The 57671-nt window shown below is 60.2% G+C and carries 50 protein-coding genes and 2 pseudogenes (2 of these 52 cut by a window edge); 30 read left to right on the top strand and 22 right to left on the bottom strand.

Annotation, left to right across the window (positions count from 1 at the left end; all coding sequences use genetic code 11):
* Both ACCQ15_RS08695 and ACCQ15_RS08690 read right to left on the bottom strand, forming a co-directional pair.
* On the bottom strand, window positions 1-340 hold the start of the coding sequence (locus ACCQ15_RS08695) for a DegT/DnrJ/EryC1/StrS family aminotransferase (RefSeq protein WP_039417108.1). The gene continues 785 nt to the left of window position 1, outside the view; the window shows 340 of its 1125 coding nt (coding positions 1-340); it begins with the start codon at window positions 338-340; its stop codon lies beyond the left edge, outside the window.
* Between the two features lies 1 nt (window position 341).
* The gene (locus ACCQ15_RS08690) at window positions 342-815 is read right to left on the bottom strand and encodes a sugar 3,4-ketoisomerase (RefSeq protein ID WP_071117902.1); all 474 of its coding nucleotides are present in this window, start codon (window positions 813-815) and stop codon (window positions 342-344) included.
* 304 nt (window positions 816-1119) lie between these two features.
* Between ACCQ15_RS08690 and ACCQ15_RS08685 the strand changes: the two genes are divergently transcribed.
* The 14 genes from ACCQ15_RS08685 (at window position 1120) to ACCQ15_RS08620 (ending at window position 12582) form a co-directional block, all read left to right on the top strand.
* Complete coding sequence (locus ACCQ15_RS08685) at window positions 1120-1740, top strand: cytochrome b (RefSeq protein WP_195903660.1); 621 nt, start codon at window positions 1120-1122, stop codon at window positions 1738-1740.
* Window positions 1741-1823: 83 nt separating this feature from the next.
* Window positions 1824-3167 carry a hypothetical protein gene (locus tag ACCQ15_RS08680; protein ID WP_031422239.1) on the top strand — a complete coding sequence of 448 codons (1344 nt, stop codon included), beginning with the start codon at window positions 1824-1826 and terminating at the stop codon, window positions 3165-3167.
* Between the two features lie 26 nt (window positions 3168-3193).
* Entirely contained in the window at window positions 3194-3586 is a 393-nt protein-coding gene (locus ACCQ15_RS08675) for a c-type cytochrome (RefSeq protein WP_011347070.1), read from the top strand.
* Window positions 3587-3915: 329 nt separating this feature from the next.
* The gene (locus ACCQ15_RS08670; RefSeq protein ID WP_011347069.1) at window positions 3916-4725 is read left to right on the top strand and encodes a TorF family putative porin; all 810 of its coding nucleotides are present in this window, start codon (window positions 3916-3918) and stop codon (window positions 4723-4725) included.
* A 51-nt stretch (window positions 4726-4776) separates the two neighbouring features.
* Window positions 4777-5370 (top strand): RNA polymerase sigma factor, encoded by a 594-nt coding sequence (locus tag ACCQ15_RS08665; protein ID WP_014089942.1) that lies wholly within the window; start codon window positions 4777-4779, stop codon window positions 5368-5370.
* Window positions 5367-6023, top strand: a complete 657-nt coding sequence (locus ACCQ15_RS08660; protein ID WP_008574950.1) for a zf-HC2 domain-containing protein — start codon at window positions 5367-5369, stop codon at window positions 6021-6023. Before ACCQ15_RS08665 ends, ACCQ15_RS08660 begins: the two co-directional genes overlap by 4 nt.
* Window positions 6020-7345: a S8 family peptidase gene (locus ACCQ15_RS08655; RefSeq protein ID WP_029819181.1), complete on the top strand. Its 1326-nt coding sequence runs from the start codon at window positions 6020-6022 to the stop codon at window positions 7343-7345. The genes ACCQ15_RS08660 and ACCQ15_RS08655 overlap by 4 nt, the downstream gene beginning before the upstream one ends.
* A 10-nt stretch (window positions 7346-7355) precedes the next feature.
* A complete protein-coding gene (ccmC, locus tag ACCQ15_RS08650; protein ID WP_008574948.1) occupies window positions 7356-8114 on the top strand; it encodes a heme ABC transporter permease CcmC in 759 nt (252 codons plus the stop codon).
* Window positions 8111-8317, top strand: a complete 207-nt coding sequence (ccmD, locus tag ACCQ15_RS08645; protein WP_008574947.1) for a heme exporter protein CcmD — start codon at window positions 8111-8113, stop codon at window positions 8315-8317. Before ccmC ends, ccmD begins: the two co-directional genes overlap by 4 nt.
* Window positions 8314-8784: a cytochrome c maturation protein CcmE gene (ccmE, locus tag ACCQ15_RS08640; RefSeq protein WP_008574946.1), complete on the top strand. Its 471-nt coding sequence runs from the start codon at window positions 8314-8316 to the stop codon at window positions 8782-8784. The genes ccmD and ccmE overlap by 4 nt, the downstream gene beginning before the upstream one ends.
* Window positions 8785-8847: 63 nt before the next feature.
* Window positions 8848-10836, top strand: coding sequence for a heme lyase CcmF/NrfE family subunit (locus ACCQ15_RS08635; RefSeq protein WP_372381420.1), 1989 nt, complete (start codon window positions 8848-8850; stop codon window positions 10834-10836).
* A complete protein-coding gene (locus ACCQ15_RS08630; RefSeq protein ID WP_029819178.1) occupies window positions 10833-11375 on the top strand; it encodes a DsbE family thiol:disulfide interchange protein in 543 nt (180 codons plus the stop codon). Before ACCQ15_RS08635 ends, ACCQ15_RS08630 begins: the two co-directional genes overlap by 4 nt.
* The gene (locus tag ACCQ15_RS08625) at window positions 11372-11881 is read left to right on the top strand and encodes a cytochrome c-type biogenesis protein (RefSeq protein WP_372381419.1); all 510 of its coding nucleotides are present in this window, start codon (window positions 11372-11374) and stop codon (window positions 11879-11881) included. The genes ACCQ15_RS08630 and ACCQ15_RS08625 overlap by 4 nt, the downstream gene beginning before the upstream one ends.
* Window positions 11875-12582, top strand: a complete 708-nt coding sequence (locus tag ACCQ15_RS08620) for a tetratricopeptide repeat protein (protein ID WP_372381418.1) — start codon at window positions 11875-11877, stop codon at window positions 12580-12582. The genes ACCQ15_RS08625 and ACCQ15_RS08620 overlap by 7 nt, the downstream gene beginning before the upstream one ends.
* 359 nt (window positions 12583-12941) lie before the next feature.
* Here ACCQ15_RS08620 and ACCQ15_RS08615 read toward each other — a convergent pair whose 3' ends face one another.
* Window positions 12942-15014, bottom strand: a complete 2073-nt coding sequence (locus tag ACCQ15_RS08615) for a PAS domain-containing hybrid sensor histidine kinase/response regulator family protein (RefSeq protein ID WP_372381417.1) — start codon at window positions 15012-15014, stop codon at window positions 12942-12944.
* Entirely contained in the window at window positions 15001-16518 is a 1518-nt protein-coding gene (locus ACCQ15_RS08610) for an ATPase domain-containing protein (protein WP_039417102.1), read from the bottom strand. Before ACCQ15_RS08610 ends, ACCQ15_RS08615 begins: the two co-directional genes overlap by 14 nt.
* Window positions 16519-16815: 297 nt before the next feature.
* Between ACCQ15_RS08610 and ACCQ15_RS08605 the strand changes: the two genes are divergently transcribed.
* Entirely contained in the window at window positions 16816-17160 is a 345-nt protein-coding gene (locus ACCQ15_RS08605; RefSeq protein WP_136733874.1) for a response regulator, read from the top strand.
* 114 nt (window positions 17161-17274) lie between these two features.
* Here the strand turns inward: ACCQ15_RS08605 and ACCQ15_RS08600 are convergent, their stop codons facing one another.
* Window positions 17275-20130, bottom strand: a complete 2856-nt coding sequence (locus tag ACCQ15_RS08600) for a hybrid sensor histidine kinase/response regulator (RefSeq protein ID WP_057681540.1) — start codon at window positions 20128-20130, stop codon at window positions 17275-17277.
* A 261-nt stretch (window positions 20131-20391) separates the two neighbouring features.
* Here ACCQ15_RS08600 and ACCQ15_RS08595 point away from each other — a divergent pair.
* The 4 genes and pseudogenes from ACCQ15_RS08595 to ACCQ15_RS08580 form a co-directional block, all read left to right on the top strand.
* Window positions 20392-20561: pseudogene (locus tag ACCQ15_RS08595) on the top strand (MarR family transcriptional regulator); the annotation flags it as partial.
* A 42-nt stretch (window positions 20562-20603) separates the two neighbouring features.
* Window positions 20604-21068, top strand: a complete 465-nt coding sequence (locus ACCQ15_RS08590; protein WP_109291949.1) for a MarR family winged helix-turn-helix transcriptional regulator — start codon at window positions 20604-20606, stop codon at window positions 21066-21068.
* A gap of 35 nt (window positions 21069-21103) precedes the next feature.
* Entirely contained in the window at window positions 21104-22294 is a 1191-nt protein-coding gene (locus ACCQ15_RS08585) for an FAD-dependent monooxygenase (protein WP_372381416.1), read from the top strand.
* Between the two features lie 268 nt (window positions 22295-22562).
* Window positions 22563-24674: a methyl-accepting chemotaxis protein gene (locus ACCQ15_RS08580; protein ID WP_136733795.1), complete on the top strand. Its 2112-nt coding sequence runs from the start codon at window positions 22563-22565 to the stop codon at window positions 24672-24674.
* Window positions 24675-24746: 72 nt separating this feature from the next.
* On the opposite strand, the gene ACCQ15_RS08575 is transcribed toward ACCQ15_RS08580, so the two are convergent.
* The 4 genes from ACCQ15_RS08575 to ACCQ15_RS08560 form a co-directional block, all read right to left on the bottom strand.
* A complete protein-coding gene (locus ACCQ15_RS08575) occupies window positions 24747-25352 on the bottom strand; it encodes a DUF488 domain-containing protein (protein WP_372381553.1) in 606 nt (201 codons plus the stop codon).
* A 601-nt stretch (window positions 25353-25953) separates the two neighbouring features.
* Entirely contained in the window at window positions 25954-27945 is a 1992-nt protein-coding gene (locus ACCQ15_RS08570) for a DUF3732 domain-containing protein (protein WP_041469599.1), read from the bottom strand.
* Window positions 27942-28403, bottom strand: coding sequence for a three component ABC system middle component (locus ACCQ15_RS08565; protein WP_041469597.1), 462 nt, complete (start codon window positions 28401-28403; stop codon window positions 27942-27944). The genes ACCQ15_RS08570 and ACCQ15_RS08565 overlap by 4 nt, the downstream gene beginning before the upstream one ends.
* A complete protein-coding gene (locus ACCQ15_RS08560) occupies window positions 28400-29701 on the bottom strand; it encodes a hypothetical protein (protein ID WP_202944980.1) in 1302 nt (433 codons plus the stop codon). Before ACCQ15_RS08560 ends, ACCQ15_RS08565 begins: the two co-directional genes overlap by 4 nt.
* A gap of 635 nt (window positions 29702-30336) precedes the next feature.
* On the opposite strand from ACCQ15_RS08560, the gene ACCQ15_RS08555 reads away from it, so the two are divergent.
* From ACCQ15_RS08555 to ACCQ15_RS08545, 3 genes are read left to right on the top strand one after another with little or no spacing between them, the layout of a single operon-like run.
* Entirely contained in the window at window positions 30337-31170 is an 834-nt protein-coding gene (locus tag ACCQ15_RS08555) for a vWA domain-containing protein (protein WP_007971690.1), read from the top strand.
* A gap of 2 nt (window positions 31171-31172) precedes the next feature.
* The gene (locus ACCQ15_RS08550) at window positions 31173-31919 is read left to right on the top strand and encodes a hypothetical protein (RefSeq protein WP_041469595.1); all 747 of its coding nucleotides are present in this window, start codon (window positions 31173-31175) and stop codon (window positions 31917-31919) included.
* A complete protein-coding gene (locus ACCQ15_RS08545) occupies window positions 31916-33574 on the top strand; it encodes a hypothetical protein (RefSeq protein ID WP_005917807.1) in 1659 nt (552 codons plus the stop codon). Before ACCQ15_RS08550 ends, ACCQ15_RS08545 begins: the two co-directional genes overlap by 4 nt.
* Window positions 33575-33640: 66 nt before the next feature.
* Here the strand turns inward: ACCQ15_RS08545 and ACCQ15_RS08540 are convergent, their stop codons facing one another.
* Entirely contained in the window at window positions 33641-35140 is a 1500-nt protein-coding gene (locus ACCQ15_RS08540) for an anti-phage END nuclease (RefSeq protein ID WP_016849092.1), read from the bottom strand.
* A gap of 1181 nt (window positions 35141-36321) precedes the next feature.
* On the opposite strand from ACCQ15_RS08540, the gene ACCQ15_RS08535 reads away from it, so the two are divergent.
* On the top strand, window positions 36322-36546 hold the full coding sequence (locus ACCQ15_RS08535) for a hypothetical protein (protein ID WP_005916796.1): 225 nt from the start codon (window positions 36322-36324) through the stop codon (window positions 36544-36546).
* On the opposite strand, the pseudogene ACCQ15_RS08530 reads toward ACCQ15_RS08535, so the two are convergent.
* Window positions 36439-36978: pseudogene (locus tag ACCQ15_RS08530) on the bottom strand (MobA/MobL family protein); the annotation flags it as partial. The gene ACCQ15_RS08535 and the pseudogene ACCQ15_RS08530 sit on opposite strands and share 108 nt — an antisense overlap.
* Window positions 36979-37494: 516 nt before the next feature.
* On the opposite strand from ACCQ15_RS08530, the gene ACCQ15_RS08525 reads away from it, so the two are divergent.
* From ACCQ15_RS08525 to ACCQ15_RS08515, 3 genes are all read left to right on the top strand, one after another.
* Entirely contained in the window at window positions 37495-39309 is a 1815-nt protein-coding gene (locus ACCQ15_RS08525) for a protein adenylyltransferase SelO family protein (protein ID WP_041469590.1), read from the top strand.
* A complete protein-coding gene (locus ACCQ15_RS08520) occupies window positions 39299-39730 on the top strand; it encodes a toxin-activating lysine-acyltransferase (RefSeq protein WP_033484430.1) in 432 nt (143 codons plus the stop codon). The genes ACCQ15_RS08525 and ACCQ15_RS08520 overlap by 11 nt, the downstream gene beginning before the upstream one ends.
* 62 nt (window positions 39731-39792) lie before the next feature.
* The gene (locus tag ACCQ15_RS08515; RefSeq protein ID WP_014089917.1) at window positions 39793-41070 is read left to right on the top strand and encodes an MFS transporter; all 1278 of its coding nucleotides are present in this window, start codon (window positions 39793-39795) and stop codon (window positions 41068-41070) included.
* Between the two features lie 150 nt (window positions 41071-41220).
* On the opposite strand, the gene ACCQ15_RS08510 is transcribed toward ACCQ15_RS08515, so the two are convergent.
* The 8 genes from ACCQ15_RS08510 to ACCQ15_RS08475 all read right to left on the bottom strand — a co-directional run bounded on the left by ACCQ15_RS08510 (window position 41221) and on the right by ACCQ15_RS08475 (window position 53020).
* A complete protein-coding gene (locus ACCQ15_RS08510) occupies window positions 41221-41745 on the bottom strand; it encodes a hypothetical protein (protein ID WP_014089916.1) in 525 nt (174 codons plus the stop codon).
* Between the two features lie 41 nt (window positions 41746-41786).
* Entirely contained in the window at window positions 41787-42578 is a 792-nt protein-coding gene (locus ACCQ15_RS08505; RefSeq protein ID WP_126952882.1) for a hypothetical protein, read from the bottom strand.
* A 106-nt stretch (window positions 42579-42684) separates the two neighbouring features.
* On the bottom strand, window positions 42685-44901 hold the full coding sequence (locus ACCQ15_RS08500; protein WP_014089914.1) for a peptidase domain-containing ABC transporter: 2217 nt from the start codon (window positions 44899-44901) through the stop codon (window positions 42685-42687).
* Complete coding sequence (locus tag ACCQ15_RS08495) at window positions 44898-46196, bottom strand: HlyD family secretion protein (RefSeq protein ID WP_014089913.1); 1299 nt, start codon at window positions 46194-46196, stop codon at window positions 44898-44900. Before ACCQ15_RS08495 ends, ACCQ15_RS08500 begins: the two co-directional genes overlap by 4 nt.
* A 235-nt stretch (window positions 46197-46431) precedes the next feature.
* On the bottom strand, window positions 46432-50244 hold the full coding sequence (locus ACCQ15_RS08490; protein ID WP_039587293.1) for a zeta toxin family protein: 3813 nt from the start codon (window positions 50242-50244) through the stop codon (window positions 46432-46434).
* Window positions 50237-50554: a hypothetical protein gene (locus ACCQ15_RS08485; RefSeq protein WP_016848996.1), complete on the bottom strand. Its 318-nt coding sequence runs from the start codon at window positions 50552-50554 to the stop codon at window positions 50237-50239. The genes ACCQ15_RS08490 and ACCQ15_RS08485 overlap by 8 nt, the downstream gene beginning before the upstream one ends.
* A 266-nt stretch (window positions 50555-50820) precedes the next feature.
* A complete protein-coding gene (locus ACCQ15_RS08480) occupies window positions 50821-52518 on the bottom strand; it encodes a type IV secretory system conjugative DNA transfer family protein (protein ID WP_014089910.1) in 1698 nt (565 codons plus the stop codon).
* A 160-nt stretch (window positions 52519-52678) separates the two neighbouring features.
* The gene (locus tag ACCQ15_RS08475) at window positions 52679-53020 is read right to left on the bottom strand and encodes a helix-turn-helix domain-containing protein (RefSeq protein ID WP_016848995.1); all 342 of its coding nucleotides are present in this window, start codon (window positions 53018-53020) and stop codon (window positions 52679-52681) included.
* Window positions 53021-53259: 239 nt separating this feature from the next.
* Between ACCQ15_RS08475 and ACCQ15_RS08470 the strand changes: the two genes are divergently transcribed.
* The 3 genes from ACCQ15_RS08470 to ACCQ15_RS08460 all read left to right on the top strand — a co-directional run bounded on the left by ACCQ15_RS08470 (window position 53260) and on the right by ACCQ15_RS08460 (window position 54318).
* Complete coding sequence (locus ACCQ15_RS08470; protein WP_016851037.1) at window positions 53260-53577, top strand: hypothetical protein; 318 nt, start codon at window positions 53260-53262, stop codon at window positions 53575-53577.
* A gap of 49 nt (window positions 53578-53626) precedes the next feature.
* Window positions 53627-54019, top strand: a complete 393-nt coding sequence (locus ACCQ15_RS08465; protein WP_016851038.1) for a hypothetical protein — start codon at window positions 53627-53629, stop codon at window positions 54017-54019.
* Between the two features lie 89 nt (window positions 54020-54108).
* Window positions 54109-54318, top strand: a complete 210-nt coding sequence (locus tag ACCQ15_RS08460) for a hypothetical protein (RefSeq protein ID WP_014089906.1) — start codon at window positions 54109-54111, stop codon at window positions 54316-54318.
* Between the two features lie 117 nt (window positions 54319-54435).
* Here the strand turns inward: ACCQ15_RS08460 and ACCQ15_RS08455 are convergent.
* The 3 genes from ACCQ15_RS08455 to ACCQ15_RS08445 form a co-directional block, all read right to left on the bottom strand.
* A protein-coding gene (locus ACCQ15_RS08455) for an IS3-like element ISXac2 family transposase (protein ID WP_089504397.1) occupies window positions 54436-55523 on the bottom strand; the annotation gives its coding sequence in 2 pieces (ribosomal slippage) (window positions 54436-55271 and window positions 55271-55523; 1089 coding nt in all).
* On the bottom strand, window positions 55520-56224 hold the full coding sequence (locus ACCQ15_RS08450) for a DUF4062 domain-containing protein (protein WP_372381414.1): 705 nt from the start codon (window positions 56222-56224) through the stop codon (window positions 55520-55522). The genes ACCQ15_RS08455 and ACCQ15_RS08450 overlap by 4 nt, the downstream gene beginning before the upstream one ends.
* Before the next feature lie 80 nt (window positions 56225-56304).
* A complete protein-coding gene (locus ACCQ15_RS08445) occupies window positions 56305-56751 on the bottom strand; it encodes a hypothetical protein (RefSeq protein ID WP_016851042.1) in 447 nt (148 codons plus the stop codon).
* Window positions 56752-57484: 733 nt separating this feature from the next.
* Between ACCQ15_RS08445 and ACCQ15_RS08440 the strand changes: the two genes are divergently transcribed.
* Window positions 57485-57671: the 5' portion of a site-specific integrase gene (locus ACCQ15_RS08440; protein WP_039417614.1), read on the top strand. The gene runs 983 nt beyond the window's last position; 187 of the gene's 1170 nt are visible here — the first part of the coding sequence; the start codon lies at window positions 57485-57487; the stop codon falls past the right edge of the window.

The following is a 57671-nucleotide window of genomic DNA, read 5'->3' as shown; positions in this document are numbered from 1 at the left end:
CCGGCTCGACCGGCACCAGCACCAGATGGTTCTGGCTGATCGCCAGGAATGTCGCGATGAAGGTGTTGGCCGGCACGATGATTTCGTCACCTTCGCGCAAGACCCCCAGCTCACGATAGCCGCGCAGGATCAACGCCAACGCATCCAGCCCATTGCCCACGCCGACTGCATGCGTGCTGCCGCAATAACTGGCGAATTCGGCTTCGAACGCGGCCAGCTCTTGACCGAGCACATACCAGCCGGCATCGATCACGCGTGCCGCTGCGAGTTTGAGTTCATCCGCATAGCGCGCATTGACTGCACGCAAATCCAGGAAAGGCACATCTCTCAATTCCACCATTTTACGATTGCACTTCGAGCAGAGCATTGATGCTGGGAATGAAGCTCGTGCTTGAGTGCCCTGGTTCTTGGCCAGTGCGCACTTCGCTTACGAACTGGTCGTAATCCAGGATGTAATCGCCAGGGTCGTAAAACTGGTCGGCCAGCACCATCAGCACGCAGTCGGCACTGAAGCGGTACAGGTCGCGCCACACCATGCGGCCGAGCAGCAGGCCTTGCGACGGGTCGTCCAGCACCACTTCGCTAGGACCATTGCCGTTGCCTTCGTCGAGCAGAATCGTCACCGAGCCGTGCAAGGCCACGGCGAATTGATTGAGCTGGCGGTGCGCATGCTGGCCGCGGTGCACGTCGTGGCGCGTGCCGAACAGGTAATACACACGGCGGATCTCGAACGGAACATTGCGCTGCTGCTCCAATGAAATGAGCAGCCCGCGATCGTCACCGTGGGTATGCAACTGGATGCGTTCGATAGCCATGATCGGAGAGGCGTAACCGCTGACTGCACGTAGTGCGACATGCCTGAGTGCGTCGGGTTGCGCGAAAGGTTGCGCGCGCTCGGGGCCATGCGAAGCGCTGTGCGCGCAAGCGCAGCCGACCGCATCGCAGCGCTTCGGTGTGCAGCACGTGCAAACCAGGTGCCACGGCGACGCAACCTTTTTCCGACATCGCCGCACCCATCGGTGCACGTTCACCTGGCCGCCGTTCGGCCGGCGTGGGGAGCCAGGCCTGGCAGCGCAGCGCGCAGCCGGAACCAACGACCACCACCGGAAGACAGATCAGATGCGTTCCTCCCCCCCTGCGCCCGCCAGCGCTCCCGTCAACGGCACAGACACCGCGCCTCTGCCAGAACAGGCGCCCGCAGCTGCGCGCGTGCTGCCCCTGCCCAAGGCGATGCGCGTGCTGCACTGGCTCACCGTGCTGTGCCTGGCCATGGCGGCCACGCTGATCCTGCTGCGCGCTGAGCTGGATGGCCGCGCACTGCGTCAGTGGCTGCTGGAAGGCCACCGCCACTTTGGCTTGCTGGTCCTGGTGCTGTTTGCGTTACGCATCGGGTTGCGCCTGCGGTTGCGCAGATTGCCGCCCGGCCCACCCGCATCGCTGCCGATGCGCCTGGCCGCTGGTGCCACGCATGTGGCGATGTACGGCCTGATGCTCGCGCTGCCATTGCTGGGCTGGTCGCTGAGCAGCGCCTACGGCAAGCAGGTGTATTTCTTCGGCATCCCCCTGCCCGCGTTGGTCGCGCCGGACGGCGACCTCGGCGACACCCTGGGCACCTGGCACTTGAATGCGGCCTGGGCGCTGCTGGCGCTGGTGCTGCTGCATATCGGCGCCGCGCTCTGGCATCACCTGGTGTTGCGCGACGGCCTGTTGCGCCGCGTGTTGCCGGGCAAGCGCGCATGAGCCGCCGCACCCCGCCGTCTGTCAGTCGTTTCCTCGCCCGTTCCCGCACCGCTGCCTCCCGCACCGTCGAACAAGGACTTTCCATGCCCATGCCCCAGCCCGCTCCGCGTCGCACTGCCGCGCGTACCGCCTCCCTGACGTCCTTGTTGTGCGTGTCCGGCCCCTTGTTGCTACTGGCCAGTACGCAGGCGCAGGCGATTCCCTCGTTCGCGCGCCAGACCGGCTCGTCCTGCGCCGATTGCCATGTCGGTTCCTATGGTCCCTCGCTCACGCCCTACGGCATGCGCTTCAAGCTCGGCGGTTTTACCGATACCGATGGCGAGGGCACCAAGATCCCGGTGTCCGGCCAGCTCACCTGGTCGCGCAACAACCCCAGCCGCGGCGACAGCACCTCGCGCCTGCGCGAAGCCGATCTGTATCTGGGCGGCCGCCTCAACGACAACATCGGCGGCTACTCGAAGATCCGCTCCAACAACAGCGGCAATGCGACGTTCGATACGCGCCTGGACGATGTCGATCTGCGCTTTGTCAGCAAGCCGTTCCAGATGGCGGGCAAGGACACCATGATCGGTGTCAGCGTCAACAACAACCCGGGCATTTCCGACCCGGTGCACGTGTTGCCGAACGCCTCCACGCTTACCCCTGCCTCCAATGGCGGCGCCTCCACCATGCTCAGCTCCTCGGCGCTGTCCAACCGCGTCATCGGTGCCAGCGTCTACGGCCTGTACGACCGCAATTGGTACGGCGAAGTGGGTAGCTACAGCGCGCTGTCGCCGTCTGCGCAGGACCGCCTCGGCTGGCCGGTCAACGGCGACCCGGGCAAGCTCAGCGACACCAGCTATGCGCGTCTTGCCTACATGAAGGACATGAAGCGCCAGTTCTTCTCGGTGGGCCTGACTGCGCTCACGACCCGCCGCCAGCCGCTGCGCACCGGGCCCAGCGACGACCTCACCGATTTGGGCTACGACCTGACCTACCAGTTCCTCGGCACCCGCGAGCACGTGCTGTCGCTGGCCTACGTCAACATCTACGAGCGTCGCAAATACGGCAGCCCGCTGATGTCGACCGACCCCACCATGCCGGCGCTGGACCGGGGCAGCGTGCGCGATCAGACCCTCAGCATGAACTACGCCTTCAAGCAGACCTACGGCGTGCTGGCCGCGCACATGATCAACAGCGGCTCGTTCGATGCGGCGCGCTATTCGCCGGTGGGTATCCCGGACACCACCAGCAATCTGATCCTGCTGTACTGGACCCCGTTCGGCAAGGACGGCACCTACACCTCGATGGCCAACCTGCGCGTGTCCGCCGGCTGGTTCCGTTTCGACAAGTTCAACGGCAGCACCTCCAACGTCTTCCGTGGCCCGCCGATCACCAATCCGCGCGATCTCGACAGCTTCACCCTGTCGGTCAATCTGGCCTTCTGATCCCTCCCGCACCTGTACGGATCCACATGAACCCACCACGCAAACTCTCCGTGTTGTGCGCCCCGTTGGCCGGCCTGATGCTGGCGGGCGCACTGACCATGCCCTCGGCCTACGCTGCCGACGGCGCCGGCGTCTTCCTCACCGAATGCGGTGAATGCCACAGCGTCAAACCGGGCAAGAACAAGAAAGGTCCGTCGCTGTTCGGCGTGGCAGGCCGCCCTGCCGGTACCGTCGCAGACTTCGGCGGTTATTCCGATGCGCTCAAGAACAGCAAGTGGACCTGGACTCCGGCCCAGCTCAAGACCTATCTGTCGCAATCCTCGTCCAAGGCGCTGCCGGGCACCAAGATGAAGTACGACGGCCTGGACGACCCGAAGGAGCTCGACGCACTGATCGCCTACCTCAACACTTTGAAGTAGGCGCGGCCACTGCGGCATGGCGCGTCGTCGCCCGAGGGGGCGGACGCATGGCGCGCCAATCGCCCAGCCGTGGCAGCCTGTCCGTCGGCCGCCTGCACAGCCAGGCGTTGCAGGCGGCCGCGACCGGCCGGCCCGGATGGATTCGCGTTGCCCGACGCGGTGCCTTCGCGTATACGGACGCAATCGCCGCCGCCGCGGTGGTCTCGTTCGCCGCCCTGGGGCACCATCGCGTCCCTGTTTGACACCCGCCCACGCCATTGCCGACCGCTCCAGCTTCCAAGCCGCTCCCCTCCCGACCGCGACGCCACTGCGCCCGCGCGATCTTCTGCGTGGGCGCACTGTTGGACAGTGCCGCACGCCACCCACGGTGCGAAGCGCAACCGGCCTTATCCGCCCAGCGACCAGGCCAACCGCGGGGGCGCCGCCCACCACACAGTCACCGCACGCTGGTGCAGTGGCTGCTGCTCGCGCTGGCAGCCGGCTCCTGCGGCAGCGCCCTGGCCAAGGACTTCGGCGGTGCAGTGGCGCTGACCTCCAGCCTGATCGACCGTGGTATCTCGATCGCGCCCAACAAGGTCACCGTGCAGGCCGCCGGCTACTGGCTGCCCGCCCCCGGCTGGTCGGTTTCCACCTCGGTGGCGCTGCAGTCCCCCGCCTGGAGTGATCCGGTCGCGGTCACCGCCCAGGTCGGGCGCGCCTGGATGCTGGACGACCGCTGGCAGATGCAGGCCAGCCTGCTCTACTACGGCTACCCGACCGACCGCGCCACGCGCACCTTCGACCGCCAGGAAGCCAGCCTGGCCTGGTCCTACCGCGACCTGCTGACGTTTTCGCTGTCCACCTTCAATTTCCCACGGGCCGACCGGTCGCCGTGGAACGTGGCGTTCGACATCACCGCCAACGTCCCGCTGCGCAACGATGTCAGCCTGTCGCTCGGTGCCGGTTCGTCGCGCTTTCCGGCCATGGCCTACGGTGCAGCGCGCTCGGGCCGCTATCAGTACGGCCAGGTGGGCCTGAAGTGGAACCGCGCCGGATGGACACTGAAAGCCGAGCGTATCCTGACCAGCGGCAATACCCCGCGCATGCAGGGCGGCCCCGGCGACATGCCGTGGCTGGGCACGGTCGCCAGAACCTTCTGATCAACACGCAACCTTTTGCCTGCCTGCGCGCACTGACGTGGGTTACCCGCCATGCCTGCACCGATGAATGACACCGACACCCTGGGCGATGCCACCGACCGCATGCTGTTGCGCCGCATGGCCGGGGGCGATCGCGACGCGCTGGCCAGCATGTACCACAGCTATCACGGACGGCTGTGCCGCTTCCTGTCGCGGCTGACCCGCCGCCCGGACATCATCGAAGAGGCCATCAACGATTGCTTCTGGATCGCCTGGCAAAAGGCCGGCGACTTCCGCGGCGACTCGCAGGTCTCCACCTGGATCATGGGCATCGCCTACCGCTGCGGACTCAAATGCCTGCGCCAGCATGACGGCGAAGCCATCGACGACACCGCCCTGGTAGAAGACCACGCCCCCAGCGCCGACGACAACGACGACCGCGAACTGCGCGACTGGCTGGACAAGGGCATGGAGCGGTTGTCGCCGGACCAGCGCCTGGTGGTCGAACTGGTCTACGGCGTCGGCCACAAGCTCGAGGAAGTGGCCGACATCATGCAGTGCCCGGTTGGCACCATCAAAGCCCGGCTGTTCCACGCCCGGGTCAAATTACGCAATGTGCTGCCCGGCCTGGCCGGCAGCGCCCCTTACACGGAGACCATGCAATGAAGACGTTTTTCATCGCGCCTGGCAAGGAATGCTCGCACGCCTGGGAATTGATGCCGGCGGTGCTGCTGGACAGTGCCACCGAGGAAGAAAACACCTGGCTGATCGCGCACGTGGCCAAGTGCGCCTCATGTAGCGCCGAATTCGCCCAGCAGAACCGCCTGCGCCAGGCCTTGGCGCTGCCGTCGACAGTGCAACTGGACCCGAACGCCGGTCTGCAACGCCTGCTCGGCCGCCTGGATGCACCGGAGCAGCACAGCGCACCTGCGCGCGTGCCGGCCGCACGCCGCTCCGGCAGTTGGACGGTACGCGCCCTGGCCGCCGCGGCGCTGGTCCAGGCCATCGGGCTGGGCGTGATGGGTGTCAAGCTGGCCTCGCCCGCGCCATCGCACGACTACCGCACGCTCAGCAGCGTGGCGGCCCTGCCGGTGCCGCAGGGCGCCATCCGCGTGGTGCCGGATGCAAAGATGACCGTGGCCGACTGGGACCGGCTGCTGCATGCGCAGCAGTTGCAGGTGGTCGGCGGCCCCAACGACATGGGCGCCTACACCGTGGTGCCTGCCGCACCGCAGCCCCCGGTCCAACCGCAGCAGACCGTGCAGCAACTACGCGCCACCCCGGGCATCCGGCTGGCGGAGATCGTCTCGGCCCCATGAAGCGCCTGCTCGCCATTGGCCTGATCGCCGCGTTCACCGGCCTGGGCGCGACCTCCCACGCGCACGCGGCCGCAGCCCTCCAGGAGCCGGCGACCGATGTTGCCGGCACCGCCCCGCCACTGGCCGATGCGCAAACGCCCGATGGTAGCCGCGACATCCTGCTGGCGGTGGCCAACCCGCTCGCCGCGCCGCCAGCCCGCGCCGGCTCCAGCCTGATCGGCTACGCATCCAGCTATTACGGTGCCGGCCAGAAGGCTGCCGCGCGCATGGACAGCATCAAGCAGCGCTACAAATTGCGCGAAGTCTCGGCCTGGCCGATCACCTCGCTGGGCCTGTATTGCGCTGTGCTGCAGCCGCCGCCGGGCGTCTCGCGCGATGAACTGGTCAGTGCGCTGGCCGACGACGAAGGCGTGGAGCTGGTGCAGCCGGTGCAGGATTTTTCGGTGTTCTCCACCGATGCGTCGGAAAAGACGACCGCGCTGTCCAGCTACAACGACCCGTACGTGGACATGCAACGCGGCTTCATCGACACCGATGCCGCCAGCGCACAGACCGTGACCGAGGGCCGCGGCGTGGTGATCGCGGTCGTCGATACCGGCGTGGACACCAACCACCCCGATCTGAAGGCGCGCATCCGCGACGTGCACGATCTGGTCGACGACACACCGGTGAAGACCAGCACCGATCCGCACGGTACCGAAGTGGCCGGCATCATTGCCGCCGGCAGCAACAATCACCAGGGCATCGTCGGCATGGCACCCAAGGCCATGCTGAGTATCTACAAGGCGTGCTGGTACGCGCCCACGGTCGGCGCCACCGCACGGTGCAATACCTTCACCCTGGCCAAGGCGCTGGCGGCGATCGACAACAGCTCAGCGCGCGTGATCAACCTGAGCCTGGGTGGCCCCGCCGATCCGCTGCTGAGCAAGATGCTGCAGCAGCTGGTGCAACAGGGCCGCATCGTGGTGGCGGCAATGCCACCGAACGGGCGCATGGATGGCTTTCCCAATGACGTACCCGGCGTGCTGGTCGTGCGCAGCAGCAGCGCAACGCCGGCCATGCCGGGCGTGCTCAGCGCGCCCGGCAAGGACATCCTGACCACGCAACCGAACGGCCGCTACGACTTCACCTCCGGCTCGTCGATGGCCACCGCACATGTCAGCGGCATGGCCGCGCTGTTGTTGTCGCTGCAACCGTCGATGGATGCCAGGGCGTTGCGCGAACTCATGCAGCGCACCAGCAAGGTTTCCGACGGGCAGTTGCAGGTCAACGCCGGCGCCGCAGTGCAGGCGCTGGCGCCTCACGCCAAACACTCCAACTGACGGCACCGGCATGGCCAAGTGGATTCCCTTGTGGCTGCATCGACTCAGCTCGCCACCGACGTTCTATCGTGTCGCCGGCAGCGTGCGCCCGTGGGCGCTGGGGCTGGCCGCGTTGCTCGGCGCGGTCGCAGCCTACGGCGGCCTGGTACTGGCACCGCCGGATTACCAGCAGCACGATGCCTACCGCATCATCTTCATCCATGTGCCCAGCGCCTGGATGAGTCTTTTCATCTACGCGGCAATGGGCGTTTCGGCGTTCATTGCGCTGGTGTGGCGCATCAAGCTGGCCGAAGTGGTCGCCATGGCCTCGGCACCGATCGGCGCAGCCTTCACCTTCATCACCCTGTGCACCGGCGCGCTGTGGGGCAAGCCGATGTGGGGCACCTGGTGGACCTGGGATGCGCGGCTCACCTCCGAGTTGCTGCTGCTGTTTTTGTACCTGGGCGTGCTGGGCCTGTATTACGCCGTGGAAGACCGCCGCCAGGCGATGCGCGCGGCCGGCTTGCTCGCACTGGTGGGTCTGGTGAATCTGCCCATCGTGCATTACTCGGTGGTGTGGTGGAACACGCTGCACCAGGGTTCCACTGTGCGCCTGCTCGGCCCCTCCAAGATGAGCGCAGACATGCTGTGGCCGCTGCTGACCATGATGCTGGCAACCAAGTGCTATTACGTTGCGAGCCTGTTCGGCCGCGTGCGGGTGGACTTGCTGGCGCTTGAAAGCGGCAAGGACTGGGTCCGCCGCATCGTGTTGACGGAGCGCAGCGCATGAGCGCCTTTCTGGCGATGGGCGGCTACGGCCAATACGTGTGGACCGCTTATGCAGTATTCGTGCTGGTGCTGCTGGCCGATCTTGCAGCGCCCTGGCTGCGTCGCCGCCGCTTGCCGCGTGAACTGCGCGGCCAGTTGCAGCGGCAGGTGCCGCGTCGTGCACGCGATCAACCGGCACCGGCACTGGAGCGCGACGCGCCATGAACGCCACGCGTAGACAACGTCTGTGGTGGGTGATCGGTGTACTCAGCGCCGCCGCGTTGGCCGTCACGCTCATCGTGTTCGCTTTGCAGCGGAACATGAGCTACCTGTTCACGCCAAGCCAGGTCAGCGCGGGGGAAGCCGCCGGTTACCAGCAATTCCGGCTCGGTGGCATGGTCAAGGCCGGTTCGATCCAGCGTGCCGGTGATTCGCTGAAAGTCAGCTTCACCGTCATCGATAAAAACGCGGCCACCCAGGTGGAGTACACCGGCATTCTTCCGGATCTGTTTCGCGACAACCAGTCGGTCATCGCCAACGGGCGCATGCAGGGCGGGCACTTCGTCGCCAACGAAGTGCTGGCCAAGCACGACGAGACCTACATGCCGAAAGAGCTGAAGGACGCCATGGCCGAAGGCCATGCCGGAAAACCACTCCCCGCCACCGCCACGCCGCTGACCGCGCCGCGTTGATGCGCTTTCGGTCGCTGCCACGCACCTCATGACTTCCCTTCCGTTTCGCCTTGCGATCCGCCCATGACGCCTGAACTTGGCCAGATCGCACTGATCCTGGCACTGCTGTTATCGCTCGCCCAGGGTGTAGTGCCCTTGATCGGTGCGTGGCGCGGCAACACCGCGTTGATGGGTGTCGCGCGGCCTGCGGCGGTGGGCCAGGCGGTGTTCGTGTGGATGGCGTTCGGCCTGCTCGCCTGGTCGTTGTTGTCGCTGGATTTTTCGGTGGGCTACGTCGCCGCCAACGCCAACATTGCCCTGCCCTGGTACTACCGCGTTGCGGCGGTGTGGGGCGCGCACGAAGGCTCGTTGCTGTTGTGGATCGCCATCCTCGCCACCTGGACGGTGCTGCTGGCCGCCTTCAGCCGGCACCTGCCGCAGCACTTCGCCGCCCGCGTGCTGGCGATCTTGGGGCTGATTTCGGTGGGCTTTCTGGCCTTCATCCTGCTGACCTCCAATCCGTTCGGGCGGCTGTCGCCGATTCCGCTGGATGGCAACGAACTCAATCCGGTGTTGCAGGACCCCGGCATGACCTTCCACCCGCCGGTGCTGTACACCGGCTATGTCGGGTTTTCGGTGGCCTTCGCATTCGCAGTGGCGGCATTGCTCGGCGGCGAACTGGAACAGGCCTGGGTGCGCTGGGCACGGCCGTGGACCAATGTGGCCTGGGCCTGCCTGACCGCCGGCATCGTCGCCGGCAGCTGGTGGGCCTATGCGGAACTGGGCTGGGGCGGCTGGTGGTTCTGGGACCCGGTGGAAAACGCCAGTTTCATGCCCTGGCTGGTCGGCACTGCGTTGATCCACTCCCAGGCGGTCACCGAAAAACGCGGCAGCCTGCGCGCGTGGACCATACTGCTGTCGATCCTGGCGTTTTCGCTCTCGTTGCTGGGCACCTTCCTGGTGCGCTCGGGCGTGCTGACCTCGGTGCACGCGTTTGCGGCCGATCCGCGCCGTGGCCTGTATATCCTCATTTTTCTGGTTGCCGTCGTCGGCGGCTCGTTGCTGTTGTATGCACTGCGCGCGCCCAAGATCGCCAGCGGCAAAGCCTTTGCCGCCGCCTCGCGCGAAACCGGCATTCTCATCGGCAATCTACTGCTCACCGTGGCCGCGGCCATGGTGTTGCTGGGCACCTTGTTCCCGCTGATCGCCGACGCGTTTGCGCTGGGCAAGGTCTCGGTCGGGCCGCCCTACTTCGGCCTGCTGTTTCCGTTGTTGATGTTGCCGGTGGTGCTGTTGCTGCCGTTCGGCCCCTACCTGCGCTGGGGCAAGGCCGAAGCCGCACCGTTGAAAGCACTCGGCACACGCGCAGGCATCGCCGCGATTGCCTGCGCCCTGGTCGGCAGTGTGTTTGCCGATGGCAAGGCCAAGGCGATCGCCGGCATGGGTGTGGCCGCATGGGTGGCTGCGGGCACCGCGTTGTACGTGGTCAAACGCTGGCGCGACATGCCGCGCGGGCGGCGCTTCCCGGCGGAAATGGCCGGCATGCTGATCGCGCATGCGGGCGTGGCGGTGTTCGTTGCCGGCGTGCTGGTCTCCGAAAGCCTGTCGGTGGAACGCGATGTACGGCTGTCGCCCGGCCAGAGCGCGCAGATCGCCGGCTACAGCTTCCGCTTCGATGGCGTGCAGTTGGTGGATGGGCCGAACTGGAAGGCCGAACAAGGCAGCGTGCAGGTCAGCCGCAACGGCCAGGTGGTCGCGCAACTGCATCCGCAAAAACGCCTGTACAGCAGCGAGCGGATCCAGACCGAATCGGCCATCGATCCCGGCATCACCCGCGACCTGTATGTGGCGCTGGGCGAGCCCTTGGACGATGAGCACATCGAAAACGACTGGACGCTGCGCCTGTACTACAAGCCCTTCATTCGCTGGATCTGGGCCGGTGGCCTGCTGATGATGCTCGGCGGCTTCGTCAGCGCCTGCGCACGCCGCTTTCGTGCACCGGTGACTGCACACCCCTTGGCCGCTTCTCCGGCGCAACCAGCGCTCGTCATCGCACAGGAATCGCACCCGTGAATCGTCTGCTGCCCTTGCTGGGCTTCGTATTGCTGGCGGCGCTGTTCGGCGTCGGCATCCTGCGGACCATGCAGCACAATCCGCGCGACGTACCGTCGCCGTTGATCGGCAAACCGGCACCGGCGTTCTCGTTGCCGCGGCTGGACCACCCGGCGCAACGCGTCGGTCGTGACCAGTTGCTGGGCAAACCCTACGTGTTGAATGTGTTCGGCAGCTGGTGCGCCGAATGCGTGCACGAACACCCGGTGTTGATGGCCCAGGCCAGCCGGCTTGGCGTGCCGCTGATCGGCTACAACTACAAGGACGTGCCCGCCGACGCCATCGCCTGGCTCGCGCGACTCGGCAACCCGTATGCAGTGGTGATCGCCGATGAAGCCGGCCAGACCGCCATCGACTTCGGTGTCTACGGCGCACCGGAGACGTTCCTGATCGATGCGCAGGGCGTGATCCGCTACAAGCACATCGGCGTGCTGACCCCGGATGCCATCGACGACGAGTTGCTTCCGGCCATCGCCGCGCTGCCCAAGGGTACGCCGTGATGGCGGCGCGTCACACACGACGGTGGCATTGGCGGTGGCATTGGCGCTGGCATTGGCGCGCGCAAGGCCGCCGTGTGCGTTTGTTGCTGGTGTTGCTGCTTGGCATGCTGCTGGCGCCCTCGTTGGCAGCGCAGGCCGTGGATCCGCTGCCGTTCAAGGACCGCAGCGAAGAAGCGCGCTACCAGCACTTGACCGCGCAACTGCGCTGCCTGGTATGTCAGAACGAAAACCTGGCCGATTCCAACGCGAGCCTGGCGCGCGATTTGCGGCATCAGGTGTTCGCGCAACTGCAGGCCGGCAAGAGCGATGCGCAGATCAAGCAGTACATGGTCGATCGCTATTCGGATTTCGTGCTGTACGACCCGCCGGTCACACGCGGCACCTGGCTGCTGTGGTTCGGGCCGGCGCTGATGTTGCTTGCAGGTGCCGGCGTGGTCATCCACACCGTGCGCACCCGTGCGCGCGCCGGCACGCCGGTGGCGCCGCAAGTGGAGGACCAATGGTGATGGCGGGTTTTTATATCGCAAGCGCCGTGCTGGTGGCGCTGGCCTTGCTGCTGTTGCTGGTACCGCTGCTGCGCCGCCCCACCGGCAGCGGTCGTGCGCGTTACCGCTTGGCAATTCTGCTGGGACTGGGCCTGCCGCTGGCCACGGCCGGGTTGTACCGGCTGGTGGGCGCGCCGGAGGCGATCGTCACGCAGGTGTATGCAGCGCAACCAGCGCAAGTCGCCTCGCTACCACCATCTGCGGATGCAGGGCAGGCGCAAGCGGCAAGCACCCCTGCCAATGCGCAGGCGCAGGCGCTGGATCGCTTCATGCAGCAGGCCAAGACATTCGAGCAGAACGACCGACCCGCCGAGGCGCGCGAGGCGTATGCACAAGTGCTCAAGATCGCTCCCGACATCAGCGCCGCCATTGTGGGCTGGGTGGCGGCGGATATGGCCACGCACGCCGATTTCGCCATCGACGCCGCATCGCGCACACGCCTGCAGCAGGTGATCGCACGCGAGCCGGACAACCAGCGTGGACTCTGGTTGCTAGGCATCAGCGATTTTCAGCAGCAGGACTTCGCCGCCGCCACTGCGCACTGGCGGCATCTGCACGGTTTGCTGGAAACCGGATCGCCGATGCAGAAGGCGGTGGCAGACAAGATCGCGGTGGCCGAATCGATGGCCAGCGCGCGGCAATCCGCGCGTGGGACGCGCTGAGCAACGCATCCTGCGTGATGCGGCTTGATTGCGATGGCTGCACTGCAGCGCAATTGCACAGCGCGTGCGCAATGCCAAGCAGCCGGTTCACGCGCAAGACGCGGCACCTGGCGCAAACACTCCGCGTCATCGCATCGTGCAATCAAGTGCTAAGCATCGTGCCGTACAGTTGCGGCAGAACGCACGTCATCGCATTGCAGCCTCTCGCGCCAGCGTGCCAGCTGGAGCGCATCTGCCGGAAAGGCCGGGCAATCGCGAGGCAGACAGATCGCCACGCAAGAGCGAAAGCGAGCACGCGTACACGCCGCTCCCCTGCATCATCCACGTTCGACCGGCTCGCTACATCGCGTTATCTGCACTCAGGCCGAAGGCCCCAGCACATCGTGCAGCTTTCCACTGAACTCGCCCAGCGTAAATGGCTTGGCGATCATGCTCATGCCTTCGCCGAGAAATTCGCCACGGTCGCGTGCCGTTTCTGCGTAGCCGGTCATGAAGATCACCGGCAGATCGCGCCGCGACTGCCGCGCGATCTCGGCCAACTGGCGTCCGTTGAGGCCCGGCAGGCCGACATCGGTGACCAGCAGGTCGATCCGCCGTGGCGAGGCAAGAATCGGCAGTGCCGCGTCCGCGTCGGCCACCACGTCGGCCTGGTAACCCAGCTCGCTGAGCAGTTCGGTGACCAGCAGCCGCACCTGCTCGTCGTCTTCCACCACCAGCACATGCTGGCCCTGCCCTGCCAGCACCGCATCGCTCTGCGTCTGCGGCACCGCGGTTTGCGCCGCAACCCCGGCGGGCAGATACAGGCTGACGGTGGTGCCCGCGCCCGGCTGCGACTCCACCCACACCTGCCCGTTGGACTGCTGCATGAAGCCGTAGATCATCGACATGCCCAGGCCGGTGCCCTGGCCGATCGGCTTGGTGGTGTAGAACGGCTCGAACACGCGTTCAAGCACGTCAGCGGGCATGCCGGTTCCGGTGTCTGCAACCGACACCACCACGTAATTCCCCGGCGCCAAGGCGATGCCACGCCCGAGTTCCAGCGGCTGATCTTCCACCTGCAGCTGCCCGGTTGCGATACGCAGCTGCCCACCGTCGGGCATGGCATCGCGCGCGTTGATGGCTAGGTTGATCAGTGCGCTTTCCAGCTGATTCTCGTCAACGTACGCCTGCGGCAGTTCCGCACAGAGATCGATCTCCAGGCGCACCGATTCGCCCAACGTGCGCGCCAGCAACTCCTGCAGCGACACCACCAGATCGTTCAACTGCAGATCCCGCGCCTGTAGCGACTGACGCCGCGAGAATGCCAGCAGGCGCTGGGTGAGCGCAGCTGCACGCAATGCCGAGGCAGAGGCCACATCCAGAAAGCGACCCAGCCCTTCGGTACGCCCCTGGTCGATGCGCAGCCGCGCCAGATCCAGCGCAGACAGGATGCCGGTGAGCATGTTGTTGAAATCGTGTGCAATGCCGCCGGTGAGCTGGCCCACTGCTTCCATTTTCTGCGCCTGGCGCAGTGCCGCTTCGCTGGATTCGCGCGCCAGCATCTGCTGCTGCAACTCGGCGGTCCGTTCGGCCACCTTGGCTTCCAGCAGGTTGGCCTGTTGCTGGATCGATTCCAGCGCCAGCGCACGCGCGGTCACATCGGTGGCGAACACATGGAATCCATCCACCTTGCCATCTGCATCAAAGCGCGGCATGTAGCGGATTTCCGCATCGCGGCGCCGGCCATCGGCATGCGGCCAACTGGTCTCGATGGTCAATGTCTGCCCGGCCAATGCGGCCTCGATCCAGGCGCGGCGCTGTTCGACCACCGCAGGCCCCACCACATCCACCAGCGGCCGCCCGATCACATCGGCAGGCGGCACACCAATCCAGTCTTCGTACGAACGATTGGCAAAGCGGTAGATCAGGTTCTTGTCGATGAAGGCGATCAGCACCGGCAGCGCATCGGTGACACGTCGCAGTTCGGCCTCGCTCTGCGCCAGCGCGGTGCGGCTTTCGGCCAACTGCGCCAGCTGGTCGCGGATGACGAACTGCTTCTGCCGTGCGCGCAACGCGGTGGAGATGGCGCTCAGCAACGAAGCCGAGCTCAGCGGCCGCTCCAACTCGATGACGTTGGTCATGTCGGCCGGCAGCCGCACCTGCCGGCGGTTGTACGCGCCACGCGGCGTACGCAACAACACGAACGGAATGTCCGACCAGGCCTGCTGGCCTTGCAGGATGTGCGACAGCGCATGCAGGTCGCCACGGATGGCTTCTTCGGTCAGTACCACCACGCCGGAGCCATCGTGCAGGTCGCCTGCCAGCGCGCCCAGCGTGGCATGGACCCGGCATGTCAGCCCGCGTTCGCCAACGATGCTGGCAATGCTCTGCGCGTCGCGGCCGAACGGCGCGATGATATGGACGATGGAGCCGTCCGCGTCACAGATATTCAAGGGGACGATCCAGCAACGGGCCGTCGTCTCCGACAAACTGCGGCGTACCGGTCAACACGCCGTGGAATTTCTCCAGCGGCTCGCTCAGTTGAAGACCGCTGCTGCCGATGCGCAATTCGCGAATCGCATCTTCGTGCGCGCCACTGCGATTCTTGATCACCGACAACGCCTTGCGGATGCGTCCTTTCGCCTCGAAAAAGCGCAGCAAGACGACGGTGTCGGCCATGTAGGAGACATTGAGGGTGCTACTGGTCGCCATGCTGCCGACCAGCCCCTGCTGCGGGTTGATCAGGAACGTGGTCACCCCGCTCTGGTTGAGATACGACAACAGCTCGTGCATCTGCAACATCAGCTGCTTTTCCTGCGGCATCGACGCCAGATACCCGTTGAGGCTGTCGATCACCAGAATGCGGCACGCGCGCTCCTCCACGCTGCCACGCACCGTCCAGGCGAATTCGCCCGGCGTGACTTCGGCCGGATCCATCTGATGCAGCTCCAGCAGACCCGCGTCCATATATTTGCGCAGATCCATGCTCAGGCCTTCGGCACGCTTCAACAAGGTGCCGGTGCGCTCGTCGAACTCCAGCACGCAGCAATGCTCGCCGCGCTCGCACGCGGCAACCACGAACTGCAGGGCCAGATTGGTCTTGCCCGAGCCGGCTGGCCCGGTCAGCAGCGTGCTGGTCCCGCGCAACGGGCCGCCGTGCAGCAATGCATCGATACGCTCCACGCCGCTTGGTACCGGTTCGCCGATAAATGGCCGGTGGTGGTCGGAGGCGATCAAACGTGGATAGATACGCATGCCGCCGGTGACGATGGCCAGGTCGTGATAGCCGGCGATGAAATCCACGCCACGCAATTTCTGCACCTGCATGCGGCGCCGCGCCGCACCGAACTCCAGCGTCGTGCGCTCGAGCGAAATCACCCCGTGGCACAGGCTGTGCAAATGCGCATCCCGCTCGCCGTTTTCGCCGGTGAGATCGTCCACCAGAAACACCGTGATGTTGCGCGGCGCGAAATACTGCTTGAGCGCCAGCACCTGGCGCCGATAGCGCAGCGAATCCTGCGCGAGCAGGCGCAACTCGGACAACGAATCGAACACCACCCGCGTCGGCTTCACCCGGTCCACTTCGGCCTGGATGAGCTTGATGGTGCCATCGAGCTCCATCTCCCACGGATGCAGGATGGATTGCTGCCGCCCTTCGCCCAGGAAGGCCTCTGCTGATGCCAGCTCAAAGATATGCAGGGACTCCAACGACCAATGGTGCGAAGCAGCCACTTCAGTGAGCTCGTCGATGGTTTCCGACAAGGTCACATACAGGCAACTCTCGCCCTTGGCCGCAGCATCCAGCAGGAACTGCAGTGCAAGCGTCGTTTTGCCCGCACCAGGCTGGCCTTCAAGCAGGTACAAACGGTTGGCGGGCAGCCCACCTCGTAAGATAGTGTCGAGCCCGGTGCTGCCAGTGGTGATGCGGTTTGCGATCATCGGCGTCACGTTCTTCATAGAGCTGAATTTAACACGTGCGCGTTATTGGCCGGTGGGCGCGACTGAACTGATCAGCTTGCTTTGCTTGACGCGATTCACGGCATCGCTGCTGCAGGTATCGCAAATCAGCAGAATTGCGCTGTTTTTCGATCATCCGACTGGGTGGCGCATGGCGTTGGCAACAGCGGTGAAGCATTGTGTTGCAGCATCGCACGCCGCCGTCACGCAGGCGCGCCTAACGTGGATCTCGAAGCATCGCAGCATTGCGATCGCTCGAGGACCGCAGTGGCTCACGCATTACCCAACGCACGCATCCTGTTGGTCGAAGACGACGATGCAATCCGCGAGATGGCTGCAGACATTCTTGGCGACGAGGGCTACCACGTGGTGGCGTCTGCAGACGCCGAACACGCGCTGACGCAACTGACCAGGGCATGCCCGTTCGATCTGCTGCTGTCGGACATCTGCCTGCCCGGCATGAACGGGCGCGACCTTGCCGATCAGGCGCGCATGCTCTACCCCGCAATGCCCATCATCTTCATGACTGGCTACGCAGGCGAAATCGCCAAACGTGCCGACTTTCTGGATACCGGCATGCGTCTTTTGACCAAGCCATTTTCCTTGCGCGATCTGCTGGGCATCGTACAGACGGCGCTCTAGGCAGGCCCAACCGCGTGCGCCCGCTGCGTCTTTGCGCCACGTTCGCTGCGATACGCATGTCTCAGGCGATCGATGCCGGTGCAACGAGCGGCTCGCAGCAGCACCGGCACCTGATTAGCGCGCGCGACGCTCCAGCAACTGCGCCACCCGCCGCTCCAGCTCGATGGCCTGGAATGGTTTGGTCAACACTTCCATGCCATCGTCGAGCTGGCCCGCGCCCACCGCGGCGCTGGCCGCATAGCCGGTGACGAACAGCACCGGCAGTGCAGGACGCGATTGCCGCCCGGCGTCGGCAACCTGTCGCCCATTGAGGCCGCCGGTCAGGCCGACGTCGGTCACCAGCACATCGATGTGCTCTTGCGAGCGCAAGCGCTCCACCGCCGCACTGCCCTCGGCGGTTTCGATCACGCGGTAGCCGGCTTCGGTGAGTACTTCGGAGATCAAGACACGAATCGCGGTTTCGTCCTCCACCAGCAACACGGTGCGACTGTGCGCAGCATTGCGCTGCAGCGGCGCATCAGCAGGTGCCACGTCGTCTTGCGCCAGCACGCCGGTGAAGCGCGGCAGGTACAAGGCCATGGTGGTGCCCACGCCCACTTCCGAATCGATGCGCACATGCCCGCCGGACTGTCGAGTGAACCCATAGATCATCGACAGGCCCAACCCGGTGCCCTGGCCGATGGGCTTGGTGGTGAAAAACGGTTCGAACACCTTGGCCATGACCTCGGCCGTCATGCCGGTACCGGTGTCCTGCACACTCAGGCACACGTAATCGCCAGGCGGCAGCTCCAGCTGCTGGGCGGCAGCGGCATCCAGCGCGCGGTTGTGCAGGCTGATGGTGAGCTGCCCACCATCGGGCATGGCATCGCGCGCGTTGATGCAGAGATTGAGCAGCGCGTTTTCCAGCTGCGGCGCGTCCACCAGCACCTGCCACGCTTGGTCTGCCGGACGCAGCTGCAGCGCGATCGACGGCCCCAGCGTGCGCGCAATGATGTCGTGCATGCCACGCACCAGCTCCTCCACATCCAGCGCGGTGGGCGCCAGCGTCTGCCGGCGCGAAAACGCCAGCAACCGCTGGGTCAAGGCAGTGGCGCGCGCCGCGCTGGATTGCGCCATTTCCACATAGCGCTCCAGCCGGTCGTACTTGCCCTGTTCGATGCGCGTCTGCAGCAACTCCAGGCCGACACTGATGGCAGTGAGCAGATTGTTGAAGTCGTGCGCCAGCCCGCCGGTCAGCTGCCCCACCGCTTCCATCTTCTGGCTCTGACGCAGCTTCTCTTCGGCAAGCAACAACGCCGCGCTGCGTTCGCGCACGCGCTCTTCCAGCGTCTCGGTCAGTTGCCGCAGCTGCTCTTCGGCCACGCGTTTGTCGGTGATGTCGGCAGAGGTGCCGAACCATTCGGCGATCTGTTCGCGCTCATCCAGCAACGGAATCGCGCGCATCAAGGTCCAGCCCACCTGCCCATCCGTGCCGAGCACCCGGTATTCCACATCCACACCAGACTTGGTGGCAGTCGCCTGCGCAAGCGCTTGCGCCAATCGCGCGCGGTCGTCCGGGTGCACCATCGCCTGCCAGTCGGGCGTGGCCGACACCGCATCGCTCAGCACACCGTCGCCGACCAATTGGCGCCATTCGCGCCAGTGGGCACTGGCGGAAAAAATCGATTGCGATGACGCGCGTACCAGTGCGTCCAGGCGCCGCTCGCTCTTTTGCAGCGCTTCGCTGGCCAGCCGCTCGGCGGTGCGGTCGCGCAACACCTTGACGAACCCGATCGCCTCGCCGGTTTCTTCGCGCAACACCATCAGCGAGCCATTGGCCCAGAACCGCTCGCCGGATTTGCGCACGTGCCAGCGCTCGTCCATGCCGCTGCCGCTTTCCAGCGCGGCAGCGGCCTCGATCAGCATCTGCCGCTGCTCGACGTCTTCCGGCGTAAAGGTGCGCTGCAACGTTTGCCCGAGCATCTCGACCTCGCTCCAGCCCAGAATGCGCCGCGCACCCTCGTTCCACGACGTCACCCGCCCGTGCATATCGGTGGCGATGATGGCGTAGTCCATCACGCTGTCCAGGATTTGACGGTTGCGCACTTCGGCCTCGCGCACCGCGCGCTCCAGGCTGATGCGGTCGGTGATATCCAGGCCCTGCACGAAGATGCCGGAGATGGTGCCATCGGCGCCTGCGATCGGCTGATAGACCAGATCCAGCAAGCGTCGCTCGGCGGGACCACCGGGCACCGCCTGCACGTTGTACGGCAGCGCATTGGCCGAAAACGCGCGCCCGGACCGGTACACCTCGTCCAGGCGACGCACATGTCCCTGTTCCACCGCATCCGGCAGCGCCTCGGCCAACGGCCGCCCGATCACATCGCGGTGGCCGATCAGGCGCGAATAACACGGGTTGGCGAACTCCACCCGGTGCTGCGGCCCGCTCAGGAACGCCATGAACATCGGCGCCTGCTCGAACAAGCGGATCAGGCGCTCGTGTTCGTCGGCCAGCCGCGCCTGCGCCAGCTTGCGCGCGGTGACTTCATTGGTGACGCAGAACGCACCGCCCACCCGGCCATCGTCCAGATAGATCGGAGAGAACGAGAACGTCCACCAGGTCTGCTCCGGCACGCCGTAGCGGTTCATGCCGATCGGCACTTCCTCAAAGCGCGATGCCTGCCCTGCGAACGCCGCTTCAATCGGCTCGCGCACCGCCTCCCAGGCATCGGCCCACAACACGCGCAGCGGCGCGCCCAGCGCCTGCGCCTGGCGCGGCCCCAGGATCGGCGTGTAGGCGTCGTTGTAGAAAAAGGTCAGCGCATCGCCCCACACCACATACATGCTTTCGGGCGAACCCAGCATCAGATCGACCGCATTGCGCAACGGCGATGGCCACTGAGCGGTGGGTCCCAGCGGGCTCGCCGCCCAGTCGTGGCTGCGTACCGCCTGCGCCATGACGCTGTTGCCGTGCGGAAATCCCGCATTCATAGAGGGCGTACCTGCATTGTGTCCACACGCAGGTCGCCGCTCCAGCACGCAACGTGCACGACCGCGAGGTCGCCTGCTGCGAGCTTCTCCATCATCCATCCGTACATCATGTCCAACCGTTGAAAAGACCAGGTCGCCGCAGGCGCATGACGCGTCGGCAAGACCGAGCCGCGCGCTCGCGCCCATCATCTGGCCTATGGCTGGTGGCGTCCAGCCACGCCCGCAGGCGATGGCTGAACCAGGCAGCTTGCGCTCCTGCGTCTGCGGCAGCGCGCAGCCTGCGCCACGGCCGGTACAGCCGTCGGCCCGCGCACATGGGGCCGTGCCGTCTTCGGGCCGCGCAGCGACGCGATATCGCCCCGGCAGCCAAGCCGCCGGGCGTGCACGCGGTGCCACGCGGCAACGAGCGCCATGCCGCACTGCAGGAGACGTACCATTGCCCGATAGCCACAGGACAACGCACGGTCTTACAGATGCTTGATCAGAATGAACTCATCCATCCGCAGGCTGCTATCGCGCCGGGGTATCTGGCCAACCATGCAGCGCGGGTCTTCAACCGCCTGGTCGACGCCGAACTGCGGCCGCACGGCGTGTCGCTGGCGCTGATCGGCCCGATCATGCTGCTGTCCTGGAAAGGCCCGATGCTGCAGCGTGACCTGGTCATCGCATCGGCCGTGAAGCAGCCGGCCATGGTGGCACTGCTGGACAAGCTGGAGGGACTGAAGCTCATCAAGCGCACCCCGACCCCGCAGGATCGCCGTGCCGCGCTGGTGGCGCTCACCGCGCGCGGGCGCAAGATGGCCGAACTCGGTGGGCGTGCGCTGCTGGATATGAACGCAGTGGCGCTGGAAGGCTTTTCCGCTGACGAGGTGCAGCAGACCGTCGCGTTGATGCACCGGCTGATCGCGAACATGGAGCGTCACGGCCAGGACGTGTAATATCACACCTGATATTTCCTGCCAGGATGACAGCAATGCCGCGTCGTATCCTCATCACCGGCGCCAGCATCGCCGGCAACACTGCCGCCTGGACACTCGCCCATCGCGGCTTCGATGTGACCGTGGTGGAACGCGCCACCCGGTTTCGCGATGGCGGCCAGAACATCGACGTACGTGGTGTCGGCCGTGAGGTGCTGCAACGCATGGGCCTGGAACAGGCCGCGCTGGCCCAGGGAACCGGCGAAAAAGGCACCGCCTGGATCGACGCGCACGGCCAGGCCGTCGCCACCTTCAAGACCGAAGACATCGATGGCGATGGCCCGACCGCCGAACTGGAGATCTTGCGCGGCGATCTGGCCCGCCTGCTCTACGATGCCGCGCGCGGCCATGTGACGTACCGCTTCGGCGACCGCATCGCCATCATCGAAGACGCTGCCGGCAGCGATGCCGCTACCGTCACCTTAGAAAGCGGTTGCAGCGAACGCTTCGACGCGGTGATCGTCGCCGAAGGCGTGGGCTCTTCGACGCGCGAACAGGTCTTCCCGGGAGAAAACGATCCGCGCTGGATGGATCTGACCATCGCCTACTTCACCATCCCGCGCAGCGCCGACGACGACCCGCTGTGGCGCTGGTACCACACCACCGGCGGGCGCAGCATCTCGTTGCGACCCGACCGGCACGGCACCACGCGCGCCATGCTCTCGCTGCAGAAACCGCCCGAAGGCGAACAAGACTGGGACATCGACGCCCAGAAGACCTACCTGCACGAGCGCTTTGCCGACGCCGGGTGGCAGGCGGCGCGCGCGCTCGATGGCATGCATGGCACCGACGACTTCTACTTCGATGCCCTGCGCCAGGTGCGCATGCAGCGTTGGCATAGCGGTCGCACCGTGCTTACCGGCGATGCGGCCTGGTGCGCGACGCCACTGGCCGGGATCGGCGCCACCCTGGCAGTGACCGGCGCGTATGTTCTGGCCAACGAAATCGCCCAGGCCGCCACGCTGGACGCGGCCTTCGCTGCCTACGCCACCGCCATGCGCCCGATGGTCGAGCAGGCCCAGGGCGTGCCGAAGATCGGCCCACGCCTGATGAACCCGCATAGCCGGCTCGGCATCCACCTGCTGCATGGCGCGCTCAAACTCGCCAGCCAGCCAAGCGTGCAGAACCTCGCTGCAAAGTGGATGACGCCGGCGATCAAGGCGCCGGATCTCTCGCGTTATCCCTAAGCGCCGTTGCAGGCGCCGGTAAGCCGCCGGCGGCAGCGTGCAGGCAGGAACGACGAGTGTCCCGGCGCATTGGGCAGCCCCACCAGCACCTGAACCGGCAGACGCTACGCCTTCAGTTCCACTGCTAGAGGTCGCTAACGAACACGTCGAGACACCATTTGAGCGGCGGCCGTTGCGCTGGCTCTTGCGCTGTCGCGTGCGTATTCGTCTCCCTGCCGTTGCCGGGACTCCCCGCTCTTCCGCCAGTCGGAACACCGATCGAACACCTATGCATTTCTTCCCGAATCTGCGCATTGGACAGCGCCTGGCCCTGGGCTTTCTCGCGATCATCGTCTTGATGGTGATCCTGACCGTGGTGGGCATCCAACGCGTTCGCAGCATCGACCAGCAACTCACCGCCATCAATGAGGTCAACAGCGTCAAGCAACGCTACGCGATCAATTTCCGTGGCAGCGTCCACGACCGCGCAATTGCTCTGCGCGACGTCGTACTCATGGACGACCCCGCAGAGCGCCACGCCGCCGAACAATCGATCGACAAGCTCGCTGCCGATTACGCACGCGCTGCGCAACCGCTCGACGACATGATCGCCAGCTCGACCGATGCAAAAGAGAAAGACATTCTCCGGCAGATCAAATCCGTCGAGCAGCGCACCCTGCCGCTGATCGCGCAAGTGCGCGCGTTCCGCGATGCGGCCGACAAGGCGCAGGCAGAACAGCACCTGCTGCAGCAAGCGCGCCCGGCCTTCATTGCCTGGCTGGCCAGCATCAACGCCTTCATCGACCTGCAGGAAGCCAAGAACCGCCAAGCCGCCAGGCAGGCCGTTGCCACCGCGCGCGGCTTTGCGATGCTGATGGTGATGTCCACCGTCGTCGCCCTGCTGTTGGGCGCCACCATCGCGTTCCTGCTCACGCGCAGTGTGGTGCTGCCGCTGCGCCAGTCGCTGCGCCTGGCCCAGCGCATCAACGACGGCGATCTGCGCAGCCAGGACGCAGCGACCGGCAACGACGAATCCGGGCAACTGCTGCGCGCCATGCAGCAGATGCAGCGACGCCTGCAGGAGGTGATCTGGGCGCAACGCAGCATGGCTGCGCGCCACGACGCCGGCGAAATCAGCTACCGCACCGACCCACAGGGTTTTCCCGGCGAATATGGCGACATGGTGCAAGACACCAACGCACTCGTACACGCCCACGTGCAGACCCAATTGCGCATGACCCAGGTCATGGGCAGCTACGCCATTGGCGATCTCACCCAGGACATCGAGCAGTATCCGGGCGAAAAATCCGCCATCACCGCCACCATGCAGCAGGTTAAGCGCAACCTGCAGGCCATCAACGCGCAGATCCAGGAACTGACCCAGGCCGCCTGCGCAGGCGACTTTGCACTCCGCGGCAAGGCGGAAACGTTCGAGCACGATTTTCGCCTGATGGTGGAAAACCTCAACACCATGATGGCCACCTCCGATACCAACCTGGCCAGCTTCTCCGGGCTGCTGCGCGCGATCGCCGATGGCGACCTCACCGTGCGCATGTCCGGCAACTTCCACGGCGTGTTCGCCTCCATGCGTGACGATGCCAACAGCACCGTGCACCGCCTCACCGACATCGTCACCCGCATCCAGACAACCTCCAACAGCATCAGCTTCGCCGCAGAAGATATCGCCAGCGGCAATCAGCAGCTGGCGCAGCGCAGCGAACAACAGGCCGCCAGCCTCGAAGAAACCGCTGCATCGATGGAAGAGCTGACCTCCACCGTCAAGCAGAATGCCGAACATGCCACCCGCGCCAACCAGCTCGCACGCGGCGCCGCCGCCATCGCCTCGGAAGGCCGCGACGTGGTCGGCCAGGTTATCGAACAAATGTCCGGCATCGAAGCCTCGTCCAGACGCATCGCCGACATCATCTCGGTCATCGACGGCATCGCCTTCCAGACCAATATCCTGGCCCTCAATGCCGCGGTGGAGGCCGCACGCGCCGGCGAACAGGGCCGCGGCTTCGCTGTTGTTGCATCGGAAGTGCGCACGCTCTCGCACCGTTCCTCGGATGCGGCAAAAGAAATCAAGCGGCTCATCGACGATTCCGTACAACGCGTCGCCGACGGCTCCACCCTCGTGCACACCGCCGGCACCACCATGGGCGAAATCGTCACCAGCGTCCAGCACGTCACCGACATCATGGCCCATATCTCCGCCGCCTCGCAGGAACAAGCCGGCGGTATCGAACAGGTCAATCACACCATCGCGCAGATGGACGAGACCACCCAACACAATGTGCGCCTGGTCGAAGCCGCCAGCACCGCCGCGCATGCGTTGGAACAGCACTCCGCGCAACTCACCCGCGCAGTGGAGGTCTTCAAGGTCAACGCAACGGTGCTGTGAGTCCGCGCGATAGCGTTCGGCGCACAAGCGACGGTCGCGGCGATCGTCTGGGGCTCGACCTACCGCAAGCGCCTACTCGGCAGAAAACAGACCAACCTGTCGCGGCGGATAGATCAGATCGCGCCCAACCGGGCGCGCATCAGCATTCAACTGATGCGGCTGCACCGCGGTCTCGCCAAGAATGTGCAGCACCTGCCACCGCCGGTGCAGTAACAGATCCGCAATCAGGCGGCGATGGCATTGCCACCAGAGTGCTTCGGCGCACATCAGCGCCGTACGCCGCTCACGTGCCATGGCGGTCGCCTGCTCCAGCCCGGCGCCGAAGTCGGCGCTGGTCATATGGTCGGCATAGCCCTGAAACGCCGCGTTGCGCCACGCGCCATTGGGCGACCCGGGTTGCGCCTTGCGCCGTCCACCCAGCTCGGGCAGCCACAGATAGCGCACCGACGCCGCGTCCAGTGCATGCGCCATCGTGTCGCTGGCAAACCAAGGGTAGCGACGCGAGCCCGGAAAGCGCCGCACATCCACCACTGCCTTAATCCGATGCGCGCTCAACAACGCGACGAACGCCTCCCAGGTCCTGGTGGAATGACCGATTGTCCAGAGCATCCCGGCCGTATCGCCAGCGGCCTGCAGCCCAGGCGCGTCGGTGTTGATCAGGGGAGAAGTGTTATGCATCGCAGCAGCAGTTAGGCGGAGTGGCAATACAGCACTAGCACTGCCAGCGCCCACAGCAAGTGATGGGCACGCGACCTCTGCCCGCACGCGGATCTGGCTCATTGGCTTTTTAAGCGCGTGCAATTCCCGTAGCAAGGTGATGGCTGATCGCTCCAGATCGTCCTGAATGCGGTGGCAGCGGTGCGCCGGTAGCGCGACCATCTGCACTACACGGTCGACCGCGTCGCTGAGCGATCAGCCCGATGACACATTGATCGTCAGGGGACCATCGCGCTGAGTGTGGGACAGAAGATGAGACGGGCGGTGTGCGTTGGGGAAGCGTCACGGCGCGGAGCGATTTGCAGCGACGTGTGGCGGAGAGAGTGGGACTAAACGTAACACACCCTAACCTCTTGATCTTCCTGCAAAAAACAAACCGAGCCGTGTCCTGGTGAGTGTCCCTAAAGAATACGCCCGCCGCTGCACAACAGGCAACGTGACTGTTGATGGTTGGCAGAATTGGGGGGCTAGTCTAGCGGGCGGACGGCACCCAAGAAGGGCCGCCCCCGTTTAGAGACAGGGCCCCTGCCCTGCACTACTGATGTCACTTTGGTGCCGTGCCTTAGGCAATGAAGCCCCTTGTTCGCCAAGTAGCGCGAACAAAGCTCTTGAAGTCATAGCCGTCTCCCAAGGTCAACTTGTCTGCGTGGTCAGATACGATAATCTGCGGCATCACCCCCGTGTCCCTTGCAGTCTGATCACAGAACCTGGCGAGCTGGGTAAACATGTTGTTCACCGCGCTCATGTCTTCGTCAACTCGAGTCTCGCGCTTAGACTGCTTGGCCAGATCCTTGGGGCTGAAATCCTCCGCGTCATCCAAGGCAGCCGGGAAGTAGACCTGAGTCGGTTGATCTAAAAATAGGATGGGTGGAATCTTGCACTTCGACTCCGCTGCAAACTGATAATGCAACGCCAAGAACAGCGCCAAATGTGAGTAGAGCCAATTCGCTCCGCTTCCCATGGACCGCAGATAGACTCGGTTGCCGTCTTCTTGCTGATACCAAAGCTCGAACGTCTCCGTGTTGAAGCGCAATCTCGAAGGCTTGTAGGTCTCCTCAAAGCTAAAGAGATCACCAAACTGGCATAACTTGGCATCGATACTCTGACTTAATGCTGCAAGCCTGTGCTCAGTCCGATACCTTGATAGCAACTCAGTTAGCCTGCTGATATCCTCCGCACACCGCTTCGCATGCGACTCAAGCTCAGACTCCGGCTTCTCCAATTGCTCCTGAATAGCAATCTCAAGTAACAGCTTGGATTTGGTGGCCTGCTCGTCGATTGATCTAGACGACTTGAGCCTTTCGGCTTCCTCTTCAATAGGCTTCATTGCGGCGAGGATCGAGCGCAGCCGATCATCAACCGCATCAATCTTCTCTTGAATTTTTCGCCCTTCAGCTGCAAAGCTTTCCCGCGCATAGGTCGACAGTGTCAGCTCACCATTCAGCCATTCAATTGCATCCACGAGCTTGTTGGCCTCAATCGCGGGTGTCGATGTTTGAGAATCGCAGACCGGGCAATGCGCTTCAAAGAGCTCGGTCGAATCAGGCAATCTGTTGGTATTCATGTCGACGCTAAACCGCGCGGCGGACTCAACGGATTCTGACACCATCCGCAGCTGGCCTTGAAGCTGGCGTTTCTCAAAGAGCGCCTCAGCCCTATCTCGACTCAGGGCTTCTCTTCTGACATCAATTTCGTTCGAAAGCACATCAATTCTGACTTGTCGCGCAGAAATCTGATTAAGGAGTTCGGAGGGGCGCGCATAGATTTGCTCCGCAGTGGCCTCAGTCAAGTCCACCCCGGCCAAGGTTTTAAACTGAGCCAAAAGTTCTTCATATCTACTGATCGCCGCTGCCCTACGCTGGGCTTGCTTTGGTATCTGAGCTTCAATCCTCTTTAGCTCATATTTAGCAGTCTCTTGCTCTTTAACGAGATCAAAGTAGGCCTCATCGACTAGGCCCATAAAAATCTTAAAATGATTGATCGCTTGGTCGCGCTTCTCCTTTTCATCAAACCGATAGAAGATCGCATGCTTGTTGGCGACAAGATTTTGATGTTGAAGCATGAACGAGGAGAAGCTGCGCACGGATGGGGTAGGGGCTTTCTTCCTGCCTGAAAGTTTGACAAAAGGATCCTCGTCAATGTTCTCGAGTGTTACTGAGAAGTAGCGACCGAGGCCCTTGATGTAATCCGTCAAGTGCATGAAATGCTTTTCGGCGAAGAATGCCGACGGATGTTTTATCAGCTCTAACAGCGCATCGGGATCGGCACCTTGCTGCTCAAGCAAAAAGCATCGATTAGACTTTTTCTTTCGTGCCGTCACCAAAAAATATCCAGAGAACTGCCAGACCACAAAGAATAGCTCTGCCCGTTCCGTGATAATCCCAACCGGTATCGTGTCTTCGCTACTCCCAAGACAGTAGTCGAAGATCTCAAGAATTGCACTCTTACCGGTAGAGGACTTTCCGGTGACGATGTTAAGCCCCTGCTCGAACTTGACTTGATGAAGATTGTCACCTGTGTCAACAACGCCGATATAGCGGATAAAGCGTTTCATAGCGACTTAAATCCCAACACCCTGTAAATAGATACGACATCTGCCTCTGCAAAGATCAATGATAGCCTCTCAGCCGCGCGCAGATGCTTCTCGACCGAATTGAACCCACGCACCTCACCAACGGACTTGACTGCTAGCGCGTCAGTGATCTCGATGCTTCGTTCGGCCTTTAAAACCAACAGTGCTGCATGAGTTAACGCCTTAAACCGCCGTGTGTTATGCACAAGACCGACAAGCCTGGACTGATCGTTGCAAAGCGTGCGCAGACTACTCGTGCTCCTCGCGGCAAGGAGGTATTTCTGCATGGCCGGGTAAAGGATCATTGGCAGAACCAAATAGCCAAGCAATAAGTCTCGCTCGCGAGGAGCCATGCCGTCATAGAACTGGTGAATGACCGGTGCTAACGCAAAGGGTGATCGTTGAAGCGTGTACAGATGCTCAACCGGACTAGATGTCACTCCCAAAGCCTCCACTGGAAGTCACGCATCGGGGGCAAATCGGCCTGATCAGCAAGCATATGATAGATGCCGTTACGAAATTCCACCGGTGTAAGATCAAAGCTACCGAATCGATCCACCGGCAAAGCACATCGACTGCTGTAGAACGAGCACGAAGCTTGCTGACGCTCAGCATGAGACAATACCGGACTGCTGCTGCGAAGCAACGCAGAGCGAGACGCCCGATGCATCCGCAGCTGATTGCCCCTGTAATCATCGATGTCTTCGGCGGATGCAGCGAGGTCTCTTAGCAGCTCGGAGATGTACTTCTCCGCACAGAGAAGATCAACAGTAGCCTCAAGAACCAGTTCGTCATCGCCACCAATTTCAAGGAGCTTCTTCACAAAAAGCCTCTCCCGCAGATGCTCGCTTTGCGCCTCCAGCGTGATGTGGCCGGCATCAAGACGCGGGAATTTAACAGTTCCGATCATGTATCGCTTAGTGAGCTCGGCGAACTTCGAAGTGAACTCCGCACTAGTGAAGCGCCACTTCGTAGTCATCCTCGTTGCATTTGTCATGAAGCCGAAAAGATCGTCGAGGAAATCGTCTTGTCGTTGAGGCAGGACCGCCCTCAGATACTTTCTCTTGTATCGGCCAATCAATTCAAGGAGGTTAGGCTCATGGGTGATAAATTTGACTTTGGCCAACACCTGTCCCAATACCCCCCTGACCTCCGGGGCCATGACGCGCCGTTGCAGCTTTAAGCTATCCGGGACGCGCGCATGCCTGCCTTTGCCCGGATCAGCCCCTGCTGCCTCCGCGCCATCGGCCTTCTGGGCGGCAGATCGATCCGCATATCTTTTCTCAGCGTCTTGATGGATCTCATCCAAAGCAGCCAGACGCTCCTCCCAGCCCCAGTCGCTCCAGTTCTTAATTGACGCGCGATCACCAAACTTCTGGGTGGTAAGCAGCACCAAGGAGACATAGTTCTCATGCCGAAACCCGGTGTTCAACCAGTTGTTAAGCGTCTGCCACAGGTTCTCGTGACTATCAGTCAGATCGCTACTATAATTTTTGACCTCAACCTGTTCTCGGCCTTCGACCGTTACGTCTCCCAGCACCTCAATCCAGAGGACGTCATCAGGCTCCAAGGTGTGACAATAATCTATGGCTACGTGAACCTGATACTTCAGAGCTTTTGAGAGTTCAGTGGCATCAAATGAAAGCTTATCGCCCCGCATCATGGCCGGCGCGAAGAGCCCTGGGGGATCCAGCGGCAATAGCCCCTGACCAGACGTAGCGATACTTTTTGACGACATGAAAAAAGTTCCCTTTTATTTTTCACCCGCAGAATGGCGGTGGTAGGAGCCTAAAGTTCCATCCCACTCGCACTTCAGCGTGAGGCACAGCTCATTCTGCACCATCAACAAGATGGTTTTGGGAAGAAATTTATTACACTCTACCCAGGCCTACAAGGCCATTCTGAAGGAAGGGCACACAGCTGCTTCCCAGCTTTAGATTTCCTCCCAGCCGCCGATATCGCCACTTGGTGCGAAATAGGCGATTGACCTTAGTGTCATTTGATAAGTAACAAGACCGTGCGGGAGACATAGAAGCATCCTGAACATTGGCTATCAAACCCTGATCTGTCGCCCTAGCGCCCTTCCTTCGCCTCCCTGTCAGAAGCATATAACCGAGCTCAAGCGCAGCCAAAGCTTTTGTCTTTCGGGACACTTAGCTAGCAGGCGTTAGCCTACCCAAAAACAGAGACGGACAGTCCTCCAGACCATATTTCCTCCACCGATCTGACCCCGGACCGGAGAATGGAACACATCGAAGGTGAAGAAAAATGTGGGCTAACGGTCACAGGTCAAGCCTGAACGCTCCTGGGGCCTGGCGCTATGATGTCTCGCAAGAGCTGGAAGTCTTCTGGCTCGCCTTCTTAGGAGTTCTGATGAGCTATACCGCAGAGATAAGCCGCACTAGCCCAACCGCCTTTCTGTTTTTGGTCGATCAATCCGGCTCCATGCAGGAAGTAATGACGAATGGGAAGTCCAAGGCGCAGTTCGTCGCTGACGTGCTCAACCGGACACTTGCAACACTGATCACGCGTTGCACCAAGTCTGAGGGAACACGCAACTATTTCGAAGTCGGCGTTCTTGGCTACTCAAACTCTGACGCGCAGAACGGTTTGGCGGGTGCGCTCTCGCATACCGTGCTCCACCCAATCTCTCAGATCGAAGCCAATCCTTTGCGCGTTGAAGACCGGGTCAAGCGAGTCGACGATGGCGCAGGTGGCTTGGTCAGCCAGTCCATCAAGTTCCCGGTCTGGTTTGAAGCACGCGCCTCTGGCGGCACCCCGATGTGTAATGCCATCACCAGCGCAGCCGCTGAACTTGTGGCCTGGTGCGATGCGCATCCAGACAGCTATCCGCCTACCGTTCTCCATGTCACTGACGGCGAATCCACAGACGGTGATCCGGAGGGCCTTGCCCAGCAACTCCAACAAATTGCCACGAATGACGGCAATGTTTTGCTGTTCAACCTGCACGTAAGCGCTAGCGGTGGCGATCCAGTGACCTTCCCGATCTCGGACGCTGGTCTGTCTGACAACTACGCCAAACTCCTTTTCCGGATGTCGAGCCCCCTGCCCCCGCACTTGCAACAAGCTGCTCAGGAAAAGGGAATCAAGGCGACCATGGAGTCACGCGGCTTCATGTTCAACGCAGAGACTGCGGAGATCGTGGACTTCTTCGACATTGGAACGCGAGCAGCCCAGTTGCGCTGACCATGCCCATCCAGATCTTGTTCGACGGCTCTGTTGCCAAGCACTTGGACACGCCGGAAGCCAATGAAGACGTCTATCGTTTGGCAGCGGCGTCCGGACGCATCGTGCTGTCTGACGGCGCATCCGAATCGTTCGATGCCAAGAACTGGGCCGCGCTTCTTGTGCACCAGTTCTTGGAGCACCCTGCCAATCTGTCTGATGCGATAGCCACATCCACGCGGCAATACGAAGCGCTCCATGACGCGCCAAATCTGTCTTGGTCGAAGGCTGCTGCCTATGAGCGCGGCAGCTTCGGCACCCTGCTTGTTGCACAAGACGAGGCCGAACAGCTACAGATCAGAGTCACGGCGATTGGCGATTCGTTTGCCGCACTCACCGATGGTGAGCAGATGCTCGCGTGCGCGCCCTATGAAAGCTCGGGGCAGTTCTCCCTTCATCCAACATTGATCAGCACCAAGCCCGATCTCAATGCCCTCTTGTTTGAAGATGGCAGCGGGGTCTGGACTGAGGTGGTTTGGCCCTATGAGACTCATGGATATCGGCTTCTCTTGTGCATGACAGACGCGCTAGCCGCGTGGCTGCTTGAACACCAGGAGCGCAGTGATCCCACTGCTCTTGAACGACTTCATGCTGTCAGGGAGTTGGAGGAGCTTGTCAGCCTTGTCGAAGAAGAGCGAACCAAAGGGAGCATGAGGCGGGATGACACCACCCTCATTATCGCCGCGTTGACTGGCGCCGGACATCTATGAACTATCCATCGCTTGAGAAATACAACGAAGCACTACAAGCGCCTGCGCGTGCGATTCAAGATCCACAGCTTAGAGCCGGGCAGTTGCGGACCACCGGACTGGGGTTACCATTGGCTTTGTGTGGCGGCTTTGCACTGACCTATACGGTTGATACAGGCGGAAAGCGCTTTGCGCTGCGTTGTTTTCACAAAAAATCCAACGATCTGGAACGGCGCTATCAGGCGATTGCACTCCGACTCAAGCAACTTGCGAGTCCCTACTTCCTGCCGTTCGATTTCATCCCTAGCGGGATCCTGATCGATGGGAACCTCTACCCCATCGTCAAAATGGAGTGGGCTCAGGGCACCACGCTTGCCGAGTTTTTGGAACGCAACCACGGAAATGCTGCTGCGCTAACCAAGCTTCGTCAGGCGCTTGCAGCTCTTTCCGCGTATTTGGAAGCACAGCAGATTGCTCATGGCGACATTCAGCCTGAGAACCTGATGGTCAACGCAGACGGTAGTTCCGTCCAGCTCATTGACTATGACGGCATGTTTGTCGAAGCCCTGCGTGGAAGTGGTGCGACTGAACTTGGCCAAGCCAACTTCCAGCACCCTAAGCGCACGGCGTCCAATTTCAACGAGCAGCTTGATCGCTTTTCTTTCATCACACTTGATGTCGCTTTACAGGCCCTGACCGTATCTCCGGGACTTTGGAAAGCCTCGAACTCCGAACCCAGCGCTATCGTTTTTCGGCGGAACGACTTCCTTGACCCCGGCACCTCTGTCATCTTCAATCAAGTTCTAGGCCTTCCGGGGTTGAAGGTTCCCGCGCAGTCGCTTGCGCAGCTTGCGGATGGGCCTTTTGATCAAGTTCCGACACTTGCCGACTTCCGTGTTCAGCGCGGACTCGGACCGAACACAATTGTGTTCAACCCACAGGGCAAGCCCAAAGACATTGCCTACCAAAGCCCTTATACGGTCTGTGATGCGGCGAACTTTGCCCAAGTCGAAGCTCAGGTCGGCAGCCGCGTGGAGTTGATTGGCAGGATCGTTGATGTCACTCAAAAACGATACGGCAGGAACAAAAAGCCTTTCATCTTCATCAATTTTGGCGATTGGACAGGCAAGTCCGTAAAACTTTCAATTTGGTCTGAGGCATTGCGGCAGTTCCCCTCGGAGCCCAACAGCAGCTGGAATGGCCGTTGGGTCAGCGTGACCGGCCTGGTAGAGCCGCCCTATCACGGTCAAGCCGGGAAGATATCGTATATCAGCATCGGCATTAGCATCGAAAATCCAGGTCAGATCAAGCAACTTACAGAGGTAGAAGCGCGCTTCCGATTGCGCGGCGGGAAAGCACCTGTTGTTACCGCTGGTCGAAATGAAAACATCCTCAAGGGTATGGGTGGAGCGGGAAATACAGTTCCTCGGAGCACGAGCCAACAAGCTCCCAAGCCACTTCCCCCGCCGAGCACTCCTAACGCTCAAGTCCTTCAAAGGATGCAGCGACAGATGCCTCAGGCTGTTCCAAGGCCAACTGGGTCCGCGCCCCGCCCCAGCTCTCATCAGGTATCACCGGGACCTCGCAGAACCAGCTCACCCAAACGCATGAGCGCAGGAGCTTGGATCGCGCTTATTGTCTTTGTTCTGATTGTCTTGCGTTGGTGTTCTAGCTAATCGCGGCTTCGCGTGTCAACGCACAATTGTGTCCAATGAGCCCTGCCCAGTGGTGAGTTTTGGCTGCTAGACGAGAACATCGACGTCGTTCCCAAGCGCTCGAAGCGCTTTACTCGTGCGTGAGTTACGCGGTGGGTAGTCAGTCGGACGGGCCCAACCCACCACCTCACCCAAGATACTAGTGCCAATGTGTGCAAGCTTGTAGGCGGGATCATGGCTCGCTAGCCAAATACGCTCGGCCACATCGCCATTCCCCCAAATTACGAAATCAAGCACCTCGGGCGCAGTCATGCCGTTCCCAGACTGGTGCTTCCAAAGTATCCGCGCCAAGGCTTCACTCTTCGCTTGGCTGCCTGGATCGGTGCCCAAGCGCAAGTATGGGTTGCTGATCTTCATCGCATGATCGCCAAAAGCGTATACGCGGGTAAGGGCATCGACCCATTCACCTTCGGTGAGTGTGGTGATCCTGCCTCGCGCAAGAAGCTCGTGCAGCAACGGCGCCGACGTATAAATCGTAGATTCCTCATGCTCATGCTCATATTCGCCTGCCTTCCACCAGGCAAGTCCACTCCGTAGTGCAACCTCTGGATCGAGACGGTTCTTTCGGAATTCGCGTTCGTAAGCGTCTTTTTCAGTATGAGGCCTGACGACTTGATAATAGTAGGCGTGAAGGAACTGATCACCTTGAACGCCTTGAGGCACATCTGATGAAATCCAACTGGGGCGATTCTCATCAAGCGCAACACGAGCGCCAACATTTCGGATCAAGGTGAGTGTGCGAGACCATTCGGCTTGGAAAGCTGCGATCTTAGCTTCGCGCGCCTTTCGATTTGGCGTAGGGGCGATAGGAGGTGTGCGGTCTTTCAGCTTCCAATGATCGTCTTCGAATTCACTCTCGATCTTGTTGAGCTTGCCGACTAGATCTTCCCTCCTTTTCTCCTGTTTGATCTGACGCTCATATTCCTCTCTATCGAGTGGGAACGACTTCTGCGCAAGGCCATCGAAGAATGCTTCAAGTTGGAGCACCATCCCAAAGTGCTCAAGCTCTTCGTGCTTGATGTAGACCCCAGCTTCGAAGTTCTTGAACCATGCCCGATCGGTCAGATTTGCCGAACCGATGTAAGCCCCTTGGCCCACCCACCAAATCACTTTAGCGTGTAGCCAGTGCGGCACAAGATGGCACACTAAGTTTGGCGATGCACGACGCAAGAACCAGTCGAGAATACGCAGATCGATGGGGCATGACCCGTCGACGCGGCCATAGAACGTCAGCTTTTTTCCCTTGGTGAGGCAGTCGTCAAACAGCAGGATCTCGCCGGATGGCTTCGTGGCGTAGGCAATTGCAACCTTGACCTCAGAACAGTCTGCGATGGCAGCAGCATGCTTGTTATAAATCATCTCACCCGTGATGGGTTTACCTACAAACTCCATGTATCTAGCCTCCCCTGTTCCGTAGAGCACAGCTTCGCAAAGTAGGAGAAGTTCGTCTACGGGACAGGAAGCCACGTCAACTGCCTCAGGATGCAGAAGTTGATTTGCCTTGCACTTCAACAGATCGATGCGCAAAGCCGTAGCACTCGGGCTGCAACAGAAAGAGCCCCGCATGCGGGGCTCCTTTGTCGCTAGCGTGGAAGCCTCAGTCTCGGCGCCGGGTGCCAATGGCGGGCAGCGTTGTTCCGATCATTTGGCGGGAGCCTTCTGCGACGCCCCTAGCTTCCAGCCAAATGCCTAGGCGCACCATCGGTCTGCTGCGCGGTCAACGGTCAGAGTTATCTGAGCCGTCATAGGCCTGGCTTGGGCGGACGGAATTTCAACTCCCAATGCCCGGCATCACCTTCGGCCTGTGGTGGAAGCGCATCATCGCCAGATGCCTCAGGCGTCAGCACCTCGATCGGCTGTGGGGCAAAATTCTTCTCCAAAGCCTCAGCCGCTTCCACCATCGCCTTTCGAGCCCGCTTGATGCGCCATTGCTGGATGGCCTGGATACGAGGAGAGACATGCACCTTTGCCCTCCCCAAACGCTGGCGTGCCCTCGCCACCGCTTGCGCGTCTCCGCTGCCTTCTTGCTCAACAAGCTTGGCTTGCGCATCCAGCACGGCCAAACGCGCTTTGTAGGGTCGCACCAGCGTATGGGCATACTTGCTGATTGAGCGAGCAAGCATCTCCGTGTCCTCGAACAGAAACGGCTTGGTGGCGTAGCTGTCGACCCGCCGGCAGATCAGCGACCCGTACGCTTGCTGAAATTCCTGCTCAATCTGGATCCCTGGGATCTGCCGCAACACCTCCAAAGACTGCTGCGCGACCTCCCGTTGCGCTTCGAGCCAGTCTTCGATGAGCTGCGCTTCCGCATTGAGCACCTCCGCGTCTTTTCGGCCCGAGGAACGAGCCAGACGCGTCACGCGACCAAGATGTCGGGTCTGACCACTGTAAGCCGTGTAGAGACGCGCGCTTGGCGCTGGCGCACGCGCCAAGCGCTCTTTGATCTGGCGCACCCGCTCTGCGCCTGACAATCGCCCCTGCCCACCTGCTGTGCGCCCTTCCAATCCAGACTCTTTTGCGCTGGCCAGATCCCGAAGTGCGGCCGCATGACTGTGAGATGGTGGCACCTCGTGCACGAAGCTACCGCTTTTTTTCATGTGCTCAGCAACAAGCTTTGAAAGCGCCAGTGCCGCAGCTTTCCCACCAGCGCCTTTGACTTCTGCGGTGAACTTCGTTTTGCGCATCACCGCCACCTTGGCTTTGCCCAAGTGCTTGCCAGGCCGGCGCGTGAGTTCGCGGGCGCGTTCAAACTCTCCATTACGCGCGGCTTCGTGTGCTTGTGCTCGGAGACTGCGATGATCTACCCGAGCCGGGGCGCCCGCATTTTTCAAGTGCGCATTGATGACCATTGCAATGTCTTTGCGGATTTGCCGCAGCGCTCGTGTGCCGCCGCCTTGTCGCGCATCAAACTCAGCGCAGGCGCGTTCCCCTAGTCCTCCCGGTCCGACCTGCCTGGCTGACATCAGCAAATGCACATGATGATTGCGCTGATCGCCAAGCTTGCTTGGCGTGTGCACAGCGACCAATACGGCCACTTGGAAGCGCTCGACGAGCAATTGACCCAGCGCCAAGGCAAGCACCCTTCGTTGGTGTGGATCGAGTTGATGCGGAAGTGACACCTCAACTTCCCGGCAAACGCGCGCGTTCTTGCGGGTTTCGGCCGCTTCGTTCGCGTTCCAAAAATACTGCGCATCAAAGCACCACTCGGGCGCTCCTTTCGGCGCAAGCATCTGATGGAAATCGACGCCGCCTCGGTGGGAATAATTGTGACCAAGCCCTGTGCTCGTATCGAGCAGATCAAATCCTGCGCGGTAAGCCGCTGCTGCGACCGACGAGTCGCCATTGCCTCGGCTGAAAGATTTCATTGTTGCGTGATAAATCGCCATTTGTGAAACTCCTGTTTGTGGAGCACACAAAGAAGCGGGAGAACATCGCCTGTCGAGAGAAAAGCGAACTCGGCAGCACAGAGACCTTGATCACGGGGTTTTTGAGAGGCTGTGTTGCCTAGCGAAGCATAGGCAACGAGGTGGCGAAAGCCACCGCACCGACGCGCAGCGTTGGCGCACGGTTTCTGCAAAGCAGAAACCATAAGTGCGCTCTTGCTCTTTAATTTTTTCTTTGAATTTTTTTGCGACAGTTGGATCAACCATTGCTCTTTTTACATATAAATATTAGTTATACCAAAGAATGAATAAGACCTGTACGAACCTGATTACGTCTCACGCCATGTGTCGTTTTTTACGCTGACTGTCCATGCAGAAGTGATGTCCCGTGGCCTCGGGAAATCCAAGCAGCCGCAGGACGAATTGCCGTCAGGTTGGTAGCATCACCAACGCCGATCGAACGCTAAGTCGCAATAGCTGCGGAAACAAGGAAGCAAAATGCCCAATGACTACTGGGACATGGATGACAAGAACCACCCCACCCTGTTGAGCCTTGCCAGCGTGAGCACCTCAATGCTCGTGCCCTTTCCAGTGGGAAGACTGCCGGATGCTTCTTTGCTCTGGCTCAATGAGCGCTGGTTTCACGACTTAGGCATAGCCATCCACGACGCGCCAACTCGGGCCCGCATCTCAGCGTCCTTGCTTGAGCGCTTTGCCGTGACCTCTATCGAAGCCCACTGCGTTGCCGGCACCTTCGGCGGACAGACACTGGGCGCTGATCGCTATGGTGGGAGCGGTGGGGCGATCCACGGGGGGAGTGGCCGCTGTGGCTCCGATGGCATGCTCATCGCCAAAGGAACCGGCCCCACGCCACTGGTCTCCGAGGCCCATGATTGGTCACACTCCCATGGCTGTCTCTATCTTTACGATGCCATTCGCGAGGCAGTCGCCAGCGAAATCCTCAACGCAGAACTCCCCCATGGGGCAGTCCCCATCGTTGCCATCATTGATGCCGGCTTCTCCCTGGCGCGCACCGATGCCGACGAGCCGGAGCGGTGCGCCATTCTGATCAGGCCTGCTTTCCTGCGCTTGGCGCATTTCGAGCGCAGCCTGTATTTCGGGACATCAGGCAGTGCAAACAGCGATCAATTTCAAGATAGCCTGCGGGTCAAAGATGCCATCCACTTTGCCGACGAACACACGCAGCGCGATGCCGGCAAACCCAATGACCTAGGCGTTGACTTGTCTGCGCTCTACCTCCGCCTTGCCGAGCAGATTGCCGCAAGTCGCGCGCATCGCCTCTGGACCGGACGCCCGACAAGCGACAACATCACATCGAACGCGCAGTTTCTGGATTTCGGCGGCTTCCGCGCAGTTCCCACCTGGAAGCGTGGCACCGATGGGCATCGTCACTTCTTCGGCGATGAGATGCGTGATGTTCGCCACTCGCTTCCCTCGCTTGCCTACTTCTTCAAGAAGTATTCCCGCTTTGACAAGGCAATCGCCAACATCGATCAGTTGCTCATCCAGATCGAGCATCACATGGAAGCTGCGTTTCTCCATCACTGTGCAGAAGCGTGTGCCTTGCCTCAGTCAAGCCCAGAGGCGTTGCATTTCAAAGCGCTCATTGCGCGCTACTACCGCGAGCAACAGCGCATTGACTATGCGCTCGATCAGCCCACAAAGCACGATGAGCGCCACGATTGGCTCTCTGACCACATCAAAGGCAAAGCAACCCAGGGCTCTCAGACAGGCGAGGAGATCAACTCGCTCCTGCGCGCACTTCCGAACGCAGCTCTCCATCTTTGTGCCGCCAACCGCTGGCTGAGACCACGACCACGCCTTTCCTATCGCGTCTCCAAGCGCCGAGCGATCAAGCTGGTGCGGTCGATATTGGCCGATCGGTCGTCGGGACCCGAGCGGGTCTCGGCCTTTATCGCAACCGAGGTCGCGGTCTCACGCCGTGTCTGGAAAGGCTTACCACCACACTGGCTTGTCTTGGGCTACGCAAGCGATCACGTGTCCACCGCCTTGTATTTCTTTGATACGCATCGTATGGCCTATACAGCCCAGCTGGAGGGGCCACGCGTGCGTGGGGGAACACTGATCTTCGGTGCCGAAGTCGCAGATGAGACACTCGGCATCACCAATTCTGGCCATCGAACCGTCGCGCGTGTCGACTGCGAACCCACCAGCTACCTGGTAGGTCTAAGCTTGAACGGGCGTGCATCAATCGCTGCCGCACTGCTCACCTTCCCGGACGCTGCAGTTGCAGCGCAAACATTGAGCTCAACCACCGCCCATGCAACCTAATGCCGTTGATGCGCAGGCGCTTGGCCTGGCAATGCAACTCCTGTTCAAGACTGACCGCAAGAAGTTCAGTATCGCAGCGGCTTATGTGTGGCTATGGCCTGCAATTCGCCTAGGCCAGCTCGTCACGATTAAAGACGAAGACGGGGTCTGGACCGGCTACGCCTTATGGGCTTATCTGACGCCTGAAACCGCCAGTCATTTGGTTCTGCAAGATCCGCCGTTCTTGCCAATTAGCGACTGGAACGAAGGTGATCAACTCTGGATCTTGGATTTCGTGGCTATGCCAGGGCATCACCGACGCCTGGCGAGAGCACTCCGGCATCGCTTGCGCCCTCACTTCAAGCAAGCGCATCGCTTGGTGCGAGATAAGACGGGCGCTATGCTGGGAACCAAGACCCACAGACTTCGCAAAAATAGCTGAGGAAGACACGTTGCTTCCTTGATACGAATGGACGAACCGAAGCGACAAGGCAGTTGCAGCCTATGCACGAAGTGACATCAAGGTCGACCAAGGCCTGGACTGGATTTTTGTTCCTGGGCTTCGGTTCTGGTTTGCCCTATCCGCTGATCGGCAGCACCTTAGGCTATTGGCTCAGCGAAAAGTCGCTTTCGATCGCAGTCATCGGTGCCTTGGCTTGGACCGCACTTCCCTACTCTCTCAAATTCCTATGGGCCCGCCATCTCGACCAACGTCGTGCGCCGGTCGTTAGAAGCACCATGTCGCACCGTCAAGGCTGGATTGTCTTGTCTTCGATCATGGTCGCCATCTCTCTCCTAGGCCTTGTCCTGAGCGTTGTCGCTGGCAGCCTTCCGCTGATTGCACTGAGCTGCATCGCAGCAGCCTTTGGCGGTGCGACCCTGGATGCCTCAGTCGATGCGTTCCGGATCGAACAAGAGGCAGTGCACCAGCAGCCAGCCAAGCTCCTCACTGCCTACCAATTTGGCTACCGCATTGCTCTGCTGTTGAGCGACGGTCTGGTGTTCTTGCTCGCAGCGCGGCTGTCCTGGCAAGTTGCTTATGCAATTCTGCTGCCCCTGATGTTGGTGCCGATCTGCGGAACGCTCTTTCTGCGATCTGCCCCCGATAGCGCTCTCACCCCAGATCGCGCGAGTGCGAAGAAGCAGGGGTCTACGCTGATATCCCTTCGACCCTCCACGCTCCAAGGATGGATCGCGGTCATCGTCTTCATTGGCTGCTATCGCCTACCGGATATTCTTCTGGGTCCCATGATCAATCCTTTCTTCTATGCCCTTGGCATTGGAAAGAGCGTGGTCGGATCCCTGCATATTTGGCTTGGGATCCCAGCGGCCTTCCTCGGAATTTTGGCTGCAGGCACTAGCTTGAAGCGCATGTCTTTGAGCACGACCATTCTTGTTGGCGCAGCTCTCCAAGCCCTTGCCCTCCTCGTTCTTGCATTGCTTTCGTCCAATGAGCGGTCTGCTGAACTGCTTTGGGCTAGCGTTATTTTTCAAAACCTTGCCAGTAGCTATACCGGCATCGCGTTGGTTGCTTACATGTCAAAGCTGGTCACGCTTGGACGCGCAGGAGAGCACTACGCTTGGCTAACCAGCTTCTACTCGATCTTCGGCAGGGTGCTTGCCGGCTTCTCAGGCCTTGCAGTGGCTTATCTCACAACCCACTACGGACAAATCCGGGGCTATGGCATGTTTTTCATTGGCATCTGCTTGACATGCGTGCCTGCCCTCTTTGTCTACTCGCTCATCATTCGCAACACCCTCAGAGCGCGGCCCGAGCCGTAGTGACATCACGCAATCGCCTCCCAAAGCCCATAGCGGCTGCTTATGACTATGTAATGCTTGAACTCATCGTTTCACGCCAAGCCTGTCGGCTTCTTATCTCAGCGCTAGCCAATTAGATAGATGCCTAATTGGCTAGCGCCAGCAAACCTCCTAGTTTCGACTTCTCGTTAGCCCAAGCAAGCACTCACCCTTTGAACTCGCTTTCACATACACAGATGTTTCACCAAGATCGGTTTTGTAAAAGACCTCCTTGCTGGCATCGGCGAGTGGCGCATGGGGATTGGGTGGCAGGACATATGGAGTGAGCGCAAATTTCTGCTTGATCTTAGAAACCTCATAACAACGTCCGGGCGTCAATTCCATATACGCAAAGCTCACTCCTTTGTCGAGCTCAGGTGGAACCCTGAACTCAACAAAGGAGACTCCATACTGATCCTTTGTCTTCAATGCAGCTGAACGAAAAGCAATATTCAAGGACCGGCTTGAACTCACTTGCCGAAAATCACTGAACCCGATATCACGGAAAGTTTCATAGTTGATCGGCTTAGCAGGATTATAAAATTTACTAACAACCTCATCCAAATTCAATTGAGAATCCTTATTTTCAGCGTGCACACTCATCGCCGCAGAAAAATTGAGAATTACCAAAAACGCCATTTTTTTCGAAAACATCATGCCAGACACCCTCATAAATTCAGGATCCTCATACTATGTCATCAGCCCCCAGCGGGATTCCTACTGTCCCAATAGTTCCCATAGTATTGCTCATAGGTAATATCATCACTTTTATTATCCGGGGTTCCATTCACATCAATATGCTCGCCATTCCTGAAAGACTCGCCGATTTGCGCTGAAGCGGCATCCCAGCCTATCTGGCCAGCTTTATATGCGTCATATGTGGCGTTGTAAGAAGCTACATTGGCGGGATCTGCGGCAATGTTAAAACCAATACCCTGTGCGGTAAGCTCTCTCTGGACCGCAATGGAGTAGATTGTTGCTTCACCTTCAGTTGCCAAACCCATATTAATGGCCGATGCTCGATCTGTTACAGTATTCCACTCCCCATCAAAAAGTGAATGCCCTAATTCATGCGTTAATTGGGACGCGGTGTCACTCGCGTTGGCATAGGTTTTGATGTAAACCGTTCCGCCGCCCGTAGCAGCATAATCGGTCCGAGAATATGTATCCGTGGTCGCTATTTGAAAACCTTTCGCCTGCGCCAACTGAACAAGTCCTTCTAAGGTCGCTGACTTGTTAACCAAAATATCAACCTCTGCTCCAAGATCCGTGGTCGTATTCTTGTCTAATGGGTTAGGCACTCCACCTCCACCACCTCCCGGAGGCGGTGTCGGGAACTCGATCGGCGGAGAGGGTGGAAGCGACGGTGGCCCCGAAGGTGGCGGGTTAACAACCACTGGCGGCAGCGTAGGCGGCTCGCTTGGATCGACGTCCGCAGCGGCTGCCGCACCTGCGACTAAGAACAGCTCTTCGCTTGTCAATTCTCTCATTACAGCACTCCATCCTGTGAGTAGATTTTTTTTCTGATCGTTTTTTTCATTGAATGCGCCTTGCCGCCTTTTCCCTCGAATTTATTTTGATAAGCGTTACAACCCCTCATTGTTGGCTGGATTTCTCAGCCGTTTCCCCGGCCTCGTCCCGTTCAAATTTGCTAGGCTGCTCTTTGATCAAGGGCCTTAGAGCTCCGCCCACGAAGAGATAGTGCATATCGCACATCCGAGAGATGTTCTTGTCATGCGTCACAATGACTGTGGTCGCGCCGATGCTCTTGATATTCTTCATCAGCTGTATGCCCATCTGCTCATCAATCCCAGTCGTTGGCTCATCCATCAACAACAACTTGGTGCGCCTATAGAAGGCTCTGGCTAAGAAGACCCGTTGTTTTTGACCACCTGACAGCGTATTTCCCAGGTCGCCGACTCTGGTGTTGAAGCCCATTGGCATACGCTGAATATCGTCGTGGATGCATGCCAATTTCGCAGCCTGCACAAGACGCTCTTGATCAATGTGCTCATCGAACATGGAGATATTTTCCGACAGCGTTCCCGACAACAGATTGTCTCCCTGCATGACGATGCTGACCTTGCTCCGGTAGCTCGACTTACCGACTTTCCGCAGATCCTCTCCATTGACTAAGAAGTCCCCGACTTGAAGATCTTCAAGCCCCGCCAGAACGCGGATGAGCGTGGTCTTACCCACGCCTGAGTTCCCGACAATTGCAATCACCTGGCCTGCCGGGGCCCTGAGCTGCAAGGCGCTCATGATCCACTTGTCCGTAGACGAGTAGCGGAAATAGCCGTTGGCAATTGCAATGGTGGGCGCAGCGTCTTCCAGTGCGCCGTTGCCATGCAGAAACGACTCAGGCTCGCTGTGCGTGATGTCTGAAATGCGCTCGGTGTGCAAGCGAAGCAGCCGGAGCTGCATCAAGTAGTCGGCCAGATTGATGCTGCGTTGGCTGAACTGGGTCGCGTAGATCAAAAAGACCGTCAACACCCCGACCGTCATATCCCCACTGAGCACCAGCCGGGTGCCTTCCCAGATCACGAAAATGCGGCACAGGCCTTGGATGAGAAGCTGGACGGAATCGAACCCAATGCGGATACGCTCGGCTCCGATGGTCGCATTGGTGGCTTTCGCGCTGTAGTTCGTGAAGCGCGATGCCCAAAGCGCTGACTTGTTGAACAGCTTGATGGGCTGGATGCTTCGGACCGTTTCGTAGAGCAAGCTTTGCCGGCGTGCATCAATGTTGATCTGATCAAGGTTGGCTTCTTTGAGCTTGGCGTAGTAGGCGTAGCGCGAACCTACATAGGCAATGGTGAAAGCCAACAAGGCGAAGGCAAGCGGCGCGTCGTAGCTCATCAAGAGCAACAACATGAGGAAAGACATCACCCCATCGATGACCGCTTCCATCATCTTCGTCGTGAGTGACTGCTGGATGGAGTAGATCGACTGGAAGCGGCTTGAAATATCCCCGGTGTGCCGCTTTACGAAATACGACTGGGATAGCGACACGAGGTGGCGGAACAAGTTGCTGCTCCACCGTAAGCTAGTGGTCGAAGAGATCCACAGCAAGGTCCACTTCCTGGCAACGGTCAAGACGAGCTGGACCAGGAGCACGATCGAAAAGCCGATAGCCAATGTGGTGACCAGACCATCGTCCTTGACGCTGAGCACCTGATCCATGGTCAGTCTTAGATATTGCGGCGCAATCAGCGCACAGCCTTCCAAGAAGAGCGCCAAGATGCCCACACCCCAGAACGCGGGCACCAGGGACCGAAGCGAGCCTGCCAGATCGCGAAGCGACACTGATGGCACGCTCTTGATCTTCTTGAAGGCCGGACCCGGATGCGCCTCCAACGCAATGCCGCTAAAAAGCTCATCGAACTCATCGAGCTTGATTTTTTTGACGCCCGCTGCGGGATCGCTGATGTGCACGTGCCCTCCCCTCACAGCCGTCAGCACGACAAAGTGCCCGTGGTGTAGGTGGACCATGCAAGGCAACGACAGCTTGGGCAGTTCGTAAAGCTCCAAGCGAAGCGGACGCGTCGTGAGCCCGTTGGCATCAGCGATTTCAATCAGCGAGGCGAGCGTTGCCCCACTGGTTGACACCGTAAAGCGGTTGCGAAGCTCCCCAAGACTCGTTTCATGGCCGTAGTAGGAGAGCAGCATCGCAATGCAGGCCAGGCCGCACTCACTCGACTCCGTCTGACGGATATGCGGCACACGGCGCTTCGAGGAGAACACCAGGCTTGGTTCAGCAGAGCGATCCGGCTCGGCATCGCCATCGGCGGATGGTGTCAAGACGTCCTTCATCGCTTTTCACCCGTTAAGCGCGATCCCATGGTTTGGAAGGGGTCAAACATCCACTCCCAGATCTTGCGGCCCTCCAAGATCAGTTCCGCGTCCACTTCCATCCCCGGCAGGAAGGGCTTCGCTTCTTGGGCAACTCCAATGGTCTGGGAAGGCAAGGCGACTTTGGCGGTGTAAACCGGCTCAGTGGGCGACTGGCGACCATAGCGGCGCTCCAACTCACCGAGGGGACTCGTTTGCGTTGACAGCGATGCGATGCGCCCCTGGATGGCGCCATATTTTGCTTTCGGGAATGCGGCGATGTTGAGCAGCACCTCGGTGCCGACATTCACATGTCCGATGGCCCTGGAAGGAATGAGGATTTCGGCTTCGAACACCGACTCGCTTGGGGTGATGGACGCGATGATCGAGTCGGTGCCAATGCGCTGACCTTGGGATGCATAGATTGCTGCAACAGTGCCGCTCAAGGGTGAAGTGATGGTTTGCAGCCGATCGGACTTGGCTCTGGCCACTTGATCTTCGATCGTGGACTTCTCACGCTCGATCTCACTCGCTTGTCTGCTGGCGGCTGTCTTTATCTCGGTGATTTCACCCAGCAATGCGGCACGCTGATTACGAAGTGTGGACTGCTGCGCGCGGGCATCCTGGATCTCCGCCTCTGCATCCAAGAGAGCATTTTCGTAGGTGAGGTAGGTGTATTTGGACACATACTTCTCAGCAAGCAGCGGCTCAATGGTCTTCAAAAGTTCTTTGTTCTTGGCGTATTTCTTTTCCAAGATTGAGATCTTGCGAGCGACTTCCTGCATCGCGCCGGTCGTTTCTTCGACTTGACGCGTCAGTTCCCGCTCGCGCTGGCCAGAAAAGTCATGCGTCTGCAATTGCTCCTTGGTCAGCTCTTCTGATCGGGTGAGCGCACGCTTGATCGTCTCATCGGACAAAGAGCGACCCGCTTCGTCGGTGATGTCGGCTGACAGCTCCGCAAGCACTTGGCCCTTCTTGACCAAGGCATTGGGCTTCAATGTCGTCGACAGGATGAGGCCAGGCGTTCCACTGCGGATATCCACTCGCCCATGTGTCGAAATGATCTGGCCCGACACGTGCTCCCGCTTGGAGTAGGACGCGGTCAGAACAAACGTGGCCAGCAAGAGGAAAAGCACACAGCCACAGCCAATCCAGATCCGGATGGACGAGGGAAACGCATCTTTTAGGTCGCCGAGTGTGGAAGTTGTCTCCGGCCCCTTCCGCTTGCGAAAGAGCGGTTGTTCTGCGTCATCCGTCTGACCTGACTCGCTATCCATAGCACCTACACTTCGAGATCTACTGCACAACTTGCGTGAGTTGAGGCTACCCGCGCAGACATTAAAATTACATTTGCATTTTGTTGATCTGGCGTTGGCATTGGCGCCAAACCTAAGTTCGCAGGCCCCACGCTATTGCTTTTTCAGCAACCAAGGCTTGCGTCAAGCGAAGGTGCGTTGCGCAAAGCGCAGCCACACATTGCTGGGTCGAAGCATGAATCCTACGCTCAATGCGTCAGCCACCGCCCCCATCACCACCACTGCCCCCATCGCCGCCAGACATCGCCTGCTGCTGAGAGTGGCCAGCAAGCGTCATGACGGGGCCTGTTGGGTTCTTGTCGATTTCTTCGCGCTCGCGCTGGAATTGCACCATCTCCTGCACCCGTTGCTGATCCATTGCCTCTGTCTTCTGCAAGGTCTCATTGATGCCCGGCGATGGCGTGTTGAGCGAGGTTTCCGAATGAAAGCCCGGCGTTTTGCCAAAGACAAAGGCGACATCATCTTGGATGGTCACGTTCCGGAGTTCATCCGCGCGCTCAATCCCTGACTCTTTGACAGCATGCAATACCTCGGCCGTCTTCTCATCGGACGTGCCTTTCGGGAGCTGCGCCTGGATGGCAGAGAACAACGCGTAATCCCGATGATCAGAGGGAAACGCCTGCTGAGCGGCATCTTGGAGGGGCCTTGCTTGCTCAACCCGATCCTCATCGTGTTCGTGTGCGTTAGAGCGGGCAGTTGTCCCACCAAAACCTGGCGACGACGCATAGGCAGCGGGTTGGCGCTCCGGCAATACGATCTGCGCCGGCACTTCGCTTTGCGTTGGAATTGCCGGCGACGGCGCTCGCACCGCCTCTTGCTGCTCTGCCTGCAATGGAACAGCCGATGGCGCATCGTTCTGTGGCGTGCCTGCTCGGGCTTGCTGCTCACTGCCCTGCTCCACCGCCGCATTCGCCGATGTCGGCGCTGTGGGTTTCGAGGCATCTCGGCGCGCGTGTTGTGCCTGGGACAACGCCGCATCCAGGTCTTGGCCGGCAACGCCTGTTGCCGGCAACCCATGGTCTTGCTGGAACTGCCTCACGGCATGTTCGGTCTCTGGACCATAGTGCCCGTCTTGCGGCACGGCCTGGCCGTTCGGACCCCGGGCATCTACTTGCTGCAAGCGATACTGCAAGAACTCGACCTCCTGCCCTCGGTCGCCAAGGCGCAGCCCTTCCACCTCACTTGATGCCAGCGGCTGCGTCGGCACAGTGGCCTGAGTAGACACCTGATCGGGAACGGTCGAAGCGGATGATGCCGATCCAACGCCCGGCGCAGACACGCTTGCCGTTGGAACCGATGCCTCCGCCTTAGGCTGGACTGCGCCGGCTGTCGGGGTTGCGGCAACCTCAGGTGTTCGGATTTCGTGGGGTTCGCGTTGCGGGACAGGCTCGGGCTTCGGTTCGGCGGGCTTAGCGACCGGGCGCGGCTCTTCCTGCGCCTGCACATTGAGGGATGCAGGCATCACGACCGGAACAGGCGTTGCCGTCTCCACAACGGCAGGCGCGTCGGGTGTGCGTGCAACGTCTTGATCCCGCTGCGCGTCAATGGCTGCCTGAGGCGCTTGGGTTTCATCCACACGCGGAGCGGTGGCGGTCGTTGCTGCAAAGCTCGCAGCTTGTTGTGCTTCTTGCGTGGAGACACCTTGCCGATTGGCTTCGCGCAATGCTTGCTCGTAGGCATCGCGCTCTTGGGGCGATTGCGCATCAATGCGCAGGTCTGGTGCACCGGCCGAAGGCGGCTGCTCCTGCCGAAGTGACTGCACCTCGCCGAGTGCCTGATGGATGTCGGCGGTGCTGGTGGTTGCCGCAACGCGCACAGCACCATCGGCGTCACGGCTCAGATGCTGGATGGGGCTGTCCACCGAATATTGACCGGTCGCATCACGCTCCAACGCCAAAGAGCTGGTCGCGGCATCAATCCCGTTTGCCTCACGGGTTTTTTGCACCGCAAGCTGGATCGCGCCTGCAGTCTGGGCATTGGGCGCAACGCCATAGGCGGCATAGGTCGCTTCGGTATTGGCCTGGTCTTGCTGCTGTGGCGTTGGCGTTTGCCTTGCAGGCATCTGTGCCAACGCCTGCGCGTGCTGCTCCAATGCCGGTTGCAAGCGTTCGCGCGTTGCGTTGAGTTCCAACGGGACATTGCCTTCGGCAGCAACGCCGTCATGGCGCCACTGACCTTGCGTATCGCGCTGATACTGCTTGCCGTCCGAGGCTTGCAACGAGTCCGGGTTCAAGGCTGTTTGCACGGCCGCTGGCACGGGGCCGAAGTCCCCCCAACCATTGCGCTGATACGCAGCTTGATAGGTTGCTGCAATCGCAGCCGGACCTCGGGCGATGTTGGCGTCAACCACCTGGGCTGCTTGCTGGTCCAACGCGGCATTGCGCTCAGGGCTTGCTGGATCCACCGTCCAGATGGGCCGATCGTTCCGATCGACTTCGTCGGCGACCATCCGAGACCACTGGCCACTTGCCGGATCATGCCGCCAATCCCGTGCGTAAAGATGCGCAGCATCTGCCTCACTGGATGGCTGCACATAGGGATTACTGGGCTGCACCTTGCCCAGTGCCTGTTCGGTCGCTTCGCCACTGGCGTGATAGTTCAGCTCACGCGCTTTTTCGGGCAGCGCGAACATGGCCTGCTTCTGCGGCGCATCCACGCCATCGTCTTGCAAGTCGGCTTTTTCTTGGCGAAGCCACTGGCTGCCGTTGAACTCCCAGCTCACGCCCTGCTTATCGGTCTGTGTGTAGATCTGGCGGTTGTCCCACAAGGTCGCGGCCTTGTCGGCAGCGGCACTGAACAGATAACCATCGGCAACTACCAACGCGACAGGGCCTGCACCGGTTGTGCCAACAACGGCAGCGGCAGCGGCGCCTCCCGCCCAGCCGCCCGCGCCTCGGGCAGCAAAGTGCAACGCTTCTGAGCGTGCAGCGGTGAGGTTGTCTTGTGCCAACAGCGTGCCCACACGCTCTCCGGCCTGCGACGCATCGTAGGCGGTAGCGGCAACACCCAAACCCGCAAGCCCTGCTGTCATCCCGGCGCGACGCAAGCCTGGGATTTCAGGTTCCGGCACAGGCACGCGTGCAGGTGGAGCACCTGGCCGCACAAGTTCGTCGATGGTGGCAATGCCTTCCATGCGACTAGCAACCACATCGCTCACCCGGAGCTTGGCATGCTCCTCAAGCAGTTTTGCTTGGACATCAGGATCAGATTTCGGGATCTCTTGGACATGGTCCGGCAAGTCACGGTGCCAATCGACTTGCTTTTGCCAGGCTTCCCGAAGATGCTCGGTGAAAGCGGGATCTTTAAGCCGTGCGTTGCGTGCTTCTTCCAACGCTTGACCAGGCATGCGTGCATCAGCGCGACTGTCGTAAAGCTCGATGCCCTCACGATTGAAGATGCGGATCGGCACGTTGCTGTTCGCATGGATGGTATCCAAACTGACAGGCAGCTTTCCGTAGATTGCATCACGCGCGCCCTCAGGCACATGGCGACCGTAGCCTTGCCTGTCGGTGTTGGCCGTAAAACGCTCATCGACACCATGCTCACTCTCCAACTTAGGAGAGGCAACAGCACGCACCTCGACCTCATAGCCCTGCTCTTGCAGACCTTTGATCAACGTCTCCGACGCCCATTTTCCATCACTCAATGTGGTGTCGAAAATAAGGTTCTTTTTCTCCGCAGTCGCTGCTACGCGTAGCTCATCGGCCCAAGAGCTTGCGTCCTTGTGGGTTCGACCAGACCATTCATAAGGATTTTCGCGTCGAAAGTCAGCAACGCGCGGATGGTGGCGGCGCAACTCATCCGGATCGATTGTGACGGCATTTTGATCAAGCTCGGCCTTCGCCTGGGCTACCAGACCGCCCTTACCAGCACCAGGCTGACCGCCCAAAATGATTGCTTTCGGCTGCTGCTGGGCTGTTGAATTGATGAAATCTTGAGCGGTTAGTATTTGCTCGCGTAGGATCTGCTCATGGAGCCCCTTTGGTAGCACATCGGTTTCATCAGCCATGACGATGACTCGAACTTGGGAACCCAAAATAGTCCATCAAGTTCTGCTCCTTCCATGCGCCCTTAGAGGCGCTATGAAGCATAAGCAGATGCGTCGACTTCGCCAGTGCGATTGCTTCTTGGTCGCCCGTTTGCTCCGCGATCCGTAGCTTTTCGCGTGATTCGTCAACGAAAGTATCGAGACAGCCCTCGATTGCCCAGATCGCAAACTCCAAGGGAGGGGTAATCGGCGATGGCTTATCGACCGACTCCTGAAGCGCGTTTTCTAACCGCGCAATGTGATCGGGGTAATCCTTGAAGCTTTCGCGCAACCCTTGTGGCACTGGTGGTCGTGCGCCGATGGAATCAGGGGAAGAATCGTTGGTCTGAGTCATAAAAGCATCCTGATTGAGGCGTTGCATTGGACGTGGAAGATTGGGCTTGCGCTTAGGCGTTGCCACGGACACGCCTGGTTGCAGTGGCCCCAACTGCTGTACAGTGCGTGCATTGATCAATGCCAGATCACGCAGCAGCTGTTGACTGTGACTGCCATCAGCCTTCAATCGACTTTGAGGCTTATTGGAAGGTGTGCTATCACTCATGCGGGGACCATCTGTAAGGCTTCAATCTTCACTTTCGGCAATAAGCGCTTGGTGAAGTAGGTATCTTCGTAATACTTGATCTTCTCGCAGAGCACCGGACTTGGAATGCCTTCATAGAGAAGGACTTCCTTGTCAAAGCCCATCGCTTTCAACTCCTGCGGCAGCATCAATGCACGGCGCTGCTCGGTCTCGGAGTAGGACACACTGCTTTGCTTGCCACTGCTGTGCGACTTGTTCTTCCTGCGCACTGTGGTGTAGCCGAGCATGTCGGAGTAGTCATTGGCGTCTTGCTGCTCGCGGGGGGCGTAGACGATTTGCAACGCATGGTTGGTGATGATGGTGCGCGAGACATCCTTGCCATATGTTGCGTCCAGCTGCGCCATGCTCTGGATGATGGGCAGTAGGCGGATGTTGTAGCCGGCCATGTAGCTCACCGCGCTTGCAATGATGTCGACCCGGCCGATGGACGTGAATTCGTCCATCAGCAGCAAGCACTGGTGTTTGAGCGCCGGATTGTTTTGCGGCAACTCTTTCGTGTTGAGGTTGATGAGCTGACTAAACAGCAGATTGATCAGCAAGCGGCTTTCCGCCAGCTTGTTCGGCTGGATGCCGATGTAGATGCTCATCTTCTTCTTGCGCACATCGGTCAGCAAGAAATCGTTGCCGCTGGTGGCCGCATCCAGGATCGGATTGATGAACTGGTTGAGCGGCTCTTTGAACGTGCCCATGATCGAGGCGAAGGTCTCTTCGGCTTGCGAGAGCAAATTGTCGAAGGCCATCTTGGCATCGCGACCCAAGAAGTCGCGCTGCGAGAGCTTTTTGAGATAGCCCTTCAAGTCGCTCCCGTCTCCAGACGACACGCGATAGAGCATCCCAAGGGTTGGGAACATCCAGGTGTCTTTCGGGTGCTTGCGCTTGATCTGATCGTCCAAGCTATCGAACAAATAGAGCGTAAACGCCATGAAAGCATTGCGGGCCTGGCTCACCCAGAACTTCTGGGCATCCGACCCATCTGGGTAGAGCATGGCCGCGACACTCATCAGGTCCGAGACGCGAAACGCCGGATCGGGCGAGATGTAGCTCAGGGGGTTCCAGCGGTGAGTGCGCCCGTCTTCGGCAAAGGGGTTGAACAAAAAGACCTCTTGGCCTTGGCTCTTGCGCCAGCCGGAAGTCAGATCGAAGTTTTCTTGCTTGATGTCCAGGACCACCACCGAGCCTTGGTAGTCGAGCAGGTTGGGAATGACGATGCCCACGCCCTTACCGGAACGCGTGGGTGCGGCCAGGATCACAAACTGCTGGCCGGGCAAGCGCACCAACTTGCCGCCATGCTTGCCAACCACGATGCCGGTTGGCGACGGTTTGAGCATGTCCTTCTTGGCCAGATCACTGCCTGAGGCAAAGCGCGCGTCGCCATGCAATGCGGCCGCCTTAGGCTTGAACAGCGGGATCAGCAGCGCGATCCAGGCCACAAGCGGCACGCCGAAGCCGATGGCGCCAGCGAGCTTGATCTTGGTCGCATAGGGGGCGAACTGGGGGAGGTCGAGCGCTTTCACGTAAGACCAGTAGGTGCCGACGCTGAGCGGCCCAGCCAACTTCAACAGCATCAAGATCAACTGACCGGAAAGGTAGACCCCTGCAATGAGGGCTAGGAGCAAGAGCGAGATGGCGACACTGAGCTTGATCTTGCCGGTCATGAAGTGCTGCCTTCCATCGTTGATCCCTGGCTTGTTTGAAAACGACCGTCCGCTCGCAAGATTACAGGATCACACAGCCCGCTTAGATCGGATGCGCATTGGCATCTGTGTAGGAATTGTCTGACGGGAAGCGTGCCAAGACATCAGCGGGACCTTGGCACTATGGGCTAGGCGCACCGCTGCGCTGGGCTTTGAGCTGCAATTCGGCGACGACCTTTCGCTGCTCCTCGACCGAGAGCTTGGCAAGCGCTTGGATGGCGTCTGCGACCTCATCGGTCTCGGCGAAGAAGGCAGCCAGTGGCATGCCGAGGGCGTCGGCCAAGCGCTTGGCGGTGCGTAGATCGCACTCGTTCACGCCCTTCTCGTAGCGATTGATGCGCGTCCTGGCCACCTCAGGAGCCAGTCCAGCGGCAACCCCCAAAGCTTCCTGGGTCAGCTCGGCCTTCTGGCGCGCGTGACGGAGGCGGTTGGCGAAGATGAGACGAGCGTCGTCCAGATCCAAAATGTGACCACAAGCATGCAATGTGATGAATGAGCATGAGGTCTCCGACTTGCCTTGTCTGTTACTTTATCAGTAACATGGTTCCGCCCGCCAATCAACTGCGACTACCAAGCACCAACACCGGTCATTCCTGGGCTGTGTGCGGAGGCGTGCAGCCATTGAGCATGTCGGCCAATCAAGCGTCCCGAACCTGCCGGTCTGGTGGATTTCTAGCACCCTTCCCTTTCCCTCTTTTGGAGATGCACATGTCAAAGCTTTGCTTGGCCCTGGTTGGCCTGATGTCAATCTGTTTGGCCAGCTGCTCTTCCGGTGGCCCCTCGCAGTCTGAGCGGGAGCATGCCTTCCTGCTGTTCGTTCAAGACAACAGCAATGAAGAGGCGCGCATCAAAGATTTCCAGAGCAATCAGTGCAAAAAGGCGGAAGGCGCGCCCAGCTACACCTGTGACGTAACGGCCAAGGTCAGAGCCATGGGTCGCGACTTTGGCAATCAGATGGACGGGGTTTATTCGTTCACCAAGATGGGCGGCACTTGGAAGATCACCGGTCGCGTCCAGTAGCCATCCGTTTGCAATCAACGATGGTCCCATTCTGTTCTCAGGAGTTCACATGACCGTTGGCACGTTTCTCATCTTGCTTGTCCTGGGCACAGCGGTGCTGGTCGCCTTCGTCGTCAATCGTGCTGACCGATTGCGCAACCAGCGGGAGGTCTTTGAGCGGGAGTTTGATCGCTCGTATTTTTGGCGACAAGGAGCTTTGGCGATCTCGATTGAACGGTCGCGGTTGAAGATTCGTGTCGGCAGGGCAGTGAAGATCTACCCGTTGATGGATGTTCGCTCTTGGGAGAAGCACTGGCACAACTCAAGGCGGGAAGGAACGATCACGGTCAGCGTTCGAGATGTGAATCATCCAGTCTGGACGATCAAGTTCGGCAGCGAGCGCGAGATGAACCAGTGGTATGAGATCTTGAATCAGGCGATCAATGAGGGCGAGAAGCTCTGACCGCTCGTTTTTCGAGCAGCTAGGGTCGGCTTGACGAAGATCCGCTTTATGATACGAATCAAGTGAATCAGTCACTTGGATCCTTCGTCATGCCTTCTTCCGTCAGTCAGCAAACCTTACCTTTGGACCACCAAGAGCATCAACTGCGCCAAGCCCATGTTGAAGGCTGGATCGCCCAACAGCATGCGGCTGGCTTTGGTATTGATCAGCACATGGCCGATGCGCTCAACGACTATCTTGAGGGCCGTGTGGATCTCCCTGGGCTGCTGACCGAGCTTCGTCGTCCCTACTTGAACTGAGTCTGCCAACGGATGCCGGCATGATAGGCATCTTCGCCAGCGAAGTCTCATCAGCAGAAGTGTCCATGCCTGGTCCTGGGGTAACCCCCCCACTTCTAGCGGTCGCCAGAAGTGGAGCTAAGCGGCCATCGCCAACTTCATGGCAGGCGTGATGCCGCCGAGCGCCATATTCGGGCGCTCGTGGTTGTACGTCCATAGCCAGCGGGTGGCTTTGTCCTGCACCTGGTCGATGGTGTCGAACAGGGTGCGGGCGAGCCAGGCGTAGCGGATGGTGCGGTTGTAGCGTTCAACGTAGGCGTTCTGCTGTGGCTTGCCCGGCTGGATGTGCTCGACCCGGATGCCAAGCCGCTGTGCCCAGGACAGCAACGCGCCACTGATGTATTCAGGGCCGTTGTCGCAGCGGATCACGGCGGGCTTGCCGCGCCACTCGATGATCTGCTCCAGCGATCGGATCACCCGGGCTGACGGCAGCGACAGATCCACCTCGATCCCCAGCCCCTCGCGATTGAAGTCGTCGAGCACATTGAACAGCCGGAAGCTGCGGCCGTCGGCCAACTGGTCGTGCATGAAGTCCATCGACCAGACCTGGTTGATGGCCTCCGGCACCGCCAGAGGCTCGGGCCGCTCACGCACCAGCCGCTTCTTCGGCTTGATCCGCAGGTTCAACTCCAGCTCGCGGTAGATCCGGTAGACCCGCTTGTGATTCCAGCCAAAGCCCTTCACGTTGCGCAGGTACAGGTAGCACAGGCCAAAGCCCCAGTCGCGATGGGCGGTCGTCAGGCGGACCAGCCAGTCGGCGATCCGGGCGTTCTGCTCGCTGGCCTTGGCCTGGTAGCGGAAGCAGGTCTGGCTCACCGCGAAGGTCTGGCAGGCGTGGCGGATGTTCGTGCGCCCGCTCGTGACTGCCGATTGGGCCATCTCGCGTCGCTGAGATGGCCTCACCATTTTTTTGCGAGCGCTTCCTTCAGCAGGTCGGTACTGAGCTGCGCCTCGGCGTACATCTTCTTGAGCCGGCGGTTCTCCTCCTCCAACTCCTTCATGCGTGCGACCATGGACACGTCCATGCCGCCGAACTTGCTACGCCACTTGTAGAACGTGGCCGAGCTGATGCCGTGCTCGCGGCACAGCTCCGGCACGGGCGCACCGGCCTGGGCCTGCTTGAGCACGGCGATGATCTGGCTGTCGGTAAAGCGGGACTTCTTCATGGAACCTCCTCGGGAAAGGGTACGAGAAAATTCCACTTCTGGCGTCTGCTAATGGGCGGGGGGATTACCGGTTTTCCGAAGAGCGCATGCTGTTGCATGGCCTCCAGAAGGGGCTGGGATTCCATCTCGGCGGGGCGAAGCACTGTTGTGTCCGGTCCAGCTGCAACAGCAAGCTGCAAGACCGTGCCACTTTGCTGATAGCCACGCTCGATCCGTGGGAAGAGCGTCAGTGCACAATCGCTCAATCCTGTGGGATCGAGGGGCGCCACGGCCTGCGTCAGCTGGAACCGATGGATGGCGCGAGTTGCCTTTTGCCCCAGGTCATCCGCTGAGACAAAGCCATCCCAGAGCTGACCACCTTGCCACTTGCCAACCTCCTTAATCAGTTCGGCTTGATCCAGTTCCGCTTCCACGCCGGACTGCACGAACATCAGAAGTGGCTTGCGGCTCCGGGCCTCACGCACCTCTTCGTGCGTTGCTGAAACGCCTCCTGCCTGCTTGGTCCCGTAGCGCGGTCCAAGAACGAGAATGACAAGATCCGCATCGCGCACGCCACTTAGACATGCGACTTGGGGAGAGCTGGCTCGGGCGCCGAAATCCTCCGCCATGATGGCTTGATGACCGAGAAGCTCGATGGCGTGCTTGACTGCCGCCCGTTCCGCCTCCATTCCGGTGATAAGCGAACTAATGAAGATTTTCATGTATCACCCATGTTGAACGGTGGGATGACGCTAACCTTTTCGTGGCGAAAGTCAGGTGACCATCATTCCTTCAAGCAGGGCTATGGACTCTTCCGCTGCCGGCGGAGTTCAAGTCGCTTTTCAGCTCGGGCGATGCGCTCCTGTTGACGCTTGATGTAGGCATCGCCCTTTCGCACGCGGACCATCATGCCTGCCGGGAACACAACGCAAAAATAGATTACCAGACCAACGCACCACAGTCCTGGCGTGAGTAGCTTCATGCCACCGTCCATGAAGGCCAGCGGCAGCAGCATCAGCCCAATAGCCAATGCGCCGAAACAGTAAATGCCCTGAAGCAATAGGAAATGCGTGATGTGGACAGGGTCAGCCCTGAGCAACTCAACCTTTCTCAGTTCAGCTCGGTTTATCATCAAGCCAATTTTTTCATCCCAAAAGCTAAGCTTATCGAACGCCCACTTCGCAACAATGAGAACAACGGCTGCAACCAGACTACCGACCACGTCAGACACATCGAAAGGCATACCCATTTGCCAAGCTCCATTGGTAAGTCATCAAGAGAACCAACGCATAGCCTTGCAGATCCCGAAGCCCCTAAGCTCCGGTCTCCAGGCCCTATCTCAGACTACTTATGTCTCAAAAGCTGAGACTAACTTTTAGGATTTTGCCAAGTCCAAAAAGCAGTGAAATCGGATTGCCTAACTGCCTTCTTAAGAAATATTAGATTAGACAAGGCCACCTCATTTATATTGCGTTCATTTTATTTGCGTGAGATATCTCTCGCTTTCCGCCCTTTTGTTACGTTTAAACACTACACGCGCATTGATGGTTTCAAGCTCATTTATACAGCCACAATCATTGACGCATATAGTTTCTCGATAAAATCCCTTATCGAATTCAAACTGAAAATTGAGGTGTTTGAACAGCAATCATCGAGACCACCTTAGGCAATCATCGGCACGAAATTTCTGTCCTATTTTTTCATTGACAGAAAATTCCCTCCCCTTATCAAACGTCTACCTTCTCAAAATTGGATCGTAGATGCACTTCAAACACTCTCAACTTCATCATTATTTGCAACACCCAAAAGGCCAGTTATTTATCCGAAGCATTCGCATCGGCAAAGTCGAATTCAATGACATGGTCGTTCAAGACCGAGCCGGCGCGCTTCACCTTCAAGATCTGGTCCAAGCGACTTACGAGCACCATGAGAAGCTCCGCCGGCTTCGCCGATCCGGAACTCGCTATCCCGAACCTCTGCCCCTGGCCACACCAGCGCGGTTGCTCTCCGAGGAGGTCGATGACTTTCTGAAAGACAAGGAACGGCAGAACCTTCGCACCGCCACAATTGATGCTTATCGTCGCACGCTTGCCATCTTGCAACGTGTGAGTGGCAACACCTCCGTTGCTCGCATCGAGCACACGCATATCTACCAGATGTGGGATCTGC

It is taken from the genome of Xanthomonas sp. NCPPB 1754 (assembly GCF_041475725.2).
Lineage (GTDB): Bacteria > Pseudomonadota > Gammaproteobacteria > Xanthomonadales > Xanthomonadaceae > Xanthomonas > Xanthomonas euvesicatoria.
Note: the sequence above shows the minus strand (reverse complement) of the source record. Positions and strands in the feature narration are given on the sequence as shown.

Coding starts and splice junctions, on each gene's coding strand:
- ACCQ15_RS08685 (WP_195903660.1), top strand. CDS start 1,120: ATGCGTTCCTCCCCCCCTGCGCCCGCCAGCGCTCCCGTCAACGGCACA.
- ACCQ15_RS08680 (WP_031422239.1), top strand. CDS start 1,824: ATGCCCATGCCCCAGCCCGCTCCGCGTCGCACTGCCGCGCGTACCGCC.
- ACCQ15_RS08570 (WP_041469599.1), bottom strand. CDS start 27,945: ATGAAACGCTTTATCCGCTATATCGGCGTTGTTGACACAGGTGACAAT.
- ACCQ15_RS08555 (WP_007971690.1), top strand. CDS start 30,337: ATGAGCTATACCGCAGAGATAAGCCGCACTAGCCCAACCGCCTTTCTG.
- ACCQ15_RS08590 (WP_109291949.1), top strand. CDS start 20,604: ATGCTTGATCAGAATGAACTCATCCATCCGCAGGCTGCTATCGCGCCG.
- ACCQ15_RS08665 (WP_014089942.1), top strand. CDS start 4,777: ATGCCTGCACCGATGAATGACACCGACACCCTGGGCGATGCCACCGAC.
- ACCQ15_RS08450 (WP_372381414.1), bottom strand. CDS start 56,224: ATGAAAATCTTCATTAGTTCGCTTATCACCGGAATGGAGGCGGAACGG.
- ACCQ15_RS08580 (WP_136733795.1), top strand. CDS start 22,563: ATGCATTTCTTCCCGAATCTGCGCATTGGACAGCGCCTGGCCCTGGGC.
- ACCQ15_RS08560 (WP_202944980.1), bottom strand. CDS start 29,701: ATGTCGTCAAAAAGTATCGCTACGTCTGGTCAGGGGCTATTGCCGCTG.
- ACCQ15_RS08635 (WP_372381420.1), top strand. CDS start 8,848: ATGACGCCTGAACTTGGCCAGATCGCACTGATCCTGGCACTGCTGTTA.
- ACCQ15_RS08500 (WP_014089914.1), bottom strand. CDS start 44,901: ATGAAGGACGTCTTGACACCATCCGCCGATGGCGATGCCGAGCCGGAT.
- ACCQ15_RS08585 (WP_372381416.1), top strand. CDS start 21,104: ATGCCGCGTCGTATCCTCATCACCGGCGCCAGCATCGCCGGCAACACT.
- ACCQ15_RS08510 (WP_014089916.1), bottom strand. CDS start 41,745: ATGATGTTTTCGAAAAAAATGGCGTTTTTGGTAATTCTCAATTTTTCT.
- ACCQ15_RS08505 (WP_126952882.1), bottom strand. CDS start 42,578: ATGAGAGAATTGACAAGCGAAGAGCTGTTCTTAGTCGCAGGTGCGGCA.
- ccmD (WP_008574947.1), top strand. CDS start 8,111: ATGAGCGCCTTTCTGGCGATGGGCGGCTACGGCCAATACGTGTGGACC.
- ACCQ15_RS08460 (WP_014089906.1), top strand. CDS start 54,109: ATGCCTTCTTCCGTCAGTCAGCAAACCTTACCTTTGGACCACCAAGAG.
- ccmE (WP_008574946.1), top strand. CDS start 8,314: ATGAACGCCACGCGTAGACAACGTCTGTGGTGGGTGATCGGTGTACTC.
- ccmC (WP_008574948.1), top strand. CDS start 7,356: ATGGCCAAGTGGATTCCCTTGTGGCTGCATCGACTCAGCTCGCCACCG.
- ACCQ15_RS08550 (WP_041469595.1), top strand. CDS start 31,173: ATGCCCATCCAGATCTTGTTCGACGGCTCTGTTGCCAAGCACTTGGAC.
- ACCQ15_RS08495 (WP_014089913.1), bottom strand. CDS start 46,196: ATGGATAGCGAGTCAGGTCAGACGGATGACGCAGAACAACCGCTCTTT.
- ACCQ15_RS08520 (WP_033484430.1), top strand. CDS start 39,299: ATGCAACCTAATGCCGTTGATGCGCAGGCGCTTGGCCTGGCAATGCAA.
- ACCQ15_RS08675 (WP_011347070.1), top strand. CDS start 3,194: ATGAACCCACCACGCAAACTCTCCGTGTTGTGCGCCCCGTTGGCCGGC.
- ACCQ15_RS08470 (WP_016851037.1), top strand. CDS start 53,260: ATGCACATGTCAAAGCTTTGCTTGGCCCTGGTTGGCCTGATGTCAATC.
- ACCQ15_RS08655 (WP_029819181.1), top strand. CDS start 6,020: ATGAAGCGCCTGCTCGCCATTGGCCTGATCGCCGCGTTCACCGGCCTG.
- ACCQ15_RS08465 (WP_016851038.1), top strand. CDS start 53,627: ATGACCGTTGGCACGTTTCTCATCTTGCTTGTCCTGGGCACAGCGGTG.
- ACCQ15_RS08610 (WP_039417102.1), bottom strand. CDS start 16,518: ATGAAGAACGTGACGCCGATGATCGCAAACCGCATCACCACTGGCAGC.
- ACCQ15_RS08490 (WP_039587293.1), bottom strand. CDS start 50,244: ATGGCTGATGAAACCGATGTGCTACCAAAGGGGCTCCATGAGCAGATC.
- ACCQ15_RS08600 (WP_057681540.1), bottom strand. CDS start 20,130: ATGAATGCGGGATTTCCGCACGGCAACAGCGTCATGGCGCAGGCGGTA.
- ACCQ15_RS08445 (WP_016851042.1), bottom strand. CDS start 56,751: ATGGGTATGCCTTTCGATGTGTCTGACGTGGTCGGTAGTCTGGTTGCA.
- ACCQ15_RS08690 (WP_071117902.1), bottom strand. CDS start 815: ATGGCTATCGAACGCATCCAGTTGCATACCCACGGTGACGATCGCGGG.
- ACCQ15_RS08480 (WP_014089910.1), bottom strand. CDS start 52,518: ATGACCGGCAAGATCAAGCTCAGTGTCGCCATCTCGCTCTTGCTCCTA.
- ACCQ15_RS08525 (WP_041469590.1), top strand. CDS start 37,495: ATGCCCAATGACTACTGGGACATGGATGACAAGAACCACCCCACCCTG.
- ACCQ15_RS08545 (WP_005917807.1), top strand. CDS start 31,916: ATGAACTATCCATCGCTTGAGAAATACAACGAAGCACTACAAGCGCCT.
- ACCQ15_RS08575 (WP_372381553.1), bottom strand. CDS start 25,352: ATGCATAACACTTCTCCCCTGATCAACACCGACGCGCCTGGGCTGCAG.
- ACCQ15_RS08515 (WP_014089917.1), top strand. CDS start 39,793: ATGCACGAAGTGACATCAAGGTCGACCAAGGCCTGGACTGGATTTTTG.
- ACCQ15_RS08620 (WP_372381418.1), top strand. CDS start 11,875: ATGGTGATGGCGGGTTTTTATATCGCAAGCGCCGTGCTGGTGGCGCTG.
- ACCQ15_RS08660 (WP_008574950.1), top strand. CDS start 5,367: ATGAAGACGTTTTTCATCGCGCCTGGCAAGGAATGCTCGCACGCCTGG.